Genomic DNA, 55,411 nt, shown 5'->3' on the forward strand with positions numbered 1-55,411 from the left:
GCTGGATGCCCAGGCATTGTCGACGGCCAACCGCCTGTCCTCCTTTCTGGATGATCGCTTCTACCAGCTCTCGGCGCTGTCCAATCACCCCAACATGCCTGAATTCATAGTCGATCAATCGCGGCTGATCAGCGACGTCGACTCGCTGCTCAAGCTGGAAGGGGACTTGCCCTTTATGTACGGCGTGCTGTTTTTTGATGAGCAGGACCGCTTGATCAAAGTACTGCCGGGCCAGTCTGCATCGGGGGAGCCGTACTGGGGCAGTGAACACTGGTCCATCGCCGGTTTGCCGGTGCAATGGGTCGGTGACGTCGAAGTGATAGGGCCGCTGCTGCCCAAGGCGGGCGGCTCGGGCAGCTTTCTGATTCGCAAGAGCATCCGCATCGGGCGTACCAACCAGAAAGTGCGCATAGCCCTGCATTTACGCTTGGCCTCCTTGAGCGAGTTGCTGGTCAGTGCCGGTATGGGCGGCGTGGTTGCGCCGTTGTTGCGCGTGCCTGGCGGCGCATTTATCGATCCCACCGGGCGGCCCGTCAAGGCGCCGGGGCAATGGCATGAAGGGCCGATGATTTTGCCCGGCTGGCAACTGGTATTCAGTGTCGAGCCGGGGGCCATCCTCAAGTCTCTGAACGATGCGCGCTGGTGGCTGTACTGGGTGGCGGCGGGGTTTATCGGGTTCATCCTCATTGTGTTCTTTACCCTCTCGCGGCAGTTGCGTGCGCGGGTCAGCACCTTGCTGCAAGGCGCCCATCAACTGTCCATGGGCGACTTAAGCTATCGCCTCGCGCTACAACCTAAAGATGATGAAATCAGCCATGTGGCCCGCGCCTTTAACGTGATGGCCGAGCGTCTGGCGCAGGTCATGGACCAGACCGTGCGCAGCGAAAACCTCGCCGTGCTGGGCACCTTTGCCACGGGCGTGGCCCATGAAGTGCGCAACCCGCTGGCGACCATGAAAACCACGGTGCAAGCCTTGCTGCGCCGCGAGCAAGAACCTGAGCGGCGGCACCTGCTGAGTGATCTGGTCAAGGAAATCGACCGCTTGTCACGGGTCACCAATGATTTGCTCGAATACGGCCGTCCGCACCCGGCCAAACCGCGGGTGGTTTCGGTGGCGCATCTGTTCGAGCACACGGCGGCGATGGTCGCCCCCCACTTGCAAGCGCGCAATATCGAACTGCTGTGCGAGTCGGCAGGGGATTTGCAACTGTTCGTTGACCCGGATCAAGCTCGGCAAGTGTTGCTCAATCTGTGTTTGAACGCTGTGCAGGCCAGCCCGGAGGGCGGCGTGGTGCGCTTGTGCGCCGAGACAGGCCAAGGGCGGGTGCGGGTGCTGATCATCGATCAGGGCTGCGGCATTTCGCCCGAACACCTGGAGCAGATTCGCCAGCCATTTTTCACCCTCAAACCCCAGGGCACCGGCTTGGGGCTGAGCATCAGCCAGCAACTGCTGGAGGCCAACGATGCGCGCATGCACATCGTCAGCCGTGTGGGTGAGGGCACACAGGTGGCGCTCGACTTCCCTGCGTTCACCCGGTTTTTGTAGCCGCCTGCGTGCCTCGTCAGCGGCTACCGATCATTTTGAATACGTAAAAGTGAGACACAGATGCCTGATGTTCACGTGTTAATCGTCGACGATGAAGAAGCGCTGGTGCGCTCGCTCAGCTATGCATTGCGCGGGGAGGGCATGCGTATCAGCACGGCCAACAGTGGCGAAGCGGCGCTGCAACAGGTGCTGGATGACATCGACATTGTCTTGCTGGACCTGGGCCTGCCGGGCATCGATGGCATGGCCACGCTGGATGGCTTGCGCCAGCGCAGCCCGCATCTGCCGGTGATCATGATCTCTGCCCATGGCGATACCCGGGCGGCGGTGCAGGCGGTCAAGAGCGGCGCCACCGATTACCTGACCAAACCCTTTGAGCTGGATGACTTGCTTGCCACCATCAGCAGCACCTTGGCCCTGGAAACGCCTGAGCCACCGGTGCCCGGCCTGCAAGGGCAAAGCCCGGCCATGAGTACGCTGCACGCGGCGGTGCAACGGATTGCCCGCAGCTCGGCCACGCGGATTCTGCTGCTGGGTGAGTCCGGTACCGGCAAGACCTTGGTCGCCCAAGCGTTGCACGCGCACAGTTCACGGGCTGCCAGCGCGTTTATCGAAGTGAACTGCGCCGCCTTGCCCGAGCAGTTGATCGAGGCCGAGCTGTTTGGCTCGGAGAAAGGCGCCTACACCGGCGCCCATCAAAAGCGCGCCGGGCTGGTCAGCCAGGCCAACGGCGGCACGCTATTTCTCGACGAAATCGGCGAGTTGCCGCTGAGCCTGCAAGCCAAGTTGCTGCACTTTCTGGAAAACGGCAGCTACCGCGCGGTGGGCGCCAGCCAGGCCAGCAGTGCCGACGTGCGGGTGGTGGCGGCGACCAACCGGGACCTGGCCGACGATGTGCGTTTGGGGCGGTTTCGTGAAGACCTGTTTTACCGTTTGAACGTCATCACGGTGGACATCCCGGCCTTGCGTGAACGCGGCGAAGACCTGCTGTTGCTGGCGCAGTATTTTGCCCAGCGCCAGGCGGTTGAAGAGGGCGTGAGCCCGATCCAGTTTTTGCCCGATTGCGTGGCGGCGCTGCGCCGTCATCGCTGGCCCGGCAACGTGCGCGAACTGAAGAATCTGGTTGAGCGCCTGACCATTCTGTTGCCGGGCCAAGGCATCAGCGCGGCGATGCTGCCCGCGCCCTTGCAAGGGCAAGAGGTGGAGTCATCTCACGTGCTGGGCGACCAGCTCGAACGTGCCGAGCGTGAGTTGGTGACTGATGCGCTCAGCCGCTCGGCGGGCCACAAAGGTCTGGCCGCGCAATTGCTCGGCATTTCGCGCCACGCGCTCAAACGCCGCCTGCAACGGCTGGGCATTGAGCGCTAAGCGCTCACACCCGCGCGCGTGTTGAGCGCAAACCGCTCAACACACCCGTAAATCCTGTAGGAGCGAGCTTGCCTCGCGATCTTTTGACCCTTTAAAAGATCGCGAGGCAAGCTCGCTCCTACGCGTTGTTCACCTTGGCACAGCCCTTGCTCTGTCCCTTCCCGCACTCCAACAAGAGGCGTTTTCAACGCCCAAAGGAATTTATGTCCCCGTTGCGTCAATGGGCCTTTGGCCTCCTGACCCTGAGCACTCTGCTTGCCAGCCCCATATCCAGCGCCGACGTCGGCCGCCTGGAATTAGGCGTGCCGGCCGCTGACGCCGACCTGACCCTGGGCTGCCTGTACCCGATGACCGAGCGCGCCGCCATTTATGGCCACGACAGCATCCTCGGCATTCAAGTCGCACTCAATGAATTACAAACCCGCCGCGTGGCCGGTGAGCCCGTGCCACGCCTGCGGGTGATTGTCGATGACGACCAGTCCAAAGCCTCCTATGGCGTCAGCCTGGCCAAGAGCTTTATCCACAAGGATGGCGTGCAAGTGCTGTGCGGCATGGTTTCATCCGGCGTGGCGCTGGCCGTCAGCCAACTGGCCCGCCAGGAAAAAGTACTGATGATCGGCTCCGATCACGCCTCGTCGCGCATGACCCTGGAAAACGGCCACCCGTACTATTTTCGCGTGACCAATGACACCTGGACCTCCATGGCGGCAGGCGCGCGGTACCTGCAAGCCTTGCAGAAAAAAACCGGCTGGAAGCGTCTGGCATTTATTGGCCCTGACTACGAATACGGCCATGTGTCCCGCGATGACTTGCACGAAGCCCTGAACCAGTTGGGGGTGAAGTTCGATGACGTCATCGAGTTGTGGCCGCGACTGTACGAGCCAGATTACTCGCCCTACATCACCGCGCTGGAACAGGCCAAGCCCGACATCATCGTCTCGGCGATCTGGGGCGGCGACTTTCATGCCTTCGTCAAACAGGCTGCCGGTAGCCGCTTGCTGGAAACCTCGCGGTTGGCGAACTTCGACACCGGAGCCAATTACGATTTTCTGGTGTCGCTGGGCAACAAGGCGCCTGCCGGGCTGATTCTTTCGGCGCGCCATCACAACAACTGGCCCGACACCCCGCGCAACCGCTCGTTTGTCGAGCGCTTTCATCAGTTGAGCGGGCGCTACCCGACCTACGCCGCGCAAGGAGCCTACAGCGTGGTGATGGTGATGGCCAAAGCCTTTGAGACAACCGGCGGGGTGACCGACACCCAGGCCCTGATCCGTGCCCTCGAAGGCCTGGACATCGCCTTGCCCGAAGACCCGCCCGGCAGCTTTTCACGCATAGACCCGGTGACCCATCAAATCCAGCAGAGCCAGGCCATTGGCACGCCGGTGAGCAATACCGATTACCCGCCTGCCCAACTGATGCTGGGTGACTGGTCGGTGTATTCGGCGCAAGAGCTACAGCTCGACAGCGCCACCCTGAAGCGGCGTCTGGCCGCGCGTAAACCCGTCGCCGAGCCCTAGCGGCTCGCACCTTGACCGAGAAGCAAGCATGAATAATTCCAAGAAAAGCATGTTGAAACACCCTTTGGCCTTTGCCATCACGGCTGCCGGGCTGGCGCTGTCATTAAGTGCCGGGGTACAGGCTGCTGAAAACGGCAAGTTCCGCATTGGCGTGGTGACCTTCTTGTCGGGGCCGGCCGCTGGCCCATTTGGCGAGCCGTCAGCGAATGCCGCCAAGGTGCTGGTCGAAGGCTTGAACAAAGGCCTGTTGCCTGCGCCTTACGACAAGATCGGCATCAACGGTGCCGAAATTGAAATGGTCATGATTGACGAAGCGGGCGGGGCGGCCAAGCAGGTCGAGGAATTCCGTAACCTGGTGCAGCGCCAGAAGGTCGATGCGGTGGTGGGCTATATCTCTTCCGGAGACTGCCTGGCCATTGCGCCGGTTGCCGAAGAGCTGGGCGCCATGACGGTGTTCTACGACTGCGGCACCTCGCAGTTGTTCAAAGAAGACAAAACCCCGCAGTACGTATTCCGCACCAGCCTCGATGCGGCGGTGGACAACATTGGCGCCGCCCGTTACCTGGCCAAGGTGCGCCCGGACGCACAGAAAGTTGCCGGTATTCAGCAGAACTACGCCTGGGGCCAGGATAGCTGGAACGACTTCACCCACTCCATGGAGCAACTGATGCCCAAGGCCAAAGTGGTGGAGTCGCAAATGCCCAAAGTATTCCAGGGCCAGTACGGCGCTGAAATCTCCGCGATCTCGGTCAAGCGCCCGGACATCATCCACTCCAGCTTCTGGGGCGGCGACATGGAAGCACTGGTGTTGCAAGCCAACGCCCGTGGCTTGCTCGAAGACGCCACGGCGGTTCTGACCTGCGGCGAGTCGGCCATCGACCGTTATAAAGATCAGGCGCCTAACGGCATGATCATTGGCGGCCGTGGCCCATTCGGTGCCTTTGCGCCGGATAACACCCTCAACGGCTGGTTCAAAGGCCAGTACCAGGCCGCCTACAAAACCGCGCCGACGTATCCGGCCAGCAAAATGGCCCAAGCCATTCTGGGCCTCAAGCACGCGGCGGAAAACGCCAAGGTTGAGCCGGGCAAAATCCCGACCCCGCTGCAAATCGCCCAGGCGTTCAAGGGTGCGACCTTTGAGTCGGTGTCCGGCACCGTGCAAATGGCCCGTGCTGATGGCCATCAAGCCATGCAAGGGATTGCCTACGGCGAATACCAATACGACCCGGCGACCAAAAAAGGCGGCGTGCAAAACGTCATCGCCTTCTCGGGCGAATGCGTGACCCCACCGGACGGCACCACCGCGCTGGACTGGATCAAGGCCGGCTTCCCCGGCGCGCAGTGCAACTGATAAGCACAACTTGTAGTCGCTGCCGCAGGCTGCGAAGGGGGGCGTAGCCCTCCGTTTCCTTAAGTCCTTGCGGGCTTCATCGCAGCCTGCGGCAGCGACTACAGAAACCGTTGTGCGATTGATCTGATGTTTCTTGCCAAGGTAGGACCTCAATGATGAGTCTTTTCGCGGTGCTGATTGACGGCACCATTTATGCCTCGTGGCTGTTTCTGGTCGCGGCCGGGCTCACGGTGATCTACGGGGTGATGCGCATCCTGAACATGGCCCACGGCAGTTTTTATGCCATTGGCGCCTACACCGCTGCGTCTCTGGTGGGCTGGTATTTCAATAACGGCATTGGCCCGGTCTGGGTCGGGTATCTGCTGATGCTCGGCTGTGCGCTGGTGGCCGGGCTGATCGTCGGCCTGATCATCGAGCGCGGCCTGCTGCGCTTTATGTACGGCCGCGACGAAGTCTTGATGGTGATCATCACCTACGCGCTGCTGCTGATCCTCGAAGACACCATGAAGATGATCTGGGGCGTGAACCCGTATTTCGCCTATCAGCCCTATGCCGAGATGGGGCGCAGCGCGCTGGCCGGACTCAAGGTGTCGAATTACGACCTGATGCTGGTGGGTATCTCGCTGGTACTGGGCCTGGGCCTGTGGTTATGGCTGGAGCGTACGCACCAGGGCAAGGTGCTGCGCGCAGTGATCCACGACCGTGAAGTGGCCATGGCCATGGGCGTCAACGTACGGCGCATGTTCACCCTGGTGTTTGTGCTCGGCACCATGCTCGGCACGTTGGCGGGCGCCTTGACCGCACCGGCGATCTCGGTGGTACCGGGCATGGGCGTTGAAGTCATCGTGCTGGCATTTGCCGTGGTGGTGATCGGCGGCATGGGCAGCATCGAAGGCGCCGCAGTGGGCGCCTTGCTGGTGGGCTTGAGCCGCGCCGCTGCCGTGCATTACGCGCCGGAGTTCGAGCTTTTTGTGATCTACGGGGTGATGGCGCTGGTGTTGGCGGTGCGTCCTCAAGGGCTGTTCGGCCGTGTACTGGCGAGGAAAATCTAAATGCGCCTGAGTAAAACCGAATTGATTCTGCTCGGCGTTGCCGTGCTGCTGGCCGCAGGCGGTGTGATTGCCCCGCAATGGCTGGTGTTTTTGCTGACCATGGCGCTGGCCAAGGCCATGGTGGTGCAAGGCGTGGTCATGCAAATGCGCGCCGGGCTGGTGACCTTTGGCCAAGGCTTGTTCTTCTGCATCGGCGGTTACGCGGTGGGCATGAGCGGGCACTTTCTGGACATCACCGACCTGGCCCTGCTGCTGGTGATCGGGGTGGGTGCAGCGGTGTTGCTGGCCATGCTGCTGGGGCTGCTGATGACCCGCTACCGGGAGATTTTCTTCGCCATGCTGTCGCTGGCGTTCTCGATGATTTTGTACGGCGTGCTGGTCAAAAGCTCGGCGCTGGGCAGCACTGACGGTTTTAACGTCAAGGCCTGGACCCTGTTTGGCTGGACACCCGCTACCGGGCAGGCGCCGCTGGCGCTGTTCATCATCATCGTCGCCTGCTCGGGGTTGCTGGCGGTGTTGCTGCACCGCTACAGCCGCAGCAGCGCCGGGATGATGTGCGAAGCCATCCGTGAAAACGAAGTGCGCGTCGAATACCTCGGCCAGTCACCGCGCTGGGTGCTGTACATGAACTACGTCGCGGCCGCTGCCGTGTCGGCGTTGGGCGGCGGTTTCATGGCGCTTTCGGCCGGGCACATCGACCCGGAAATGGCCTACTGGATCACCTCCGGCGAATTCGTCTTCATCGCCTTGCTGGGCGGTACCGCCCACGTCGCCGCGCCGTTTATCGCGGCCATTCTGTTTGCCGTGGTGCGCACCTACGCCATCGAGCTGGTGCCGCACAGTTGGCAGATGATTCTGGGTTTCACCCTGTTGGCGATCATTGTGTTCCTGCCTAAAGGCTTGTGGAGCCTGTTCACCGGGCAAGCGCGGAGGGCAAAGGCATGAACTGCATTCTTGAAACCCAAGGGCTGTGCAAGGAATTTGGCGCCGTAACGGCGGCCAAAGACGTCAACGTGCGCATCCACAAAGGCGAAGTCGTCGGGGTGATTGGCTCCAATGGCGCCGGTAAAACCACGTTTATCAACATGGTCACCGGCTACCTGAAACCCAGCCGTGGCGAGATCCTGTTCAACGGCCAGTCGATCCTTGGCCGCACGCCCAGGGCCATCACCCGGGCGGGCATGGCGCGTTCGTTCCAGGTCGCGCAGTTGTTCCCGCAGCTGAGCGTGCTGGACAACCTGCTGATAGCCGTTTCGGCCGCGCAAAGCCCGTTTCCGTCGCTGCTGGCGCCGATGCGCAATGCGTCACGCATTGCCCAGGCGGATGCGATTCTGGCCGAGTTCGACATCAGCCGCTGGCGCGACACGTTGGTCACGGCGGTACCCCAAGGCGTGCGCAAATTGATCGACATTGCCATGGCGTTGATCGGTGACCCGCAAATGCTGCTGCTTGATGAGCCCACCAGCGGCGTCAGTGCCGAAGAGAAAACCGCCCTTATGGACACCGTGATGCGCGTGGTCGCACAACATCAGGTGACGGTGCTGTTTGTGGAACATGACATGGACGTGGTGCGACGCTACGTGTCGCGAATTCTGGCGTTCTACAGCGGTGAAGTGCTGGCCGACGGGGCGCCTGAAGCGGTGCTGGCCAACCCCCGCGTGCAAGAGTTCGTCACCGGCGGGCCAAACGCTCACAAGAGGGCAGCGCAATGAGTCTGGATATTCGCAACCTGCACGTCTCGATCGAAGGCGTGCCGATTTTGCATGACGTGTCGTTGCACGTGGGCGCCGGGCAAATGGTCGGTTTGATCGGCCATAACGGCGCCGGTAAAACCACTTTGATCCGCACCATCATGGGCCTGCTCGACGCTGACTCGGGGTCGATCACATTTGCCGGTCAGGACCTGCGCAACCGGCCGGGTTTTACCCGCGCCGCAGCGGGTATCAGCTATCTGCCCGAAGACCGCCGATTGATCCCGGCGCTGACCGTTGAAGAGAACATCTTGCTGCCGGTCTGGGCCAACAAATTGCCTGACAGCCAGCGCCGTCTGGAGTGGGTCTACAGCATGATCCCGGAGATCGCCCAGTTTCGTGAGCGCAAGGCCATGCAACTGTCCGGCGGGCAACAAAAGCTGGTGGCGCTGGCGCGGGCGTTGATGCCGGGGCACACGTTGCTGTTGCTCGATGAGCCGTTTGAAGGGGTGGCGCCGGTGTTGTCCCGGCGCCTGAGCGAAGTGATCGCCAAGCTCGGCCGTGAAGGGCTGTGCGTGCTGATATCTGAATCCGATGACACTCACTCTGCCGATCTGGTCGATGCGCTCTTTCGCATCGAGCGCGGCAGCGTGACCGCAGGGTAGGGACCGTCATGTCAAAATTTACCTTTGAAACCACACCACGGGTGATCTGCGAAATCGACGGCGCGCTGCGCCTGGGCGCCTTGTGCCGAGAACTGAATGCCGAGCGGGTGTTGCTGGTCAGCGACCCCGGTTTGCTACGCGCGGGCTTGCTCGACGCGCCGATCAACGCCATGCGCGACAGCGGTTTGCAGGTCACTTTGTACAGCGACGTGCAGGCCGACCCACCAGTGGCCTGTGTTGAAGACGCGGTGGCGGTGGCGCGCGAATGCCGTGCGCAGGCGGTCATTGGCCTGGGCGGCGGCAGCTCGCTGGACATCGCCAAACTGGTGGCCTTGCTCTGCGGCCACGAACAACGGCTGGAGGACATCTACGGCATCGGCCTGGCCAAAGGCCCGCGCTTGCCGCTGATCCAGGTTCCGACCACCGCAGGCACAGGGTCGGAAGTCACAGCGGTAGCCATCGTCACTACTCCGAGCCACGAGAAAAAGGGCGTGGTCAGCCCGCTGCTATACCCCGATATCGCGTTGCTCGATGCGCGGCTGACGGTCGGCCTGCCCGCCGCTGTCAGCGCCATGACCGGTGTGGATGCCATGGTCCATGCCATCGAGTCCTATACCAGCGCGCACAAAAAAAACGTGCTGTCGGATGGCCTGGCGGTGCAGGCATTGACTTTGCTGGCGGCCAACATGGACCGCGTGCTGGCCGAGCCCGGTGATTTGCAGGCGCGTTCGAACATGCTGCTGGGCTCGATGCTGGCGGGCATGGCCTTCGCCAACGCGCCGGTGGCAGCGGTGCATGCACTGGCGTATCCGCTGGGCGGGCATTTTCATGTGCCCCACGGCTTGAGCAATGCCTTGGTGTTGGTGCCGGTGTTGAACTTCAACCGCCCGGCCGCCGAAGCCTTGTACGCGCAATTGGCCAGTGCGGTGTTACCGGGGCAGCGCTTCGCCAGCCCCCGTGAGGCGTGCGACGGCTTTATCGACTTTATGACCCGGCTGGTGGCGCGCATGCCGTTTGCCCAGCGCTTGAGCGAAGTGGGTGTCACCGAATCAGACATCAATCAACTAACCGTTGACGCCTTGAAAATCGAGCGCCTGCTGATCAACAACCCCCGCCCGCTAAACCGCGACGACATCCACGCCCTCTACACCTCGGTGTTGTAAACGCCGGGCCCTGTAGGAGCGAGCTCGCCTCGCGATCTTTTAAACGATCAAAAGATCGCGAGGCGATGCATTTCATCAGTTAACAGGAGTCAGCGATGAACCATGAATTCAGAAGCGTGCCGCGCATCATTTGCGAAGCCGGGGCACTGCAAGAACTTGGCACGGTGTTCCGTGGCCTGGGGGCACAGCGGGTGCTGCTGGTGTGCGATCTGGGAATTGTCAGCCTCGGCTTTGCCGGCCGCGCCCAAGCGGTACTCGAAGCCGCTGGTTGCGCGGTGGCGGTGTTTGATCAAGTCACGCCGGACCCGTCTTCAGCCGTGGTTGAGCAAGCCGCCCGTCAGGCCAAGGCATTTCAGGCCGACGGCGTGCTGGGCCTGGGCGGTGGCAGTTCACTGGACGCCGCCAAGCTGGTCGCTCTGCTGACCAACAGCGAGCAGCCGCTGGAAAACCTCTACGGCACCAACAAAGCCCGTGGCAAACGGGTATCGCTGGTGCTGATGCCGACCACCTCGGGCACCGGTTCGGAGGTGACATGGGTGTCGGTGATCACCGATCCGCAGAATAAAAAACAGGCGGTCTATTCGCCGCAACTGCTGCCGGACGTGGCCATTCTCGATCCGCTGCTGACCTTGGGCCTGCCGCCCAAAGTGACGGCGGCCACGGGGCTGGACGCCATGGTGCATGCGATTGAGGCCTACACCAGCCGCACCCGGAAAAACCCGATTTCCGATGGTCTGGCCACGGCCGCATTGAACTTGTTGGGCTCCAACCTGCGCAAAGTGCTGGCCGACGGCACGGACCTGCCAGCGCGTACGGCCATGCTGCAAGGGTCGTTGATGGCGGGCATGGCGTTCGTCAATGCGTCGGTGGCGGCGATCCACGCCCTGGCGTATCCGCTGGGTGCGCGCTTTCACATCCCCCACGGCCACGCCAACGCTTTGGTCATGGCCCCGGTGCTGCGCTTTAACCTGGCAGCGGCTCAGCGCCAATACGCCGAACTGGCGGCGCACCTGTTGCCGGGCGAGCATTTTGCCGACGAAGCCAGCGCCGCAGAAGCCTTTGTGCGAGCCATCGAAAGCCTGGTCGAGGACAGCGGCCTGGAGCTGCGTTTGTCTGAGTTGAAGGTGGATGAGCCGTCACTGGCGGTGATGGCCAGCGAGGTGGTGGTGGGCATTCGTCGCTTGATCGACAGCAACCCGTGCGACATGAACGAGCAGGAGGTTGAAGCAATTTACCGGGGTATTTTCTAAGCCAGAGCAGCGGCGCCCTCAGACGCCGCTGTTTTGTTCAGCGCAATAGATTGACCTTGGCCAGATCAATCAACTCCTTGGCGCGGCCATCCATCACGGTTTTAAGCATGAACAGGCTAAAGCCTTTGGCTTGTTCGAAAGTTTTGGTCGGCGGCATCACCAGTTCCTGACGGGCGCTGACCACGTCCACCAGCACCGGGCCGTCATGGCTGAAGGCTTCACGCAGCGCGGCTTCCAGCTGCGACGGGTGCTCGACGCGAATCCCTTTGACGCCCATCGCTTCGGCCATCGCGGCAAAGTTGGGGTTGTCCAGGTCGCAGCCAACGTCCGGGAAACCGGCCGCCTTCATTTCCATTTCAACAAAGCCCAGGGTGCCGTTGTTCAGCACAATGACTTTGACCGGCAGCCCCACCTGATTCAAGGTCAAGAAGTCGCCCATCATCATGGTGAAACCGCCATCGCCCGACATGGAAATTACTTGGCGGTAAGGGAAGGTCGCCTGCGCGCCGATGGCTTGCAACATGGCGTTGGCCATCGAGCCGTGGTTGAACGAGCCGACCAGGCGGCGCTGGCCGTTCATTTTCAGGTAACGGGCGGCCCATGCGGTCGGGGTGCCGACATCACAGGTGAAAATCGCATCCTCTGCCGCCAGCTCGCTGACCAGACGGTTCAAGTACTGCGGGTGGATGATGTCGCTGTTAGGGCCGCTTTCAGCCAGGGCGTCGAGGTCCTGACGGGCTTTTTTGTAATCCTTAAGGGCTGACTCAAGGTGATCGCGATCCGGGTTTTGCGCCAGCTTGGGCAGCACGGCCTGCAACGTCAGCTTCACATCGCCAAGAAGCCCCAACTCCAGGCCGCAGCGATTGCCCAGCGCTTCGGGGCGCAGATCGATCTGCGCGATGTGACCGTGCTCCGGGTAGAACTGCCGATAGGGGAAGTTGGTGCCGAGCATCAGCAGCGTGTCGCAGTTTTTCATCGCCAGATAACCCGATGCAAAACCGATCAGCCCGGTCATGCCGACGTCATACGGGTTGTCGTACTCGACATGCTCCTTGCCGCGCAACGCATGCACGATGGGTGCGTTCAGGCGTTCGGCCAGGGCGAGGATCTCGGTGTGGGCATCGACGCAACCGGCGCCGCACAGCAGGGTGACTTTTTTGCCGTCATTCAAAAACGCCGCCAACTCATCGATATCGCTGTCGCCGGGGCGAACCAGCGGCTGGGTCGGGGTGAGCCAGTTCGGGACTTTGGCTTCGGTTTCTTGCAGCGCCACATCCCCCGGAATCACCACTACCGCCACCCCGCGCTTGGCGATGGCGATGCGCATGGCGCGCTCCAGAATTTGCGGCAGTTGTTCGGGGCGCGAGACCAGTTCCACGTAGTGGCTGCACTCCTTGAACAGGCTCTCGGGGTGCGTGGCCTGAAAGTAGTCAATGCCGATTTCACTGCCCGGAATGTGCGCGGCCAGCGCCAGCACCGGCACACCGCTGCGATGGGCGTCGAACAGGCCGTTGATCAAATGCAGGTTGCCGGGCCCGCAACTGCCGGCACACACCGCCAGTTCGCCGGTCAGATGCGCTTCAGCGCCTGCGGCAAAGGCTGCGGCTTCTTCGTTGCGCATGTGAATCCACTTGATCTGCTCCTGGCGGCGCAGCGAGTCGGTAAAGCCGTTCAAAGAATCGCCGACCACGCCATACACACGTTTAACGCCGGCTTGCTGAAAAGTCTCGGTGATGAAATCGGCTACTGTTCTGGACACGGAGGACGCCTCTCAAAGTCAGATAAAAGATGGCTTGGGTTGCCTTTGCCCAAGCAGGATAGACACTGCATCCGACCTTGCCGGTTTTTAAAACGTTCGATGAAAATCTGTTCATGTGCCACAACCGTGCCGCTCTCTAGCGCGCGGCTGGGCGATTAATGTTTAGTCAGCCTGCAACTGAATATCTGAAACTCTGTGTTGCATCGGGTCACCCAGTCGTGTGAGGCTACGGCTTCAGTGTTGACCAAGGTCGAAGGTATGGGTGGTTTGCGAGGAGCGCATGAACGACGCAGTGTGTCGCAGACACCGCTATTGCGTGGCGTTCGGTCCCGTTACTTTGCCCCTTGCCCCTCCAGCCGTTGTGCACTCCCTTCCAAATTGGCCTTTTGGGCCCTGTTCCACTGCCGGCATGCCCGCCCGCCGGATACTCGTGTTTCGCATTAAGTCCTGACTGCCTGCTGCCTTGAAAAGGCGCAGTTGCCTCGGCGCGCCCGTGCGCCTGTCTGATACGAAATGATGAGCATGACCATGACTGCTACGACCCCGTTTGCCCCGCTGAATGAAGCCCTCGATTTTCTGGAACTGAACCCGGATATCGAGATGTTCGAGCTGTTTATCATCGACAACAACGGCGTGCCGCGCGGCAAGTTGCTGCACCGCGATGAGTTGCTGGCGGTGTATGAAAGCGGGCGGCCGCTCCCGAGCACGATTCTGGGCCTGAGCATTAACGGCGATGACGTCGAGAACACCGGGCTGGTGTGGGACGTGGGCGATATTGACTGCCGGGCCTACCCGATCAGCGGCAGTTTGCAGCGCATGCCGTGGCGCTTGATCCCCACCGCCGCCGTGCAAGTCAGCATGCACCCGACCCAAGGCATGCCAGCCACAGTGGCCGATCCACGGCATTTGCTGGCCAAGGTTATTGATGGCCTCAAAGCTGACGGTTATTACCCGGTGATGGCGGCCGAGATGGAGTTTTACCTGCTCGATCAGCAGCGCGACAGCAACGGGCGCCCGCAACCGGCCCGTGATGCCGACGGTCAGCGGCCCCGTGCAACCCAGGTGTACGGGCTGCGTGAGCTGGAGCAAATCGAGCCGTTCCTCGCGGACTTGTACAGTGCCTGCAAACTGCAAGGGATTCCGGCGCGCACGGCGATATCTGAATACGCACCGGGGCAGGTCGAAATCACCCTTGAACACCGCGCCGATGCTTTGCAGGCCATGGACGAAGCGGTGCGCTACAAACGCCTGGTCAAGGGCGTGGCGCACAAGCACGGCATGGTCGCGTGTTTTATGGCCAAGCCATTTGATGACCTCGCTGGCACCGGTCTGCACATGCACGTGAGCCTGGCCGACAAGGATGGCAATAACCTGTTCGCCAGCGAAGCACCGGCCGGGACGCCGCTGCTCAAACACGCGGTGGGCGGCATGCTCAGCACCTTGCTCGACTCGTTGCTGATGTTTTGCCCGAATGCCAACTCGTATCGCCGTTTCCAGAGCAACAGCTACGCGCCGCTGGCCGCGACCTGGGGGGTGGACAACCGCACCGTGAGTTTGCGTGTTCCGGGCGGCCCGGCGTATTCGCGGCACATTGAGCATCGAATCTGTGGCGCAGACGCCAACCCGTACCTCGCCGCTGCGGCCATTCTGGCCGGGATTCATCGCGGGATCCGTGAGCAGCGTGATCCGGGTGCGCCGATTGAAGGCAATGGTTATGCCCAGGCCAGCGAATTACTGCCGACCGACTGGCTGACCACCTTGCGCGCGCTGCAAGCCTCGGAGTGGGCCAAAGAGGCGTTTGGCCCGGAGTTCCTGAAGGTGTATCTGGCCGTGAAAAACGGCGAGTACCGCCAGTTCATGGGCGAAGTGGGCGAGCAGGACTGGCGCTGGTATTTACAGCAGGCGTAATCAGCGCTGCTGATTAATCTGTAGGAGCGAGCTTGCCTCGCGATCTTTTGGTCGTTTAAAAGATCGCGAGGCAAGCTCGCTCCTACAGAATTGCGTGTTTAATCACGCTGCTTTTCATACTTTCCTAACATTTTTTTCACTGGTTGCCCCTTAACCTTTGTGTTGAATATCCCTAAACACAAGAGTTCGCGGGCCCATGTCATCGCAGCTGCCTTCCACCATTGAGCTTGAGTTCGCCGAGCGTTACGACCGCGAACATGCGCAGGTCTGCCTGGCTGTGCGGCCAGCAGGGCTTGTCCGGCGTCTGGCCGGGTGGCGTGAGCAGCGACTGGTTCGCCGGGCACTTAAAGTGGCGGGGGAGCCGGGGCTGGTGTTGGATGTGGCTTGCGGCGTCGGGCGTTTCTGGCCGGTGCTGGCCGAGCATGCCAATCGGGTCATTCTGGCGTCGGACGCTTCGCAAGGCATGCTCGACCATGCGCAAACCCATCATCCTGCCAGCCTGCTAAAACGCATCACGCTGTTTAAAAGCTCGGTGTTTTCCATCGATTTGTCTGAAAACGCCGTGGACAGCATCTTTTGCATGCAGCTGTTTCATCATGTCAGTGACAGCGAACACCGCCTGGCCATTTTGCGTGAACTCTCTCGGGTTAGCCGCGACACGTTGATTGTGTCGGTGTCGATCGGGCGCACCACCCGCCAGCGTGACAGCCAGCGGGTGGTCATCAGCAAGCATGAGCTTGAAACGCAGTTCGCCCTGGCGGGCTTCAGCATCCTCAAGCATTACGATGTGCTGCCCGGCTTTGCGCAGGGCAGCATTTATGTGTTGCGCAAAGGCGCTTAGTTCAGTGCCTTGAAAATCGCGTAGGCCAGTTCTACGCGGGCACTGTTGGGGTAGTTTTTGTTGGCCAGGATGACCACGGCCTGCTGTTTGTCAGGCAGGACCGCGATGTAACCGCCAAACCCCGAGGTGGAGCCGGTTTTGTTAAGCCATACGGCTTTTTGTGGCGCCAGCGGCGGGTTCAACGCCACAGCCTTGTTGGTCTCGTAGGCCATGGTGTTTGAGTTGCCTTCCAGCAGGTCTGCCTGTGTGACCGGGTAAGGGTATTGCTCCCAAATCAGGTCCTGGGTCATGGGGCCGATCTGGAAGTAGCCGGTGTGGGTGTTCTGCACGGCACGTTCGATCGCCGATGCGGGCTTGCCCGTGTTCAGGTTCAGTTGCGCGAAATGAATCAGGTCGCGAGCGCTGGTCCGCACGCCGTAGGCTTCGTCGGCCAGCACGTCAGGGGTGAGCCTGCGCGGCTGGTTCTGCTTGTCATACCCTTGGGCATACAGCGGCATTTTGTCCTGCGGCACGCTCAGATAGGTGCTGCTCAGGCCCAAAGCGGGGTAGAGCATGTTTTGCATGGCCGACTTGAACGGCATCTGCAAGCTCTTGGCGGCGATCACGCCGAGCATGCCAATGCTGGGGTTGGCGTAGGTTCTGTGGGTGCCGGCTTGATAAGTCGGCTGCCAGTGTTTGAGGTAGTCCTGCAGTTGCTCATCGTTTTTTACGTTATCTGGCACTTGCAAGGGAAAACCCCCGGCCGTGTGCGTTGCCAGATGCAGCAGCGGCACTTTGCCGAACGCACTGCCTTGCAACTGCGGCAGGTAGTGGCTGACTGGCTCGGCGAAAGACAGCTTGCCTTCGACTTGCGCGTAGGACGCCAGGGTGGCGGTAAACAGTTTGCTGATCGAACCGACTTCAAACAGCGTGTCGGGGGTTGTTCTGGCATCGGTTTCTTTGGAGGCCAGGCCGAAACTGTAGAACTGCTGTTTGCCCTTGTCGCTGATGGCAATGACCAGGCCAGGCACTTCGTACTGCTGCATCAGCGCTTTCGCGGCTTTTTGCACGCTGTCTTCAATGTCGGGGGCAAAGGGCTCGGCATGGGCAACGCTGGCAAGGGTGCTCAGCGCAAGGGCGCAGGCTGCAGTGGAGAGTGTTCGGGTAATGCGCATACAGGGCAGTCTCGATTTTATTAGTGGGTATAGCGCCTGGCACAACGCCAGATTCACTCATTACCTTGTCACGTCATATTTCGTAACGACGCCATCGGGGTAAATCAAGCGCGATATTTTAGAGGTTGAAACGCGTCAAGTCATGGGCGGAGATAAAGTTACTGACAAAAAATAACGAAGTATTGAAGGTCATAGCCTTTTAATGCGTAGGTTTTTTCGTCGCCAAGATTGCGAGTCGATGCTCGGAATACCCTGGTAGCGATATATACTGCGCGCCATTCTTCAAGGGAGAGCCGTGTGGCCATCGATATTCACTGGATTCGCGACAACGATAGCCTCGGCCAACATTGTGCCGAATGGCAACACTTGCCATTCATAGCCCTCGACACCGAATTTATGCGGGTCGACACCTTTTACCCGATTGCCGGGCTGATTCAAATTGGCGACGGTGAGCGGGCTTTTCTGATTGACCCCTTGACCATCGACAACTGGCAGCCGCTGGCTGCACTGCTGGAAAACCCGGCGGTGGTTAAAGTGCTGCATGCGTGCAGTGAGGACCTGGAAGTGCTGTTGCGTCTGACGGGCAGCTTGCCTGCGCCGTTGTTCGACACCCAACTGGCAGCGGCCTATCTGAACCTGGGCTTCTCGATGGGTTATTCGAGGCTGGTTAAAGAGGTGCTCGACCTCGACCTGCCTAAAGGCGAAACCCGTTCTGACTGGTTGCAACGCCCGTTGTCGGAAACGCAGATCAGCTACGCCGCTGAAGATGCCCAGCATCTGGCTGAGGTGTATGTGCAGTTGCGTCCGCGTCTGTCGGATGACAAGTACAACTGGGTGCTGGAGGACGGCGCCGAACTGGTGGCCAACCTGCGCCGTGAGGTCGACCCTTACGAGGTGTACCGAGAGGCCAAACTGGCCTGGAAACTCTCGCGTCAGCAACTCGCGGTGTTGCGCGAAGTGTGCGCCTGGCGTGAGCTGCAAGCCCGTGCCCGGGACCTGCCACGCAACCGTGTGGTGCGTGAGCATGCGCTGTGGCCATTGGCCAAAACCCAGCCAGATAACCTAGTGACCCTGGCGCGCATTGAAGACATGCACCCGCGCACGGTGCGTCAGGATGGCGAGTTCCTGCTGGATCTGATCAAGCGGGCAAGCAGCCTGGGCCCGGACCAATGGCCCCCGGCCGTGCCTGAGCCGTTGCCGGTCGAGGCTGCTGCGCTGGTCAAGCGCCTGCGCGCCATCGGTCAGGCCGAGGCTGAGCGTCTGAACATTGCGCCTGAGCTGATGCTGCGCAAGAAAACCCTCGAAGCCTTGCTCAAGAGCGGCTACCCCGAGGGGCCTTATCAATTGCCCGATTCACTGCGCGGTTGGCGCCGTGAGTTGATGGGCCAGGCGCTGCTTGATTGCCTGGCCGACGCTGGAGAACCGTCTTGAAACATATTTGCTCGATCTACCGCAGCCCAAAACGCAGCGGCATGTACCTGTACGTGTTAAAAGCCGAAGCACTGGAGCGTGTGCCAGAAACCCTGTTGAGTGGTTTTGGCAAACCGCAGCACGCCTTCGACCTGGTGCTGACCCCGGAGCGCACACTGGCCCGTGAAGACATCGGCAAAGTCCTGGAAAACCTCAAAGAACAGGGCTACCACCTGCAAATGCCGCCGGCCGAAGACGAATACATCGAGCACTTGCCTGAAGAGCTGTTGCGTCGTAACGACCCTGTGTAAAGGCTCTGGTGCAGAACAGACTCACTTTGATTGCCGGTGGCTGAACGCAATGGAGCAAACCCGGGCGCGGCGGCTGGCAATGTTTTAATAAGGTTAGAAGCATGCGTGTCCTGATTGCCGAGCAAGATTACTCGCTGTACGCCCAACTCTTGCAACAAGCGGCCCCTGAACTGCAAGTGCACACCAGTGGCGACTCGGCGCAACTGGCGCAGTTGGCTGCCGACTGCCCGGTGTGGCTGGGTCAACCGGACCTGATGGCCACCCTGTTGCGCCAAGGGCACACGCCGCAATGGCTGCAATCGACCTGGGCGGGGATCACCCCGTTACTCGCTGATGGGTTGGGGCGCGATTACCGGCTGAGCCGTGCGGTCGGTATTTTTGGTCAGGTCATGGCCGAATACGTGTTGACCTATATGCTCGGTCACGAACGTGAAGTGATGGCGCGGCTGGTCAGCCAGGTCGAGCGCAAATGGGACAATCGCACGGGCCAGAGCCTGGTCGGGCGCAAGGTCTTGATCGTCGGGGCAGGTGACATCGGCCAGACCGTGGCGCAGTTCCTGCAACCGTTCGGGGTTGAGCTGTACGCCATTGCCAGCAGCGCGCGGGAACAGGCGCCGTTCACCGAGGTTGCGACCTTGGGTGATCTGCCGCGTTTGGTCAGCCAGATGGATTACGTGATCAACCTGTTGCCCAATACCCCTGAAACCCACGACCTGTACGATGCCGAGCTTTTTGCCCTGTTCAACCCTAACGCCGTCTTCATCAATGCCGGGCGGGGTGTGGCGGTGGTGGATGCTGACTTGGTTGAAGCGCTGCGCCTGGGGCACCTGGCCGGCGCCATCATTGACGTCTGCCGCCAAGAACCATTGCCGGCCAAACACCCGTTCTGGACAGCCTGGGGTCTGCTGCTGACCGGCCACAGCTCGGCACCCACCTCACCGCCGATGATGGTGCAACTGTTCATCGACAACCTGCGCGCGTACCAGGCGGGCGAGCCGCTGCGTGGGGAAGTGGACTTCGAACGCGGGTATTAAAGGCTCAATTCACACTGTAGGAGCGAGCTTGCCTCGCGATCTTTTGATCTTTAAAGATCGCGAGGCTGAACTGCCCTCAACCCCCCTTACAGGCTGAAATCACCTTCAGCCACCAGTTTGCTCAACGGCTCGCGCTGGCTTGGGACTTCCTTGGCTTGCAGGTAGTCCACCAGGCTTGCTTTGTCGCCCAGTTTGCCAATGGCAACCATGGCCTGAACCGCGTAACCCTCAGGGATCTTCAGCTCGGTGCGGGCCCGTTCAAAATCCAGACCGCTCATGCCGTGGGTGTGCCAGCCGCTCAAGTGCGCTTGCAAGGCCAGTTGGCCCCAGGCGGCGCCTGTATCAAAGGCGTGGGTGGGTGCAGGTTTTTCTTCTGTGCTGCCCGGTGCGGCGAAGGTGGTTTTCGACACGATTACCACCAATGCCGCAGCGTGCTTGGCCCAACCCTGGTTGAACTCAACCAGCAGGCTCAAGTAACGCTCAAACTCAGGGGTGCCGCGCAGGGCGAAAAGAAAGCGCCAAGGCTGTGCGTTGTATGCCGACGGGGCCCAGCGGGCCGCTTCGAAAAAGCTCAGCAGGGTTGGCTTGTCCAGGGTTGCGTCGGTAAAGGCGCGCGGTGACCAGCGCTGGGTGAATTGCTCGTGAATCGGGTGTTCGGCAACGCGGTTAGAGGTTGGCATTCGAGTTTCCTGAGTGGATTTGACCAGCCGCAAAACTACTGTCATGTCTGCAAGCTGACAAGTCCTGTTACGCCGTCAGTCACAAGCGCTTGGCCCACGACAGCTTGGGCACTAGACTGGCGGCCTTTTCCACTCCCTGATGTTGATGTTTGAGCCATGGCCGCAATCGTAAAACCCTTCTGGATCCGCAAAACCCTCGATCAACTCGATCAAGAGGAGTGGGAGTCGTTGTGCGACGGCTGTGGCCTGTGCTGCCTGCAAAAACTCGAGGATGAAGAGGACAACAGCGTCTACTACACCCGTATCGCCTGCAAATTGCTCGACATGAAAACCTGTCAGTGCAGCGACTATGCCAACCGTCGTGACAGCGTGCCTGATTGCATCCAGTTGTCACCCGGCAAGGCTGAAGAGTTCAAATGGCTGCCGCCCACCTGCGGTTACCGGCTGGTCAGCGAGCGCAAGGACTTGCCGCTCTGGCACCACTTGGTCTGCGGGGACCCTGAGGCCGTGCATCATGAGCGCATTTCGCAATCCGGGCGCATGCTGGCCGAGGGCAGCGTGCCGGAAGACGACTGGGAAGATCACCTGATTTTCCGCGCCGGTTAAGTGCCGGAGCGGTGCAAAGGAGTGTGTATGCCGCTGTGTTTTAAATGGCCTTTGGGCGTATTGCTGATCATCGCCAGCGGCCCGCTGTGGGCGGGCAAAAAAGTCGACCTGGATTACCACGTGCAACTGATGCCGCAGAGCAATCAGGCGCAGGTGCGCGTGACCCTGGCTGAAGGCTCTGCGGTGCGAAGCCTGGACTTCGACCTGGGGGGGCCCGACAGTTACAGCGATTTCAAGGCGGACGGACAGTGGCAATTGACCCCGGACCCCGAGCACAGCCGTGGTCTGTGGCATCCAGGGCCGGGCAAGGCCAGCCTCACTTACCGCGTGCAGTTGAATCACCCGCTTAAAAATGGCAGCTACGACACCCTCATGACCCCGACGTGGGCCTTGTTTCGCGGTGAACAGTTGGTCCCGCCTGCAAGCCTCGATCAACAAGACGGCACCGAGTTGGTCTCGCGGCTTGAGTTCGAGTTGCCCAAGGGCTGGAAAAGTGTTGAAACCGCGTGGCCGCGTATCGGTAAGAACCGCTTTCGTATTGACGATGCTTCCCGGGTGTTTGACCGGCCTACGGGCTGGATGCTCGCTGGCACGCTAGGCACCCGGCGTACCACCTTGGGTGAAACCGAAGTGACCGTGTCGGCGCCAAAAGGGCAGGGCATGCACCGCATGGATGTCATCACCTTGCTGACGTTTGTTTGGCCGCAAGTGCAAGCCGTGTTCCCGCGTAACCCACCTAAACTGTTGATCGTGGGGGCGGCCAGCCCGATGTGGAGAGGCAGTACGGCAGACCACAATTCAATTTATCTCTCCAGCGTCTTGCCGCTGGTCAGCGAAAGCGGCAGCAGCCCGTTGCTGCGAGAAGTGGTGCAAGTGTTTGCCGGCATTAATGCTGAGCCGGGCCATGAGTGGATCGTTGACGGTCTCAGTGAGTACTACGCCATTGAACTGCTGCGCCGTGCGGGCGGCATGAGCGACGAGCGTTACCAGACCCTGCAGCATCGGCTCAATGCGGCCGGTAAAGGCGTCACTCATTTGCGCGCAGCGACCGTTAACCAGGCGATGCAGGCCCGTGCGGTGACGGTGTTGCAGGCACTGGACCGCGAAATACGCTTGCAAACACACAACAAGCGCTCGCTGGATGACGTGAGCCGGGCGCTGATGCGCATGGACAAGGTGAGCACGGCGTCGTTTATCCAGCTCAGCGAAAGTGTGCTGGGTGGCTCGTCCGAGGTGATGGATAGCCCTTTGCTGCGTTGATGATGTCGGGAACCTATCAGATTTGACAGGTACCCAGTCAGGCTGAAGGGGCTGAGAATGACCCTTTCTTTGCGGGAAGGATGCAGTCATGGCCATTTCTTCAGTGCAGTATGTCTACGACCCACTGGACCGGCTGGTCAGCTCGGTTCTGGCCGGCGAGCCACTCTTGCAGCGCTTTTATCAACGCCAGCGACTGGCCACAGAAATTCAAGGCGATGTCACCCGTTGTGTGTTTCAGTCTGCGGATCAGTTGTTGGCGCAGGGCGATAACACGAGCACGCATTTACTGATCACTGATTTACAACGTTCAGTGTTAGGCGCTGATCAGGAAACTCGTCAGGGTTATAGCCCCTATGGACAGCGTACGACTCACCGTGGGTTGAGTACATTGCTGGGGTTTAATGGTGAGCGGCCAGACCCCACGAGCGGGCGTTACTTATTGGGCAACGGCTATAGAGCGTATAACCCGGTGCTGATGCGGTTTAACAGCCCGGACAGTTTGAGTCCGTTTGGTCTCGGAGGAATCAATGCTTATGCCTACTGTTTGGGGGACCCGATTAACCGGCTGGACCCCACTGGGCATATTCCCTTTTTCAACAGTTTCATGCGTCGGGTAAGAGCCGTGTTCAGACGAACTCCAGATATCCAGCCCGCGACGACTAATCGTAATCCCTTAGCCAACGCTAATTCAGGGTATTACCATCAGCGTCAGAGATGGGCGCCTTCTGAAGGTCGCTTGCCGACTTACGCATCGATACATAGTGATCCTGTTTTAGAAAACTCATCGACCCGTTTCATTTACTCCTCAGTTCCAGAAAGGCCTCCAACTTATGTCAACAGGCCTGTTTCTCCGGGTGAATTACCGCCCACGTATGAGTTCACAGTAGCGTCTCCCGAGACTCAGTATGTAATGGATCAGCCTTCTCCACGCTCGAGCCCGCGAAACTCTCAAACGATGAGGTCTTCGTCAGTGAGACTTAGCAGGAGATCATCCGAGATCGAGGCGTTGCAAAGAATGTTCCATGAAGTGGAAGCGACCGAGTTGAGGCTGCGTGCTCCGCAACTGGCCAGAGGAGCACAAATGGCTAATGCTCTCATTCGAAGGTAGAGCTATCTCCCCTCGCGATACTTGAGGTGATAGAGCTTTGAGCTGATCTCTTTACGCCTTCTTTACGCCCCCGCATCCCTCTCGATCTCGATCCTTTACGCCCACATTGCACACACTCTTCCTACACGCGGCAGGTGCCGCTTTGGGAGAGTTGTCATGGGCGTTCTGGATGGGGTGTCCCTGCTGCTGGCAGTGGGGCTGTTCGTTTATCTGTTGGTTGCGCTGTTGCGCGCAGATCAGAACTAGGAGCGGATATGCACAGTTATGACTATGCGCTGATTCTGGCCTTCTTCGTTCTGGTGTTACTGCCAGCACCGTGGCTGGGGCGCTTTTATTACAAGGTGATGGAAGGTCAGCGTACCTGGATGACTCCGGTACTGGGGCCTGTCGAAAACGTGTGCTATCGCATTGCCGGAGTTGACCCGAACAGCGAGCAAAGCTGGGTCAAATACATGCTGGCGCTGCTGGCCTTTAACCTCGCGGGCTTTGTCATCCTGTTCGCGATTCTGCTGTTTCAGCAGTACCTGCCGCTCAACCCGCAACACTTGCCGGGGCAAGAGTGGACGCTGGCGTTCAACACGGCGGTGAGCTTTGTCACCAACACCAACTGGCAGAGTTACAGCGGCGAAGCGTCGCTCAGCTACCTCAGCCAAATGGTCGGCCTGACCGTGCAGAACTTTGTCAGTGCCGCCACCGGCCTTGCGGTACTGGTTGCGCTGTGTCGCGGTATCAGCCGCCGTTCAACCAAAACCCTGGGTAACTTCTGGGCGGACATGACCCGTGCCACGCTGTATGGCCTGTTACCGTTGTGCCTGGTGCTGGCGGTGTTTCTGGTGTGGCAGGGCGTGCCGCAAACCTTTGCGCACTATGTCAACGCTGTGACGATGCAAGGTGTCGACCAAGTGATCCCGCTGGGCCCGGCTGCCAGCCAGATTGCGATCAAGCAACTGGGCACCAATGGCGGTGGTTTCTTCGGTGCCAACTCGGCGCACCCGTTTGAGAACCCGACAGCCTGGAGCAACCTGTTTGAACTGGCCTCGATCATCCTGATCCCGGTGGCGCTGGTGTTCACTTTTGGCCATTACGTCAAAGACCTTCGTCAAAGCCGGGCCATCATGGCCTGCATGCTGGCGTTGTTCCTGATCGGTGGCGGCACTGCGCTGTATGCCGAGTACCAGCCCAACCCGACGCTGAACAGCCCACTGGTTGAGCACACTGCACCACTGGAAGGCAAAGAAGTCCGCTTCGGCACCACCGCCACAGTGCTGTGGGCCGAGACCACTACCGCCGCTTCCAACGGTTCGGTGAACGCCATGCACGACAGCCTCAACCCCATGAGCGCGATGGTGGCGATGGTCAACATGATGGTCGGCGAAGTGATCTTCGGCGGTGTCGGCGCCGGGCTCTACGGCATGTTGCTCAACGTGCTGATCGCGGTGTTCCTTGCTGGCCTGATGATCGGCCGCACCCCGGAGTACCTCGGTAAAAAGCTGCAGGCCAAAGAAGTGCAATTGCTGGTGGTGACCCTGCTGGTGATGCCAGTAGGTGTGCTGGTGCTGGCCGCCATTGCGGCGGTATTGCCCAGTGCAGTGGCGGCGGTGAGTAACCCCGGCCCGCACGGTTTTAGCCAGATTTTGTACGCCTTCACCTCTGCCAGTGCCAACAACGGCTCGGCGTTTGGCGGGCTCAGTGGCAACACACCGTTTTACAACCTGATGCTGAGCCTGGGCATGTTGCTCGGACGCTTCGGTTACATCCTCCCGGTACTGGCCCTGGCGGGCAGTCTGGCGATGAAGAAAACCGCACCGGTTGGCCAAAACACCTTCCCGACCCACGGCCCGCTGTTTGTGGCACTGCTGACCGTGACCATTTTGCTGGTAGGCGGCCTGACCTTCTTGCCGACGCTGGCACTGGGTCCCATCGCTGAACAACTGACTATGGGCTTCTAAGGAGACGATCATGACTATGCCTGCTCCTGTTTCAAAATTGACGCCTACGCCTGAAACCCAGGCGCCGCAAACCCCTAAAACGGCGTTTGCCGACCTCTGGCGCCCGGCGTTGCTGCAAGCCTTTGTCAAACTCGACCCGCGCCAGCTGAAACGCTCGCCGGTGATGCTGGTGGTTGAGCTGACCGCCATTTTTACCTCGGTGTTGTGCTTTATGCCCGAGGCGTCGGTGCCGACCGCGGTGGCCGTGCAAATCGCCATCTGGCTGTGGTTCACCGTGTTGTTCGCTAACTTTGCCGAAGCCTTGGCCGAAGGCCGCGGTAAAGCCCGTGCCGACAGCCTCAAGGCCGGGAGCGAGGGCCTGAGTGCGCGCCGCCGGACCACGACGGGCAGCTTTGAAATCGTGCCGGCCACCCGCCTGCGCAAAGGCGATGTGGTGCGCGTTGAGGCCGGGGAGATGATCCCCGGTGACGGCGAGGTGATCGAAGGAATTGCCGCCGTCAACGAGGCCGCGATTACCGGCGAGTCTGCGCCGGTGATTCGTGAGTCGGGTGGTGATCGCTCGGCGGTCACCGGCAACACCCGGTTGGTGTCGGACTGGCTGCTGGTGCGCATCAGCACCAACCCCGGCGAGTCGACCCTGGACCGCATGATTGCCCTGGTCGAAGGTGCCAAACGGCAGAAAACCCCGAACGAAATCGCGCTGGATATTCTGCTGATCGGCCTGACCCTGATCTTCCTGATCGTGGTGGTGACCCTGCAACCGTTTGCCTTCTATGCCGGTGGCAGCCTGCCGCTGGTGTTTCTGGTGGCGCTGCTGGTTACGCTGATCCCTACCACCATTGGTGGCTTGCTGTCCGCCATCGGTATCGCCGGTATGGACCGTCTGGTGCGCCTCAACGTGATCGCCAAATCGGGCCGTGCGGTTGAAGCGGCGGGTGACGTGCATGTACTGATGCTCGACAAGACCGGCACCATCACCTTTGGTAACCGTCGTTGTGCCGCCCTGTATGCCTCACCCGGTGTGACCGCCAAAGAGCTGGCCGAAGGGGCGCTGCGTGCGTCGCTTGCGGACGACACAGCGGAAGGCAAGTCCATCGTCGAATTCATTCGAGGTTTGCACAGCTTCACTGAGCCTGCGGTCGAGGAATTCACAGCGGTGCCGTTTACCGCCGAAACACGCTTGTCGGGTATCGACTACCACGGCCGGGTGTACCGCAAAGGCGCGGTGGATTCCGTACTGGCGTTTGTCGGTATGAAACGTCACGAAGTGCTGCCTGCGTTGTCCCGTGAAATCGACAAAATCGCACAAAGTGGCGGCACCCCGTTGCTGGTCTGTGGCCAAGGCCGTTTGCTCGGCGCGATCCACCTCAAGGACGTGGTCAAGCCCGGCATTCGCGAGCGCTTTGCCGAACTGCGCAAGCTGGGCATTCGGACCGTAATGGTGACCGGCGACAACCCGTTGACCGCCGCCGCAATCGCAGCCGAAGCCGGGGTGGATGATGTGCTGGCCGAGGCCACACCCGAGAAAAAACTGGCGCGCATTCGCCACGAGCAAAACGATGGCCGCCTGGTAGCGATGTGCGGCGACGGCGCCAACGACGCCCCGGCGCTGGCTCAGGCTGACGTGGGCATGGCGATGAACGACGGCACCCAGGCAGCGCGTGAAGCGGCCAACATGGTTGACCTCGATAGCGACCCGACCAAGCTGCTGGACGTGGTGCAAATCGGTAAGGAACTGCTGGTGACGCGAGGCGCGCTGACGACCTTTTCGATTGCCAACGACGTGGCCAAGTATTTCGCGATCTTGCCCGCGCTGTTTGCCTCGATCTACCCGCAGTTGGGCGTGCTCAACATCATGCACTTGGCCAGCCCGCAGAGCGCGATTCTCTCGGCCATCGTGTTCAACGCCTTGATCATCGTGGTGTTGATTCCCTTGGCCCTGCGCGGGGTGCGGGTACAGGCGGCCAGCGCTGCACACCTGCTGCGTCGCAACTTGCTGATCTATGGCGTGGGCGGGCTGGTGGTGCCTTTTATCGGCATCAAGCTGATCGACATGCTGCTCACTGCGCTGCACTTGGTTTAAGCGTTTTCGGAGGGATTGATCATGGCAAATGTATTACGTCCGGCCTTGAGCCTGATGCTGTTGATGACCGTCATTACCGGCGTGGCTTACCCGCTGGTCGTGACCGGGATCGCCCAAGTGGCGTTCCCGCAGCAAGCCAACGGCAGCCTGGTGCGTGACAGCGCCGGGCAGGTCAAGGGCTCGGCATTGATTGCGCAAGACTTTACCGGTGACGACTGGTTCCACCCACGGCCTTCGGCGGGCGCGTTTGCCACGGTGTCCAGTTCGGCGAGCAACCTGGCGCCGAGCAACCCGGCCCTGGCCACACGGGTCAAGGAGAGTGCAGCGCAGCTTGCCGTGCCGGATCAAGGCCCGGTGCCGATGGCCATGCTGACCACGTCGGGCAGCGGTCTGGACCCGCACTTGCCACCGGAGGCAATTCGCTATCAACTGGTACGGGTTGCAGCGGCTCGGCACTTGCCGGTACAAACGGTTGAACAGTTGCTTGAACAACACATCGAACAACCGTTGATAGGCCCGCCAGTGGTCAATGTGCTGTTGCTGAACCAGGCGTTGGCGCAATTGCAGTAAATCTCCTGTAGGAGCGAGCTCGCCTCGCGATCTTTAAAACTCGCGAGACAAGCTCGCTCCTGCAGTTTCAGGTATTCATCAGGACAAACCCATGAGCCATTCTGGTCGCGCCGATGCGTTGTTAGCTGACTTGCCACGCGCAGGCCGTGGCCGGCTCAAAGTGTTTCTGGGCGCGGCCCCCGGCGTTGGCAAGACGTACGCCATGCTGCAGGCCGCGCACACCCAATTGCGCCAAGGGGTCACGCTGTTGGCCGGGGTGGTCGAGACCCATGGCCGTGCTGAAACCGAAGTGTTGCTCAACGGTTTGCCCCAACTGGCCATGCTGCGCTCGGAGTATCGCGGCGTGCAGCTTGAAGAAATGGACCTCGATGGCCTGCTCGCGGCCAAGCCCAAGCTGGTGCTGGTTGATGAATTGGCCCACAGCAATGCCCCCGGCAGCCGTCATGCCAAGCGCTGGCAAGACGTGCAGGAACTGCTGGCAGCGGGCATTGACGTCTACACCACGGTCAACGTTCAACACCTCGAAAGCCTCAACGACCAGGTGCGCGGTATCACCGGGGTGCAAGTGCGTGAAACCGTGCCCGACTGGATCGTCCAGGAAGCCTATGAGCTGCTGCTGATCGACCTGCCACCCCGTGAGCTGCTGGAGCGTCTGCGCGAAGGCAAAGTCTATGTGCCTGAGCAGGCCCGTGCGGCCATCGATGCGTTTTTCTCCCAGACCAACCTCAACGCCCTGCGCGAACTGGCGATGCAGACCGCCGCCGTGTACGTCGACGATGAGCTGGACAAAGGCTATCGCCAGCAAGGCCAATCGGCCCCGGCGCTGCGTGGGCGGCTGTTGGTGGGCGTGGACGGTGATGTGCATGCCGAGCGTTTGGTCCGCCATGCCAGCCGGGTCGCAGAGCGGCGGCATTTGCCCTGGAGCCTGGTGCATGTGGATAACGGCACGGTGCGTGACGAGCAATCGCGCCTGCGCTTGCAAAGTGCCCAGCAATTGGCCGAGCGCCTGGGCGGCGAAGTGGTCTTGCTGCGTGCGGGCGAGGTGGCCAAAACCCTGATCCAGCACGCCAGCGAGCGTCGGGCCAGTCTGCTGCTGGTGGGCCAGTCGCGGCTGACCTGGCGCCGCCGGATGTTGGGTGGCGGGCTGGCTGCGCGCTTGCTGCGCGATGCCCATGGCCTGGAAATCAACGTGCTGGATCACGAGCAATCGCCCGCGCCGGTGGTTACCCGTGGCAAGCACACGCTGGTGTGGTTTGACTATGGTCTGGCGCTGGTGGCCACAGTGCTGGCAAGCGCCTTGGCCTGGGGGGTTTCCAGTGTGCTGGCGCTGCCCAACATCTCGCTGGTGTTTCTTGCGGCGGTGTTGCTGGTGGCGGTGCGCAGCAGCCTTGGGCCTGCGCTGGCCTGTGCGGCGATGTCATTTTTGGCTTATGACTTTCTGTTTATCCCGCCCAATTTCTCGTTCAGCATCCAGCGCGAAGAAGACGTGCTCACGCTGTTGTTCTTTCTGTTGATGGCGGCTCTTACCGGTAACCTGGCCGCGCGCCAACGCCGACAACTGCAAGCCTTGCGCGACACCCAGGAAGAAACCACGCAGTTGCTCGACTTGTCGCGCAAGCTCACCGCTGCCACGGACCGGCAGGCAGTCATCAATGCCGCCGCCCAGCATTTGAGTGGCTGGAAAGAGCTCAACATGTGCCTGCTCAACCGCGATGACAACGGCGACTGGACCATCGAAACCGGCGGCCCTTTGCATTTCAACGAAGCCGAGCGCGCCGCTGCGGACTGGGCCTGGGCACACCTTCAACCGGCAGGCAAAGGCACGGGGACGTTGCCCATGGGCAATTGGTGGTGGTGGCCGATCAGCGCTGAAGAAGGGCCGTTGGCATTGCTCGGCGTCAGCCCCAAAGACGGCCAAACCCTCAGCGGCCAACGTCGGCGCCTGTTGATGGCCTTGAGTCAGCCGCTGGCTCAGGCGCTGGCCCGTGCGCGGTTGGCGCAAGACCTGGAAGCTGCGCGCCTGCATGGCGAAACCGAGCAACTGCGCAGTGCTTTGCTGGCGTCGGTGTCCCATGACTTGCGCACTCCGCTGACCACCATGCGCGGCAGCATCGATACGCTGCTGGCGCTGGGGGAAGCGATCGCGCTGGAGGACCGGCGCGAATTGCTCGAAGGCACCCGTGATGAGGCCGAGCGTCTGGATCGCTACATTCAGAACCTGCTGGACATGACCCGCCTGGGCCACGGCGCCTTGAAACTGGCGCGTGACTGGGTTTCACCCGCCGACATCGTGGGCAGTGCCTTGAACCGGCTGCGCGCTGTACTGGCGCCGTTGCAGGTGCAAGTGGATGTGCCGCCGCAACTGCCGCTGTTGCATGTGCATGCGGCGTTGATCGAACAGGCTTTGGTCAATGTGCTGGAGAACGCTGCACGCTTCTCACCGCCCCATGGGCAACTGCGCCTGAGCGCCGGGGCGCATGAAGGGGAGTTGTGGTTTGCGGTGAGTGATCAAGGGCCGGGCATTCCCGAAGAAGACCGCGCCAAGATTTTTGACATGTTTTACACCGCTGCCCGTGGCGACCGAGGCGGGCAGGGCACCGGGCTTGGCCTGGCCATTTGCCTGGGCATGGTCGGCGCCCATGGCGGGCGCATCACTGTGGCTGAAGGCATCGACGGGCAGGGCACCTGCATCACCTTGTTTTTGCCGTTACGCGATCAACCGGCCATGGATCAGGAAGAGGCGGAGCGTGAAGACTGATACTCTTTGGCCCTACTTTTGTAGCGATGAATTGCCATGAGCCAGCCAGCGACGATTTTGGTCATTGATGACGAACCTCAGATCCGCAAGTTTTTGCGCATCAGCCTGGTGTCCCAGGGCTACACCGTGCTTGAGGCGGCGACCGGAGCCGAAGGCTTGAGCCAGGCGGCGTTGAACAAGCCGGACGTCATGGTGCTCGATCTGGGCTTGCCGGACATGGACGGCCAACATGTGTTGTGCGAGTTTCGTGAGTGGTCGACGGCGCCGGTGCTGGTGCTGTCAGTGCGCGCCAGCGAAGCGCAAAAAGTCCAGGCGCTGGACAGTGGCGCCAATGACTACGTGACCAAACCGTTTGGCATTCAGGAATTTTTGGCGCGCATCCGCGCCTTGTTGCGCCAGGCTCCCAGCGGTGAGGCCCGGCAAGCGGCGGTTGAGCTGGGCCCGTTAATCATTGATCTGGCGTTTCGCCGGGTGCTGCTCGACGGCGTAGAAGTGGGCCTGACCCGCAAGGAATACGCGGTGCTGGCGCAGCTGGCGAGCCATCCGGGGCGGGTGATTACCCAGCAGCAATTGCTTAAGGACATCTGGGGCCCGAGCCATGTCGAGAACAGTCACTACCTGCGGATCGTGGTCGGGCATTTGCGGCAAAAACTGGCCGATGATCCGACCTCGCCGCGTTTTATCGCCACCGAGGCCGGTGTGGGCTACCGGCTGTTGAGCTGAGGCCTCGTCAGGGTTGCGAGCGCTGGTCAGCTTCATAACGGTCCAGCGTGTCTTTGGCAATTTCCCGGCCCAGGGCGATGAGCTCGGCGGCCTTGTAAAACTCAAAGAAGCGGCACACCCGTTTTGGCACGTTGATCAGAATATCTGGCGGGTATCCGGCGATTTTGTACTGCGCTAAAGAGGTCTGCATCACCTCGAAGCTCTGGTTGATCAGATCCAGCAGCGACGCCGGGCCGACGTTGTCGATGATGACCGAACCGGTGGCGGACTTGGGCGCGCCTTGCGTGTTGGCCGCAAGGCTGGGCGCAGGCTTGGGTGTCGCGGAGTCGATCCAGGGATTAAAGGGCACTTCAGCTTCTGGCTCGGTGGCAGGCTTGAGCATCTCCTGTTCAAGGTCGAGCAGGTGCTCCGCCTGGCGGGTGCGAAACGGAATGTGAGAGCCCAGCGAATTCATCAGGTTGTTAAACCGGCCTTTAAAGGCCGCCGGGCGCGGGATCACCGGGAGCTGGTAATGGTTTTGCGTGGTGGAGTTGAGGTTGACGGCGACAATCAGGTCGCAGTGGCTGGACACCACCGGGACGATGGGCAGCGGGTTCAGCAAACCGCCATCGACCAGCATGCGGTTGCCCTGCATCACCGGGGTAAACAGGCTGGGAATGGCTGCCGAGGCGCGCATGGCCTGGTGCAGGCAGCCTTCTTGAAACCAGATTTCCTGCTGATGGGTCAGGTCGGTGGCGACGGCGGTATAAGGGATGCGCAGGTCTTCAATATTGATTTCGCCGACAATGTTGCGAATTTGCCCGAAGACTCTCTCGCCACGAATGGCCCCGAGGCGAAAACTCACGTCCACCAGGCGTAGTACATCCAGATAATCCAGGCTTTGTATCCAGTCGCGGTATTGATCAAGCTTGCCCGCGGCATAAATCCCGCCCACCACGGCGCCCATCGAACAGCCAGCAATGCAGGCAATCTCGTAACCCCGGCTTTCGAGCTCTTCAATCACCCCAATGTGGGCATAGCCCCGTGCGCCTCCGGAGCCCAATACCAGTGCAATACGTTTTTTCATGAGCCGGTCCTTTGCAAGGCAAGAGCTTACAATGCCTTTTTGTGTGAGTCAGTGACAGCTCAAAGCGGTTTGGCCAGCTAGTCTTGTTCCACGACGTTTTGCGTTACGGCACTTTTAGGCCCGTTTCCCGTCTTAGCACTGAACAATTATTTGAGGATTTGCCCCATGAAAGCTTGGATCTGTGTGCCATTAATGGCGATTGCTTTGGTCGGTTGCGCGGGCAAGAAGGTTTATCGTGACAGTTGCGGCACCCAGTTGGACGCGGCCTGGCACGAACTGGACCTGGCCAAAGCTGAAGGGTTTGCTGGTACGGTCAGCTATTCCAAAGCCCTGTCTTTGCTGACGGCGGCGAAAACTCAGCAACAATTCGAGGCCTTTGAAGGCTGCACGGCCAAGGCCGAGAAGGCGCGCTTCTATATCCAGGAGTCCCGCGCCGGGCGTTGAGGCGCCAACCTGACGAGGGAGAGTAAGGATGTCTGATTTGGTTAATCGGATCGTGGCTAACTGCTTGCGCCTGGAGGTCAAATTGTTGGCCTGTCAGGCGCGTTTGCAGGCCGAAACCGATCCTGAAGCACTGCATGACCTGCGTACGACGGTCCGTCGTTTGCGCAGCCTGTTACGCCCGTTGCGGGGGTTGCCGGGCGTAGTCCAGCTTGAAATGTCGGCCTCCCAGGTCGGTGTTTTGACCACCCCGCTGCGAGACCTTGAAGTGTTGGCGGCGCACCTGGAACAACAGGGCCACCCGACCCTGGCCAAGCGCCGGCTAACACAATTGGCCGGTAGCTACCCACGGGTGGCGGCCAGTACCGAGCTGTCGCAATTGCTGATGATCCTTGAGGCGTTCCCGCGCTTTTTGCGCGCCAGCCAGCGTGAGGGCTTATTGCGCGGGTTACGCCAGCGCATTGAGGCGATATTGGCCAAACAATGGCAGGCGCTGCACAAAGCCTTGAAAGATCCGGCTCACGATCGGCATAAGGTCCGGTTGTTGATCAAGCGCGTGCGTTATGGCGCTGAAGCCTACCCCGAGCTGGACCGCGTGCCCAAGGCCGTGATGAAACACCTCAAAGAGGCGCAAAAGGCTTTGGGTGAATGGCATGACGCCTGGCAGTGGCTCGCTCAGGCAGAGCAACAGCCTGACTTGCAGCCGTGCGTTGAACAGTGGCGCACCACCCTGGCCCGAGGCGAGAAACGCGCGGACCGGGTGTTGGCCAAATTGCGTTGAGGCGTTCACATTCCCCCTGTAGGAGCGAGCTTGCCTCGCGATCTTTTGATCTTTAAAAGATCGCAGCCTTCGTGCCTCGGCAGCTCCTACGGATTTGTGTTTTTCACTGCTTCATTTGGCGCATATAGGCGCTGTGCCGAGGCGGGCGGGTCAGTAGTATCACGGCCTATTGTTCAGCGTTGAGGTGTGTATGCAGTTTTCTGAATTGGTCGACGCTGTACGTAAAAACCCCCTGGATGTGACCATCACGGAAGATTGGGGTCAGGGGCGGGCCAGTTTTGGTGGGCTGATGGTGGCGTTGCAGTACGAAGCCATGCGCGCTCAAGTGTCCAGCGAGCGGGCGTTGCGCTCATTGGCGGTGACGTTTGTCGGGCCCGCCGAGCCGGGCGTGCCGGTGAGCTTCGAAGTCGAGGTGCTGCGCGAAGGCAAGGCAGTGAGCCAGGTGCTGGGTCGGGCCGTGCAAAACGGCCAGGTGGTGACACTGGTGCAAGGCAGTTTTGGTGGCGCCCGCGAGTCTGCGGTGAAGGTAGACAGCTTGCCTGCCCCTGACATGAAAGCCCCCGAGCAATGCCCGCTATTGCCCTATATCAAAAGGGTGACCCCGGAATTCATGCGGCACTTGTCGATGGCGTTTGCCGTGGGCGCCATTCCGTTTACCGGGCGTGGCACACGTGAAATGGGCGGTTGGGTGCGTTTTGCCGGTGAGGTGGCAGAGCAGCCGCTCACAGAAACCCACCTGCTGGCGTTGATCGACACCTGGCCTCCGGCGTTGTTGCCGTTGCTCAACAAACCGACGGCGGGCAGCACGCTGACCTGGACGGTGGAGTTTGTGCAGCCGCTACCCGCCGCCAACACCCTGGACTGGTGCAAATACCTGGCGGTGATCGAACATGCCCGTGACGGCTACGGCCATGTGGCAGCCAATCTGTGGGCGCCCAATGGCGAACTGATTGCAATCAGTCGCCAGACCGTCGCCATCTTCGGTTAAAACGTTTTGCTGCGCTGTGCTTGCTGAGCCTTGGCATCCAGCTGGCGGCTCTGGCGCTGAATGGCCATGCCCGCAAACAGCGCCACCAGGCCAATCACCGCGCTTGAGGCGTTGTTGCTGAACACACCGGTAGCCAACAGCAGGAACGCCAACACCATCATCGCCACAGCCAGCAGGCTCAGCGCCTGATGGCTGGCACTGTGGGTGCCTTGTGGTTTAGAGCGCCATTGCCAGGCGGGTAGATCAGGATGACGTTTGCCCATGATTTCTCTCCTTGGTTCAAGGGTTCAGTCTTGTCTGAACCGGATGAGCCAAGAATAGGGGCGAGCCGGGCGAACGGCGAATCAACTCTGGCTATAGGCCTTATAGCTTTAACTGACCAATGGCCCGGTTCAGCTCTCCGGCCAGGGTCGCCAACTGATTGCTGGTGGTGGCCGAATCGACGGTTTGTTGCACGGTGTCTTCAGTGACATCACGGATACTGACCACGGCGCGGTTCATTTCTTCGGCTACTTGGCTTTGCTGCTCGGCCGCGACCGCGATTTGCGTATTGCTTTCGCGCATTTGCGCTACCGCGTGGGTGATCTCGGCCAAGGCTGCGCCTGCTTCCTGAGCCTGTTGCACGCAATCGTCGGCCTTGAACGAGCTTTCTTGCATAAAGTCCACGGCGTCACGGGTGCCGGCCTGCAAGGCTGAAACCATCGTGGTGATTTCGTCGGTAGAGGTTTGCACGCGCTTGGCCAAGTGCCGCACTTCGTCGGCCACCACGGCAAAGCCACGGCCCATGTCGCCCGCCCGGGCGGCTTCGATGGCGGCGTTGAGCGCCAGCAGGTTGGTTTGTTCAGCGATGCTGTGGATCACACTGACCACGCTATTGATCTGCTGGCTGTCCTGGGCCAGTTGCTGAATCATCTCGGCGGTTTTTTGCACGCCATCCGAGAGGTTGGCAATGGAGGTTTGCACGCGGCTGACCACTTGCTGCCCGCTGCCGGCCAGGTCGTCGGCGGTTTGCGACAAATCACGGGTGGCACCTGCGTGTTGGGCGATGTGATGGACCGTGGCAGTCATCTCATTGATGGCCGTGGCGGCCTGGTCCGTCTCGCTTTGCTGGCCGAGCATACCGTGTTGCACTTCGTTCATGCTGCTGGCCAGGCGCGCGGCCCCGGCATCCAGTTGCGCGGCGGTGTCTGCCACGGTGTTGACCACCCGCTGATAACCCGCCTGCATGGCATTGAAGGCGCTGGCCATCTGGCCGACCTCATCGTTGCAGGCCAACGGCACACGGGCCGACAAATCGCCGGTTTTTTCGACGTGCAGCATCACGTCCTTGAGGGTGTTGAGCTGGCTGAGCAGAAAACGGATCAACAGTTGAGAGGCGCAGAGCATGGCCAGCATCAGCACCAGGACGGCCGCCGCATAATTGGGCAAACGTTCGATGAACACTTGCGCCAGGCTAGGCGCATAGGCCAGCACGGCGACCTTCTGACCATTCTCGCGGCTGACCACCTCGGCTCCGGACAGCGGGTTTTGCCCGAACACTGGCATGTGATTGAGCGATACCCAACCATTGGCGTCGCTTAATTGCGGCAACGGCTGCCCGTTGACGGTCGGCACGGTGTCGGGCACCAGTGGCAGCAGGTCTTGGGCTTCGGGCAGTGGCTGATTGGCCGGCCACACGCTGAGCAGGTGCGCCTGAGCCTTGGCATTGGCGTGGGCGGCGTTGCTGCGTGATTGCTGTTCGAGTTGAACGGCGTACAGCACCAGCAGCAACGTGGTGACGAAGGCCACCGCATTCACAGCCCAGAATTTGTATTTAAGCGAGATGTTGCTAAGCCAGGCACCCATGGAAGGTCTTCTCTGATGTGGCGAACACAATATTGGCAAGGTGCCATCATTGTGCCGCTACTTTATGAAGACAATGTTGATATGGGTCAAGCCATCTGGCACAAAGCGGACCCGGATTAGCAAGATGAAGAGATCGCGAGGCAAGCTCGCTCCTACAGATTTGGGTTATGCGTCCAGCATCGGCAACCCGAAGAACGCCCGGGCGCAGGCGGTAGTGTGGGCGGCCAGGTCGTGTTCGGACTCGGCGCGGTGCACGGCCACTTCGCGCAGCACTTCAGGCAGGTAGGCCGGTTCGTTGCGGCCACTTTTGGGCTTGGGGCGCAAGGTGCGCGGCAGCAGGTACGGCGCATCGCTCTCAAGCATCAAGCGGCCACGCGGGATGTCGCGGACCAGCGGGTGCAGGTGGGTGCCGCGGCGCTCGTCACAAATCCAGCCGGTAATGCCGATGTGCAGGTCCAGGTCGAGGTAGCTGAACAATGCCCGCTGCTCGCCGGTAAAACAGTGCACAACCGCTGCCGGCAGGTGGTCGCGGTAATTGCGCAGGATTTCCAGCAGACGCTGGTTGGCGTCGCGCTCGTGCAGGAAGACCGGTAGTTGCAGCTCCACGGCCAGCGCCAAGTGCTCTTCCAGCACTTTCTCTTGTTGTGCACGCGGCGAGAAGTCGCGGTTGAAGTCCAGCCCGCATTCGCCCACGGCCCGCACGTTCGCCTCCTTGAGCAAGGCCCGCAGACGCTGGGTGCTATCGCCGTTCCAGTCGCTGGCCGAATGCGGGTGAATACCCGCCGTGGCGAACAGCCGTTGGCCGTTTTCGTCCAGCTCGCGGCACAGTTGCAAGGCCTGTTCGCTGCCTTCAACGCTGGTGCCGGTGAGGACCAGTTGGGCAACGCCAGCAGCATACGCACGGTCCAGCACGGCTTGGTGCTTACCGTCGAAACTGGAGTTGGTCAGGTTGACGCCGATATCGATGAGTTGCATGGTTCTACCTCAGGCCACAGGCCGTGAAGCATATCAGAGCTGTAGTTTTATAAGAAAAACCAAGAACTACAGACGGTTATGGTTGTCTTTGAATGCCGCAACAACGCAATGCCTTTTTCATTTCAGGGTGCATTGGCTGTATTGCGCTCTGTTTCCAGCGCTGAAATTCCCCCAATGGGGTGACCGACCGTCGGGTAATCCGATGCGGCGCGGGACTGTATTCTTTCCGGAGAACGGATGACGAGACCTACGTTATTGATTGCGCTGTGCCTGTTGCTGTTGCCGCTCCCGGCAATGGCGCGATTGGCTGGGCCACTGCAAGTCGGGCAGCCAAGCCAGGTCCGCGATCTGGCGCAGATTCGCAGCAGCCAGGTGTTGCGTGTGCTGGTGAATCAAAGCCGCAACAGCTCCGGCGAAGTGCAGGGCCAGGACATCGGTGTTGAATACCATCGCCTGCGCGCTTTCGAGCAGTACCTGAATGCCAACGCCCGCGACGGGCACGAAATCACTCTCAAGATTATCCCCAAGGCCAAGGACCAGTTACTCGGTGCGCTTATGCGTGGCGAAGGCGACTTGATGGCGCCGGGTGAGTTGCTGGACGTCAAGCCCAGCCATGCGGTGAGCCCGAGTGATCCTGTGGTCGATCGGGTGCCGTTGTTGCTGGTCGGGAAGAAGGGCGAGCGGCGTTTTACCCGGTTTGAGCAACTGTCCGGGCGCACAGTGGCATTGACCACGGGCAGCGCGGCCGGTGAGTCCATCAGCCTGATCAATCAAAAACTCGCGTTGCGCAAATTGCCCCCGGTGAAGGTGGAGTGGGTCGACCCGAGCCTGGCGGTGGAAGATGTGCTGGAGATGGTGCAGGCCGGGATCTTTCATCTGACCATTGTCGAAAAGCCGATTGCCGAACGTTGGGCCACGCTGATGCCCAAGCTGCGCTTTGATCGTCAGGTGCTGATCAGCGAGCCGGCTGCGATGCGCTGGTTTGTACGCCGCGATGCTGCCATGTTGCACGCCAGTGTCGACAAGTTCCTGGCCAGTTATAAAGCCCCGTCCAATCAGGATCTGGCGTTTGAGAAGGTTTACCGAGGCTTGTACCGGGTGCATTACCCGCTGGCCAAAACGGACCGGCAAAAACTCGAAAAACTGCGACCGGTGCTGCAAAAACATGCACGGCAACAGGGTATGGACTGGTTGAACCTGGCCGCGCTGGCCTTCAAGGAGTCGGCCCTGGATCCCGGTGCACGCGGCTCGGGTGGCGCGACGGGGCTGCTGCAAATTACCCCTTCGGCGGCACAACGAGTCGGGGTCAATGACATCAAAAATGTCGATAACAATGTGCAGGCCGGTGCCAAGTACTTATCGATGATCCGCCGTAAATTTTTTTCCAGCCCCAAACTCAACGAACGTGAGCGCATGGCCTTTGTACTGGCGGCTTACAACATGGGCCCTGAGCGGGTGCAGGCCATGCGGGCAGAGGCCAAGCGACGGGGCTTGAATCCCAATCAATGGTTTTTTCAGGTAGAGCGTATTGCCATGGAACAGATGGGCATGAGCGCCGTCAGCTATGTTAATAGCGTGAATAAATACTATTTGGCATTCGACCGCGAGCGCGACTCTTTGGAGCCGGCAGCAGGACGGGTAGCCTCTCGCAAGTAATCGAATAATTCGATTGTAATGCGGGGTTTATTCGACTTTTAACATTATAAAAACTGATTAATATGGCGTCCATTCCCAACCTGATTTGAAGGAACGCACCATGAGCAAATTGATCCAGACTGTTCTCGCCACCCGTGCCGGCTACGGCTTAACTGTCTTGCGGGTGTTTGTCGGCATCATCTTCGCGGCCCACGGCTCGCAAAAGCTTTTTGGCTGGTTTGGTGGGGGCGGCCTGGCGGGCACCGCACAATGGATGGAAAGCATCGGTCTGGCACCGGGCACCTTGATGGCACTGTTGTCGGGCGGGACTGAGTTCTTTGGCGGGCTGGCCTTGATTATCGGTTTGCTGGCACGCCCGGCGGCCTTGGGCTTGTCGTTCACTTTGCTGGTGGCGATCTTCTCGGTGCACATCCACAACGGGCTGTTTATGGCCAACAACGGCTATGAGTTTGCCCTGGCCTTGCTCGGCGGCACGCTGGCAGTGTTGCTTGAAGGTGCTGGCAAGCTGTCGGCTGATCGGGCCATCGCGAGTTAAACGCGAGCTTTTCGCAGGCCATAAAAAATCCGCAGCCCGGTATAAGGGCTGCGGATTTTTTGCTTCTGGCGGGTCAGTTTCAGAACATCAGTGCGTTGGTCATATCGCCCATGGGCGTTTGACCGCGGGCTTTCATGGCATCGTCACGGTGTTTAAGGCCGTCGAGGGTTTCCAGTTGGTGCACGCGGGTGATCAAGCGCAGGACCGACGCCGTGTCATATACCGTGTGGTCGACCGTGCCTTTGCGCGCGAAGGGTGACACCACCAACGCCGGGATGCGTGTACCCGGGCCCCAGCGATCGCCCTTGGGCGGGGCAACGTGGTCCCACCAGCCGCCGTTCTCGTCCACAGTCAGCACGATAACCATGTTTTCCCATTGCGGGCTGTTGCGCAGCACTTTGAGCACGCGGTCCAGGTGTCGGTCGCCCGACGCCACGTCGGCATAACCGGCATGCAGGTTGAGGTTGCCCTGAGGTTTGTAGAACGACACGGCTGGCAGCTTGCCGGCTTCGGCATCGGCGAGGAAGCGGTTGCTGCTGCTTTCGTCGCCCAAGCCGCCATCACGCAGGCGCTTGCTGCGTTCAGCCGGGTGTTCCGGGCCTTGGCGGGTGAAGTAGTTGAATGGCTGGTGGTGGTACTGGAAGTTCGGGATCTTGGGGATACCGCCGGAGTCTTTGTACTCGTCGAGCGTGGCTTGCCAGGCACCGGCGTACCAGGCCCAGTCGATGTTCTTTTTACTCAGTTTGTCGCCAATGTGTTCATGGTTTTGCGGCACCAGCACGCTGGGCAGGTCGGGCTTGGAGTAGTCCGGGCGCTCGGGGTCACGAATCCAGGTCGGCCAGTAGGGCGGGGCCATGGTGTTGACCGCGTAGCCGTCAGGTGTGATCGCGCTGGGGCCAAATTGCGGGGCGCCGGTCATGGCGCTTTGGGGCGATTTTTCCAATGGCTTGAGGCGGGTGCCTTTAGGGTCGTCACCTTCCAGGGTAGCGATCTGACTCTTGGCCACAGAGTTGGCGGCGTCCGGATAAACCGGCACGGCGGCGCTGATCAAGTACTGGTGGTTGAGGAACGAGCCGCCAAAAGCGCCCTGGAAGAAGTTGTCACACAGCACAAATTCACGGGCGACATCCCACAAGCGCAGGGAATATTGCGACTGCGCGTAATGGCCCATGGTCAAACCGCCGGAGTCGCCCCAGGCCACAAATTGGTCATTTTTGCCGTCGTTGATTTGCATCTGGTTTTGATAAAACACGTGCCACAGGTCACGGGTTACCAAGCTCAACGGCAGATCTTCCTGATTCGGGCCTTTGAGGGCGAATGGTGCGTTGGGCAGGTTTTCCTGGAACTGCACGCCTTGCGGATACGTGACACCGTCAACCGTTTGCGGGCCTACCTGCAAGACGCCGCCCCAGGCCGGTGGCAAGGTGTTGAGCAGGCTGCCATCGCGGTCGCGCTGCTGATAGTCCGCCGGTTTGAGCGCCGACAAAGGTTTTTCGACACCCGGGAAGTTGGCGAACAAGTTATTGAAACTGCGGTTCTCGGCGTAAATCACCACGATGGTTTTCACCTGCTCGTGGAGCTTTTTGTCCAGTTCGGTCGGGGTTAGCGGTTCAGCCGCGACGGGGGTGTCGTGCGGGGTGTTTGCATACACGTTCAAGGTCGCCGCCCCGACACCCAGCGCGGCTGCACCTGCGAGGAAGCGACGGCGGCTGGCATCGGCAGGGAGTTGAGTGTCCTTGTCTTTTTCGTCGCTCATTACGGGGTCCTGTTAACTGTTACAAAACATTTTCGGCGGCAGCGTAACAAGGGATTATGACGGCGGGGTTTCAATTAATCGAATTCAACCAGGCGCAGGCGCATTCTTCATCTAAGCGTGCATGAATTCATGGGGGCGTCTGGGGCAGGGTTTTCGTGGCATATGATTCTTGACAGTTGTAAGCGGCTTTATCTAGGATGTTTCTTGCGCCGATTTAAACAGCTACTTGCGGGGCGCCAGGGTGTCAAAAGACGCTCGAAATACCGCTAAAGCGCTGGTTCGGTGTTGCCTCTCACCTGCCACGCAGAACCTTGAGGCGGAGAACCGATACATGATTCAACCACGTCCTTTCGTTCGTCTGGCGCCGATCACGGCCAATCAGACTTCGCGCAACCCAAAAATCCTCCTGGGCGGTAAACATCAGCCAACGCTGCTGCGTTATCTGGACGGCTGGCCGCGTCGCAAAGGGCAAACTTCAGCGTTTTTGATTCAGTTTGTTGAGGTCGGTGACGAACTGACGCGTTTTGCCGCCGACAGTTTTGACCTGGCAGTGATTCAGTCGCCTTCAGCCGATAATGCCGAGCTGGTCATTCGCAACCTTATCCGCGTGTCCCGCCAGGGTTTGATTACTTTGCGTTAATGAACAGCGCCCATCAGCTTTGCTTAACAGGCAAAGCTGAAACGGATCAAGTTTCAAACTGGTGATAAGACGACCATCCAAACTTCACGCATTGTTTAAAAGGTGTGTTGGCCATTAGCTCTTCTGCCGTCGAGTAAGTCGAACGAAACGGCAATGTTTGCACCCAATGCCCGCTAAATGGTGTGATGCAGTCTTTGTAGAGATAGGGCCCGTTGCCTGGTAGCCGTTTTACCTCAGCTTCAGTCCAGTCGGAGCTGTTTGCACTTGCTGGCGTTGGCTCTTGGGCTATTGCTGAGGTGGTGACGAGCACACTCAATGAAAGTGCTGCGAAGAGGCGGGTTAAAAGTTTCATTAATTTATTCCATTAAATAATGTAAGTGGTTTGTAGTCCTCAGCTTAGTTTCGTGGGCTTAACGCTCAATGAGACAACAGCCACGCTGTTTGTAAGAAATGCCTCGGATAAACAGCGGCGCTGTTAATCAGGGGTACTCAATAGCCACGATATACACGTACTGTTCGCCGGTCGGGGTTTGTACCCGAACTTCGGCATCCAGCGCTTTGCCAATCAAGGCGCGGGCCAGGGGTGAGTCGATGCTGATCAGGCCTTGTTTAAGGTCCAGCTCATCGGGGCCGACGATGCGGTAGCGCGACTGTTTGCCGTCTTCATCTTCAATCGTGACCCAGGCGCCGAAATACACTTTGTTCGGGTCGCCAGGTTTTTCGCTGACCACTTTCAGGCTTTCAAGGCGTTTGGTAAGAAAACGCACGCGGCTGTCGATCTCGCGCAGCATCTTTTTGCCATAAGTGTATTCAGCGTTTTCCGAGCGATCGCCTTGTGCCGCTGCTTCGCTGACCGATTGCGTGACCTGTGGTCTGCGCACATGCCACAGCTCATGCAGTTCGGCGCGCATCCGCGCTTCACCTTCCGGGGTGATCAGCGCGGTGCCAGCAGGGCGGGGGGGGCGATAGCGGCTCATGGTCATTCCGTTGGCAGAGAAGGGCGCGAGTCTATCAGCCCTCGCGCAGCACTGTCAGCGGGCTGGCATTGAGGGCGCGGCGGGTGCCGAACACCCCGGCGCCGCCAACCATAACGGCGCCGACCACCGGTAGCAGCAACAACCATGGGTGCGGGTGCCAGGGCAGGTCAAAGGCATAGCGGTACAGCACCAGGCTGACCAGCTCTGCGCCCAGCGCCGCGAGCAAGCCGCTGGTGGCACCGAGCAAACCAAACTCGATGCGCCGGGCCTTGATCAGCAATTGGCGTTCGGCTCCCAAGGCCCGTAGCAAGGCACCTTGGCGGATGCGCTCGTCGAGGGTGGATTGCAGGCCGGAGAACAGCACCGTCATCCCCGCCGCCAACACGAACAACAGCACGTACTCAATGGCGATGGTGACTTGCGCCAGAATGCTGCGCAGTTGTTCGAGCAAGGCATCAATCGGCAGGATGGTCACCGCCGGGAAGCTGCGCGACAGCTCAATGATTTGCGTGTCGTGACCCGGGGCCAGGTAAAAACTGGTGAGGTAGGTGGTCGGCAAGTCCTGCAGGGTGCCGGGCTGGAAGATCATGAAGAAGTTGGGCTGGAAGTTGTCCCAGTTAATGCTGCGCAAACTAGTGACTTGCGCCTCACGGTTGACCCCGGCAACCGTAAACACCAGATGGTCCCCCAGCTTGAGTTTCAGGCTTTCGGCCACTTTGGCTTCAACCGACACCCCAGGCACACCCTGTGGCGGTTGCGCTGACCACCACTGGCCTGCGGTCAATTCATTACCTTCAGGCAGGTCGGCGGCCCAAGTCAGGCTCAGGTCGCGCTGTACGGCTTTGTCGCCGCTGGAGTCTTTGGTGACGATCTCTTGCACCGGCTCGCCATTGATGCTGATCAGGCGCCCCGGCACCACCGGGTAGATCGGCGCAGCCTGGGCCTGGAGTTCGTGCAGGCGGGCACCAAAGGCGTCCTTGTCGGTGGGCAAGATATTCAGTGCAAAGTAGTTGGGTGCATCTTTGGGCAACTGGTTTTGCCAGGTGTCGAGCAGTTCGCCGCGCAACAAGGCAATCAGCGCCATCGACAGCAGGATCAAGCCAAACGCCAGAGCCTGTCCGGCTGCGGCCAGAGGCTGGCGCAGCAGTTGACCCAAGCCCAGACGCCAAGGCAGGGAGGCGCGGGCCAGCCCACGGCGAAGGCCCTTGAGGCCCAGTAGCAACAGGCCGCCGAGTATCAATGCCGCAATCACCCCGCCGCCGAGCAGGGCGAAGGTCAGCACCAGGTCCAGGCTCATGCGCCACATAATCAGGCCCAGCGCGAGCAAGGCGGCCCCGTAAACGGTCCAGGTGCTGGCCGGGATCGGCAGAATGTCACGGCGCAAAACGCGCAGCGGCGGCACACGGCCCAGGGCGGCCAGCGGCGGCAGAGCGAAACCGGCCAGTGCAACCAGCCCGGTGCCCATGCCGGCCAGTGCGGGCATCACGCCACCGGGAGGTACATCGTTCGGGAGCAAGTCGTGCAGCAAGGCGAACAACCCCAGTTGCGCCAGCCAGCCGAGCAGGGCGCCGGTCACGCTGGCCAGCAGCCCGAGCATCGCCAGTTGCAGGCTGAACAGCCAGAGTGTTTCGCGGCGGGACAAGCCCAGGCAGCGCAGCAGTGCGCTGGCATCAAAGCGCCGATTGGCAAAGCGGGTTGCAGACAGGGCAACCGCTACCCCGGCGAGCAATACCGCTACCAGGCTGGCCATGTTCAGATAGCGTTCGGCCTTGCCGAGTGCGCCGCCGATTTGCTGGTTGCCATCACGCCCGTCGAGCAAGCGCTGGTTGGCTTCAAGGCCCGGCTGGATGACGTCACGGTAGGACTGTAGCGCCGGTGCTTCGCCGCGCCACAGCTCACGGAAGCTGACCCGGCTGCCGGGTTGTACGATGCCGGTCGCTTGCAGGTCATCCAGATTGATCAGGACCCGTGGGGTCAGGCTGTAAAAGTTACCGGCACGGTCGGGTTCGTAGGTAAGAACACGGGTGATCTTGACGGTTTTTGAGCCGACATCAATGTCGTCACCGACCTTGAGATCCAATGCCGTCAGCAGTCGCGGCTCAACCCAGGCCTGCCCGGACTTTGGCCCGCCGCCGGGCTGTTCTTCGCCGTAAGGCTGGGCGGCGCTTTTGAGTTGGCCGCGCAGGGGGTAGGCGTCATCAGCGGCTTTGATGCTGGACAGCTGAATGCCGTTGTCTGTGGCAATTACGCTGGAAAACTCGACGATTTGCGCGTGTTTGAGCCCCAGTTCGTTGCCCACGCGGATTTGCTCTTCGCGTGCCGGTGAGCTGCCTTCGAGTACCAGGTCGGCCCCCAGGAACTCGGTGGCGCGCAAAACCATCGCGCCGTTGAGGCGAGCGCCGAAGTACCCGATGGCGGTGCTGGCAGCGACGGCCACCAGTACGGCAAAAAACAGCACGCGCAACTCGCCGGCGCGTGCATCACGCAGGAGTTGGCGCAGGGCGAGGCTGAGCAGACGGACCAGCGGCAAACGTGCCATCAAGGCTCCAGAGGGCCGACCAGATGGCCGGCGTCAAGACGGATCAGGCGTCGGCAGCGATGGGCCAGACGTTCGTCATGGGTCACCAGTACCAGTGTGGTGCCCTGTTCTTTGTTCAGCTCAAACAGCAGCTCGGTAATGCGCTCTCCGGTGTGGCTGTCGAGGTTACCTGTGGGTTCGTCGGCAAACAGCACGTCCGGGTTGGCGGCAAAGGCCCGTGCGATGGCAACGCGTTGCTGCTCGCCGCCCGACAACTGGCGCGGTGAGTGGCTAAGGCGCTGGCCCAGGCCGACCCGTTCAAGCAAATGCCGCGCCTGTTCGCGGGCGTCTTTGCGGCCATCGAGCTCCAGCGGCAACATAACGTTTTCCAGTGCGTTAAGGCTGTCGAGCAGTTGGAATGACTGGAACACGAAGCCAACGTGTTCGGCGCGCACGCGAGCCCGCTGATCTTCATCGAGGGTGCTGAGTGCATGCCCGGCCAGAATGACTTCACCCTGGCTGGGCAGGTCCAGCCCTGCGAGCAAGCCGAGCAGGGTGGATTTGCCCGAGCCGGAAGCGCCGACGATGGCCAGGCTGTCGCCTTTGCGCAGTTCCAGGCTTAAGGGGTGCAGGATGGTTAACTCGCCTTCCGCGCTGAGAACCACTTTGCTAAGGTTCTGCGCGGTGAGAATACTTTCGCCCATGGAGAATCCAATGCGTACGTGGTTTTTAAGTGCTGCTCTAGCCCTGATGTGTATAGCGCAGAATGCAGCTGCAGGAACAATCTTGATCGTCGGCGATAGTATCAGCGCGGCTTTAGGCCTGGATACCCGTCTGGGATGGGCTTCTTTGCTGCAGCAACGGCTTAAGGAGCAAGGCTACGACGACCAGGTGGTCAATGCCTCGATCAGCGGCGACACCAGCGCAGGCGGGCTCGCGCGGTTACCGGCGCTGCTTGCGGAGCATAAGCCGCAGGTGGTGATTATTGAGCTGGGCGCCAACGATGGGCTGCGCGGCCAGCCGCCTGCACAATTGAAACAAAATCTTGCCGCGATGGTCGACGACTCGCAAAAAGCGGGTGCCAAAGTGCTGCTGTTGGGCATGTTGTTGCCGCCCAATTATGGCCCGCGCTATACCGACGCTTTTGCCAAGGTCTATAGCGATCTGGGCAGCGAGAAAAAGGTTGCGCTGGTGCCGTTTTTCCTGGAGGGCGTCGGCGGGCATCCCGAGTTTATCCAGGCCGATGGCCTGCATCCGAAGGCCAATGCACAGGGCCGTTTGCTCGATAATGTGTGGCCAACCCTAAAACCACTGCTTTGATGCTTTTCTAGTGGCATGGTTTCGGCTAATGTGGCGCCCCCCCGATTTGGAGCCCCTGATGTCGCGTCCTGCCTGGTCTTTATATGCTTATCAACTGATCGAGCCCGATGAGCAGCTCGATTTGTTCGCCTGCCAGGAGGTACGGGTACATTTGGTCACGCGCCAATTGGAGCTGGGTGGCACGATTGACCGCACCCTGTGTGGTTCATTGCTGCCTGCGCAGCCGCGTTGGTCGGATGTCACGCGCAAGGTGTTTCAGGATCACCGGCTTTGCCCGCTGTGCCGTGCAATCATTGAGTCTCAGCGCCGCGGCACTGAGCCGATCTGGCCCGAATTGCGCTTTGAATTGTGATGTAACCTGTCTGAAACCTTAAGACTCAATACGCCGCCTCCCGGCTTTTCGAGGTGGCGTGTACACTCTCTTTTTTGTCCCCTGTTGATTATGCGAAGGGTCTTCCGGATGTTCTCGCGCTTACCTGCTGTCACCCGTTATCTGTCAGTTGCCGCACTGTGTGTTGCGGGTCCCGTTCATGCGCTTGAATTTCCGCTGCCGCCACCGGGTGAAGACGTGGTCGGGCAGGTGCAAGTCATCAAGGGCAAATACGAAGACTCCTTCTCGGACCTTGGCAACCAGTACGAACTGGGCTATTCCGAAATGATTGCTGCCAACCCCGGTATAGATGCCTGGCTGCCCGTCAAAAAGAACCTTGATGGCTCGATCGTTGACACCGATATTGTGTTGCCGACCCAGTTCATCCTGCCGCCGGGCAAGCGCGAAGGCATCGTGATCAACCTTGCCGAGTACCGCTTGTATTATTTCCCCAAAGGCCAGAACAAGGTGTACACCTTTCCGTTGGGGATCGGCCGTGAAGGCTGGGGCTCGCCTTTGGGCCTGACCAAGGTCACGGCCAAAACGCCAAATCCGACCTGGACGCCTCCTGCTTCGATCAAGGCCGAACACGCCGCCAATGGCGATCCGCTGCCTAACGTTGTGCCGGCAGGGCCGGACAACCCGCTGGGGCCGTTCAAGTTCACCCTGGGCATGCCGGGTTACCTGATTCATGGCTCCAACGCCAAGTTCGGTATCGGCACGGGCACCAGCCATGGCTGTTTCCGCATGCTGAACAAAAACGTGCTTGAGCTGGCCAAAATGGTGCCGGTGCGTACGCCGGTTCGCATCATCAACGAACCGTACAAACTCGGTGTAAGCGGCGGCAAGGTATTCCTTGAAGTGCATGAGCCGTTAAATGTCAAAGATGGCTCTTTGCTAGCCAAAAGTGACAAGTCGCATTTGACTCAGGAAGATCTGCAGAACAAGTACGCAGGCTTTATCAACTTCCTGCTTAAGCATAAAGACCTGGAAAAGGTCATCCAGATCGACAAAGACAAAGCGTTCCCTGTGGTCGGTGCCGAAACCGGCATACCCCAGGAGATCGGTGTGGCCAACACCGCGGTGCAACAGGGTCAGTCGCTGGACTACGTTCAGTAACCACTCAGGCACTAAAACAGCCGCCACGGTTAACGCCCTGGCGGTTTTTTATTGCCTGCTTAGTTGGTAGCAGGCATAAAAAAAGCCGACCCATAAAAATGGGTCGGCTTCGATAATAATCCCGAAGGACTATTACTTGCGGCTAGCTTTTTCAAGCATACGCAGAGCACGTTCGTTAGCTTCATCAGCAGTCTGTTGTGCTTTTTGAGCAGCAGCCAGAGCTTCGTCAGCTTTGCGGTAGGCTTCGTCAGCACGAGCCTGGGAACGAGCTGCTGCGTCTTCAGTTGCAGTCAGACGGGCTTCAGTTTCTTTAGATACGCTGCTGCAACCGGTAGCCAGAACTGCGGCCAATGCCAGAGCAGAGAATTTCAGAACGTTGTTCATCGTGTTCCCCTTCAAGGACTTTCTAATTAAAGCTGCTCCTTCAACATGAGGAAACAGCCGGCGTACATACTACCCATTACTTGTAGTAAGTAAACTGACCTAGCGCAAGAACCAAAAAAAATATTTGGCAATCAATGCCAATGGGCTAGATTTAACAGATTGTGTCCGAGAAAACTGCCCGTCTTTGGTCGTCTTGAGCAAGCGGCTTGCAAATATAAAGACCGCGTGAAGTGACTTCAAGAGGGCGCCTGCGTCATAGATAAGTCTTTTGCGTGCGAGCACACACTGAGCATCAATTGCGAGAGCGACTATTCTTAATTTTGCCTGTCGGCGTGCCTGCCGTTGTCTGTGTGCCTGTTGCAGAAGCTGTTCCGGTTGCTGTGTCACGGCAATGACACAGGGCCAGTATCTGGGTTCCCTCGGCACAAAAACATGAGTAAGGTAGAGGTCACAGTCCAAGACCCGCGAGGAGTAATGATGAGCGAGGCGCTGTCCATCCACCATGACCAGGCAGGTCACCAGTTTGAGACCACTGTCGACGGTCACCGTGCCTACCTGACCTACATGGATTTGGGTAAGCAGACTCTGGATATTTACCGCACCTTTGTGCCCAACGCGTTGCGTGGGCGAGGCATTGCGGCCGCGTTGACCGAGCAGGCGCTCGATTACGCCGAAAAAATGGGCTACGAGGTGATTCCTTCGTGTTCCTACGTTGAACGCTATATGGAGCGCCACAAGCGCACTCAGGCTAAAACCTGAAATAGCATTCCATAAAAAACGCCGGGCTAGCCCGGCGTTTTTGTGTGCGCTTAAAATCAGCCGCGAGCCCGCTTGGGCAGGACGTCCTTGAGCTTGGCGTGCATGCTGCGCAAGGTGTTTTCAGTGCTTGCCCAGTCGATGCAGGCATCGGTGATCGAGACACCGTACTGCAAGTCTTCAAGGTTTTTAGGGATCGCCTGGCAGCCCCAGTTCAGGTGGCTTTCAACCATCAGACCGATGATCGACTGGTTACCTTCAAGGATCTGATTGGCCACGTTCTCCATCACCAGCGGTTGCAGCGCCGGGTCTTTGTTGGAGTTTGCGTGGCTGCAATCGACCATGATGTTCGGGGTGATTTTAGCTTTGGTCAGGGCTTGCTCGCAGAGCGCCACGCTGACCGAATCATAGTTCGGCTTGCCGTTGCCACCGCGCAATACCACGTGGCCGTAGGCGTTGCCTTTGGTGGTGACGATGGACACGCCCCCTTCCTGGTTGATGCCCAGGAAACGGTGCGGGCTGGACACCGACTGCAAGGCGTTGATCGCAACGGTCAGGCCGCCATCGGTGCCGTTTTTAAAGCCGACTGCCGAAGACAGGCCTGAGGCCATTTCGCGGTGAGTTTGCGACTCGGTGGTGCGCGCACCAATGGCAGACCAACTGATGAGGTCTTGCAGGTACTGTGGAGAAATCGGGTCAAGGGCTTCAGTGGCGGTTGGCAGGCCCATTTCGGCCAGGTCCAGAAGCAACTTACGGCCGATGTGCAAACCGTCTTCGATTTTGAACGAGTCGTCCAGGTACGGGTCGTTGATCAGGCCTTTCCAGCCTACGGTGGTGCGGGGTTTTTCGAAATAAACGCGCATGACCAGATACAGCGTGTCGCTGACTTCAGCCGCAAGTACCTTCAGGCGCTCAGCGTATTCATGAGCCGCCTTGAGGTCGTGGATCGAGCAAGGCCCGATGACAACGAACAGGCGATGGTCTTTGCCATCCAGGATGTTGCGAATGACCTCACGCCCTTTGTTCACGGTCTGCAGCGCTGTAGCGCTGAGAGGGATCTCGCGCTTGAGGCGTTCAGGTGTGATCAGGGTTTCGTTGGAGGCAACGTTAAGGTCGTCGATCGGTAAATCAGCCATCGTGTTACTCGTCAGGTCACGGGTGCCGGCCGCCAGCGATCCCCGTGCGGCGGAGCACAGCTTGATTGAGCGCATCGGGGAGCGGAACCTTAACGCGTTAAGCGGTTATTCGACAATGGGCACACAGCGGTTTAATCCAGCGCAGGTTGTGCCAGGGCCTGCTCCAGAGTTTCCTGGGAAAACTCTGGAGCGTGCAGGTTGACCCACTCCAGGGCCAGCGCATCCTTGTTTTCGAAGGGCAGGTTGAGTTGATTGCGCTGGCGGCAATAGTGTTCGATCTGACACACCTGCTCACCCATGCGCGCACCAAACAGGGTCTGGTCATCGGTAAAGGCCACACCGACGCGGTAGCTGTCGGCGTGTTTTTCACACCAGGCGATATAGCCCGGGTAGTGGGCGGTTTCACCCAGGGTGGGCATGTACATGTCAACCGCCGTGCCGCGCCTCCAGCCTCTGTCACTGTTGCACGCAACACCACCCAGGCTGATAGTGTTCAGCTTCTGGCGCGAAAGGGCAGGGTGCTTGCGAGGGGTGATCTGAACAGGAACATCATCTGGGTGAGGCAAAAAACGACCCATGTACACAGACTCCAAAGTGCCAGTATTTTGATCTTGTTAGCTGAGTATAGTGACTGAAATGGAACTGACAGACTTTGATGCGGACCAGCGCCTGCTGACACTGCCGGGCACGACCTTGCTGGTGTTCACCAGCACCGGGTGTTCGAGCTGCCGCACGGCGCGCAAAATGCTGCCCGAAATGCAGTTGCCCATTGATCAGCTGTGCTGGATAGACGCCGGTGACAACGGTGGCCTGGTCGAGCGTTACGAGATATTCCACCTTCCTGCGTTGTTTGTCGTGCGTGACGGTGCTTTTTACGGTGAATTGAAGTCGCGCTTGAGTGAGGGGGAGTTGGCCCACCACCTTAAACTGGCCTTGCTGCTTGAGCCCGACGAACTGCCTTGAACCTTGTGCTACCCCAACTGCGCGTGTAAGTCATCGCGCGGGTCATCGAACTTGTCCGGGCGCTGCTAAGCTGAATTCATCTCGGCCATAACGCCTGTCGAGGAGGTCGCATGATTCGCTCGATACTGTTCGCCACAGACCTCGGTATTTATGCTCCGGTTGTGATGCAGCACGCTTTGGGGCTGGCCCGCAGTTTCAAGGCGGATTTGTATGTACTTCACGTTGTGGAGCCTATGGGGCTGTTCGCCGAATCGGTATTGCAAAGTTATCTGGATGAGCAGGCGCTGCATGAACTGCAGCAGCAGGGCATGACCGCCATGCTGTCCAATATTGAGCAGCGTGTGTTCGAGAGTCTTCAAGATGAACTGGGCGAAGGGGCGCAGGAGCTTGCCTTGATCCGCTCGGTCAAGGTGGTTCAGGGCGAGCCCGCCCACGTTATTCTGGAGGAGTCGCGAAAGCTTGGGGTTGACCTGGTGATCCTCGGCAGTCACGGCCAGTCTACTGGCGCAAACAGCCACTTGGGGCACAACGCAAGCCGCGTCGTAGAGCAGGCGCAGGTGCCGGTGTACCTGGTGCCGTTGGTGCAACGTCGGCGGCGCACCGACGGGTGAAGGCGACGAACTGCTAAAAACGATAAAAAAGTTCTAGATTTATTCTTCTGACCTTCCATATAGTTATATATCGCCGCCGATAGTCATGGCGCCTATTTGCTCTGAGGGATGCATATGAAGCTTCAACAACTGCGCTACATCTGGGAAGTGGCGCACCACGACCTCAACGTTTCAGCTACCGCTCAGAGTCTCTACACCTCACAGCCGGGGATCAGCAAACAGATCCGTTTGCTGGAAGACGAGTTGGGCGTTGAAGTATTTGCGCGCAGTGGCAAACACCTGACCCGTGTCACACCGGCGGGCGAGCGCATCATCACCACCGCCGGTGAAATCTTGCGCAAGGTCGAGAGCATCAAGCAGATCGCCCAAGAGTTTTCCAACGAGAAAAAAGGCACGTTGTCGATTGCCACCACGCACACTCAGGCGCGCTATGCCTTGCCGCCTGTTATCAGCAACTTCATCAAGCAATACCCGGATGTAGCTCTGCATATGCATCAGGGCTCGCCGATGCAAATTGCTGAAATGGCCGCTGACGGCACCGTCGATTTTGCGATTGCCACTGAAGCGCTGGAGCTGTTCGGCGACCTGGTAATGATGCCGTGCTACCGCTGGAACCGTTGCGTGGTCGTGCCTCAAGGCCACCCGCTGACCAAACTGCCGAAGCTGACCCTTGAGGCCTTGGCTGAATACCCGATTGTGACTTACGTCTTTGGTTTTACCGGCCGCTCCAAGCTGGACGAAGCCTTCAGCCATCGCGGCCTGACGCCCAAAGTGGTGTTCACCGCAGCTGACGCTGACGTGATCAAGACTTACGTACGCCTGGGCCTGGGCGTCGGTATTGTGGCCAAGATGGCGGTAGACACCAATCTGGACAAAGACCTTGTAGTTCTGGATGCCAGCGAATTGTTCGAGTCGAGCATCACCAAGATTGGTTTCCGTCGCGGTACCTTCCTGCGCGGTTTCATGTGCGATTTCATTGAGAAATTCGCGCCGCACCTGACCCGCGAAGTGATGGCCAAGGCCATTGCCTGCCATAACAAGCAGGAACTCGAAGACCTGTTTGAAGGGGTTGAACTGCCGGTTCATTGAGTGGGCTGACGGGCCCACGGATGGGCCAGTTGAACCCGTGACGGTGGTGGCGTGCGAGCCATGACCGTCACTACCCCAGTAACGCACGTGCTGCCATGAATACCTTGAAACTTGACGCGTGATTTCACGCTGGGCGAACAGCGCCCGGCTCACGCCAAGACAAGGACTTTTCCATGAGTACCAGCGCGCAAACTGCTTCTGTATTAATCCCGTCGTTAAGCCCCGCCTTCATCAGTGCCGATGATGCGGCGGTGTACGCCCACGAGCTCATTGCGGCCATCAAGAATGGCGTTGTTTATGGCGGCTTTATACTCGCCAGGCAGAACCGCTATTACGCCACCCTGCCACATGCGGGTTCCAGCACGTCCTTTGACCCTGCCGACGTGCTGTCATTGTCTGATGAGGGATTATTCCTGCCGATCCAGGGCTACACCATTGAAGGGATGTACCACTCCAATACCTCCATTCAGCGGATGCCTTGGCAGATGCACGAGGAAAGCGAGTTGCAAGACAACTTCTTTTCGATTCACGACCTCAATCAAGCGATTCGCTACAAACACAACTACCCGCGCTTCTATTTGTCCTGCCCGGACAAGTGCGTGTTGAGCTACATCGCCAGTGGCTCGAACCTTGAGAAAGCCTTGTTGCCTTTGCTCTCGCGTAAACGCGCGCAATACCCCGGGACGTTTGAAAGAGCCTATGACTTGGGGTCGTTGATGCCCTCTGACTTGATTGGTTTGATCTGCCTGGCGGGGGAACTCAGCATTGTGCTGGCGGGGGCTCACTGGGATCGACGCACCCGGCTGGGTGCGAACTGGAAGACCGATCAGCAGAAGGGGCGGACCTCGGTCGACAAGCCCGCACTGTGTTCCAGTGTGTACAGCGATGTAGTAGACGCGGTGAAGGCTGTTCATCAGGCCATGCTCTTGCGCAAACACACGCAATTTGCCGGGTTTGTGCTCAAGCAGCTGGACGCTGACGTGTACGTTTATACCCATGCATTAGAAACGCCTTTTTTTGAATTTGACTGGGATGTGGTGTTCCCCAAGGATCCCAGCGGAGTGCCGGTTGTGCCCGAGGGTTACCGCATCGTCGGGGTCTACTTGTCAGGTGAAGAACCGGATGCGCTGTTGCATGACACCACCAATGAATTGTTTGGTGATTTCTTTTCCCCCAGCGCGCTGCTGACCAGTTTGCTGCTGGCGCGCGCAACACCGGACTGCGACGTCTTCTTTTGCGCGCGGGAGGGCGGCCTGCTGCGCTATCAGAGCGACGCGACAGAGTCAGAAGCAGAGTTGGTCACCCTGATAAACCGCACTCACACGACCGTGTCAGATATTGAAGCGAGACTTTTCCCTTACGACCGTAATGCACAGAGCTACGTCCACCGTGTGGCCGAAGCGGGCAAGCTGGAAGTCATTACAACTGACGAAGTATGGACGCAAGAGGGAAGGATTGGCCCTGACTGGGCGCCGTTTGCCGTGTCGCCAACGCTGTAGGAGCGAGCTTGCCTCGCGATCTTTTAACGGTCAAAAGATCGCGAGACGAGCTCGCTCCTACAGTGTGTGGCGGGACGCGTTATTGCTCGGCGTTACGGCTGTGGCGGTACTCGCTGACCGAGTCATACACGGCTTTGCGCAGGCGGTTGATACCGCCAATCGGTCGGTGTTCTTCAATGCCGTGCCATGGGCTGAACGACAGGTTGTCACACGCCAGATTCTGGCTCGG

At 59.7% G+C, this 55,411-nt stretch carries 55 protein-coding genes (2 of these 55 running past the window's edge); 38 read left to right on the forward strand and 17 right to left on the reverse strand.

Annotation, left to right across the window (positions count from 1 at the left end; all coding sequences use genetic code 11):
* The 10 genes from ACJJU9_RS07380 to ACJJU9_RS07425 form a co-directional block, all read left to right on the forward strand.
* On the forward strand, positions 1-1,546 hold the 3' portion of the coding sequence (locus ACJJU9_RS07380) for a sensor histidine kinase (RefSeq protein WP_407730351.1). Its footprint begins 176 nt before the window's first position; 1,546 of the gene's 1,722 nt are visible here — the last part of the coding sequence; the start codon falls outside the window, past its left edge; its stop codon occupies positions 1,544-1,546.
* 60 nt (positions 1,547-1,606) lie between these two features.
* Positions 1,607-2,914, forward strand: coding sequence for a sigma-54-dependent transcriptional regulator (locus ACJJU9_RS07385; RefSeq protein WP_407730352.1), 1,308 nt, complete (start codon positions 1,607-1,609; stop codon positions 2,912-2,914).
* Between the two features lie 203 nt (positions 2,915-3,117).
* Complete coding sequence (locus ACJJU9_RS07390; RefSeq protein ID WP_407730353.1) at positions 3,118-4,431, forward strand: ABC transporter substrate-binding protein; 1,314 nt, start codon at positions 3,118-3,120, stop codon at positions 4,429-4,431.
* A gap of 28 nt (positions 4,432-4,459) precedes the next feature.
* Complete coding sequence (locus ACJJU9_RS07395) at positions 4,460-5,782, forward strand: ABC transporter substrate-binding protein (RefSeq protein ID WP_353232986.1); 1,323 nt, start codon at positions 4,460-4,462, stop codon at positions 5,780-5,782.
* 152 nt (positions 5,783-5,934) lie between these two features.
* Entirely contained in the window at positions 5,935-6,834 is a 900-nt protein-coding gene (locus ACJJU9_RS07400; RefSeq protein ID WP_048368662.1) for a branched-chain amino acid ABC transporter permease, read from the forward strand.
* A complete protein-coding gene (locus ACJJU9_RS07405; protein ID WP_407730354.1) occupies positions 6,835-7,779 on the forward strand; it encodes a branched-chain amino acid ABC transporter permease in 945 nt (314 codons plus the stop codon). It abuts the gene before it with no gap.
* Positions 7,776-8,546 (forward strand): ABC transporter ATP-binding protein, encoded by a 771-nt coding sequence (locus ACJJU9_RS07410; RefSeq protein WP_048368660.1) that lies wholly within the window; start codon positions 7,776-7,778, stop codon positions 8,544-8,546. Before ACJJU9_RS07405 ends, ACJJU9_RS07410 begins: the two co-directional genes overlap by 4 nt.
* Entirely contained in the window at positions 8,543-9,190 is a 648-nt protein-coding gene (locus tag ACJJU9_RS07415; RefSeq protein ID WP_407730355.1) for an ATP-binding cassette domain-containing protein, read from the forward strand. Before ACJJU9_RS07410 ends, ACJJU9_RS07415 begins: the two co-directional genes overlap by 4 nt.
* 8 nt (positions 9,191-9,198) lie before the next feature.
* Positions 9,199-10,353, forward strand: a complete 1,155-nt coding sequence (locus tag ACJJU9_RS07420; protein ID WP_407730356.1) for an iron-containing alcohol dehydrogenase — start codon at positions 9,199-9,201, stop codon at positions 10,351-10,353.
* A 95-nt stretch (positions 10,354-10,448) separates the two neighbouring features.
* Entirely contained in the window at positions 10,449-11,603 is a 1,155-nt protein-coding gene (locus ACJJU9_RS07425) for an iron-containing alcohol dehydrogenase (protein ID WP_407730357.1), read from the forward strand.
* 37 nt (positions 11,604-11,640) lie between these two features.
* Here ACJJU9_RS07425 and poxB read toward each other — a convergent pair whose 3' ends face one another.
* Complete coding sequence (gene poxB, locus ACJJU9_RS07430; protein ID WP_048390061.1) at positions 11,641-13,362, reverse strand: ubiquinone-dependent pyruvate dehydrogenase; 1,722 nt, start codon at positions 13,360-13,362, stop codon at positions 11,641-11,643.
* Between the two features lie 528 nt (positions 13,363-13,890).
* On the opposite strand from poxB, the gene ACJJU9_RS07435 reads away from it, so the two are divergent.
* Entirely contained in the window at positions 13,891-15,270 is a 1,380-nt protein-coding gene (locus ACJJU9_RS07435) for a glutamine synthetase family protein (RefSeq protein ID WP_048368803.1), read from the forward strand.
* A 196-nt stretch (positions 15,271-15,466) separates the two neighbouring features.
* Positions 15,467-16,111: a class I SAM-dependent methyltransferase gene (locus ACJJU9_RS07440; protein WP_407730358.1), complete on the forward strand. Its 645-nt coding sequence runs from the start codon at positions 15,467-15,469 to the stop codon at positions 16,109-16,111.
* Here ACJJU9_RS07440 and ampC read toward each other — a convergent pair.
* Positions 16,108-17,259 carry a class C beta-lactamase gene (ampC, locus tag ACJJU9_RS07445; RefSeq protein ID WP_407730966.1) on the reverse strand — a complete coding sequence of 384 codons (1,152 nt, stop codon included), beginning with the start codon at positions 17,257-17,259 and terminating at the stop codon, positions 16,108-16,110. The two genes, ACJJU9_RS07440 and ampC, sit on opposite strands and share 4 nt — an antisense overlap.
* A gap of 303 nt (positions 17,260-17,562) precedes the next feature.
* Here ampC and rnd point away from each other — a divergent pair, with 303 nt between their 5' ends.
* From rnd to ACJJU9_RS07460, 3 genes are all read left to right on the forward strand, one after another.
* Positions 17,563-18,696, forward strand: coding sequence for a ribonuclease D (gene rnd, locus ACJJU9_RS07450; protein WP_048368653.1), 1,134 nt, complete (start codon positions 17,563-17,565; stop codon positions 18,694-18,696).
* Positions 18,693-18,986, forward strand: a complete 294-nt coding sequence (locus ACJJU9_RS07455) for a YcgL domain-containing protein (RefSeq protein WP_407730359.1) — start codon at positions 18,693-18,695, stop codon at positions 18,984-18,986. Before rnd ends, ACJJU9_RS07455 begins: the two co-directional genes overlap by 4 nt.
* 101 nt (positions 18,987-19,087) lie before the next feature.
* Complete coding sequence (locus tag ACJJU9_RS07460) at positions 19,088-20,020, forward strand: D-2-hydroxyacid dehydrogenase (protein WP_153331816.1); 933 nt, start codon at positions 19,088-19,090, stop codon at positions 20,018-20,020.
* 86 nt (positions 20,021-20,106) lie between these two features.
* Here ACJJU9_RS07460 and ACJJU9_RS07465 read toward each other — a convergent pair whose 3' ends face one another.
* Positions 20,107-20,700 carry a nitroreductase family protein gene (locus tag ACJJU9_RS07465; RefSeq protein ID WP_048368650.1) on the reverse strand — a complete coding sequence of 198 codons (594 nt, stop codon included), beginning with the start codon at positions 20,698-20,700 and terminating at the stop codon, positions 20,107-20,109.
* A gap of 156 nt (positions 20,701-20,856) precedes the next feature.
* On the opposite strand from ACJJU9_RS07465, the gene ACJJU9_RS07470 reads away from it, so the two are divergent.
* Entirely contained in the window at positions 20,857-21,306 is a 450-nt protein-coding gene (locus ACJJU9_RS07470) for a YcgN family cysteine cluster protein (protein ID WP_048368649.1), read from the forward strand.
* A gap of 27 nt (positions 21,307-21,333) precedes the next feature.
* Positions 21,334-22,566: a hypothetical protein gene (locus ACJJU9_RS07475; RefSeq protein ID WP_407730360.1), complete on the forward strand. Its 1,233-nt coding sequence runs from the start codon at positions 21,334-21,336 to the stop codon at positions 22,564-22,566.
* A gap of 100 nt (positions 22,567-22,666) precedes the next feature.
* On the opposite strand, the gene ACJJU9_RS07480 is transcribed toward ACJJU9_RS07475, so the two are convergent.
* Positions 22,667-22,849: a hypothetical protein gene (locus tag ACJJU9_RS07480; RefSeq protein WP_407731039.1), complete on the reverse strand. Its 183-nt coding sequence runs from the start codon at positions 22,847-22,849 to the stop codon at positions 22,667-22,669.
* A gap of 27 nt (positions 22,850-22,876) precedes the next feature.
* Between ACJJU9_RS07480 and ACJJU9_RS07485 the strand changes: the two genes are divergently transcribed.
* From ACJJU9_RS07485 to ACJJU9_RS07515, 7 genes are all read left to right on the forward strand, one after another.
* On the forward strand, positions 22,877-23,674 hold the full coding sequence (locus ACJJU9_RS07485; protein ID WP_407730967.1) for an RHS repeat-associated core domain-containing protein: 798 nt from the start codon (positions 22,877-22,879) through the stop codon (positions 23,672-23,674).
* Between the two features lie 156 nt (positions 23,675-23,830).
* Entirely contained in the window at positions 23,831-23,920 is a 90-nt protein-coding gene (kdpF, locus tag ACJJU9_RS07490) for a K(+)-transporting ATPase subunit F (RefSeq protein ID WP_048368646.1), read from the forward strand.
* Positions 23,921-23,928: 8 nt separating this feature from the next.
* Entirely contained in the window at positions 23,929-25,623 is a 1,695-nt protein-coding gene (gene kdpA / locus ACJJU9_RS07495) for a potassium-transporting ATPase subunit KdpA (RefSeq protein WP_153439195.1), read from the forward strand.
* Between the two features lie 10 nt (positions 25,624-25,633).
* The gene (kdpB, locus tag ACJJU9_RS07500; RefSeq protein WP_123750342.1) at positions 25,634-27,706 is read left to right on the forward strand and encodes a potassium-transporting ATPase subunit KdpB; all 2,073 of its coding nucleotides are present in this window, start codon (positions 25,634-25,636) and stop codon (positions 27,704-27,706) included.
* A 21-nt stretch (positions 27,707-27,727) separates the two neighbouring features.
* The gene (gene kdpC / locus ACJJU9_RS07505; protein WP_048390049.1) at positions 27,728-28,276 is read left to right on the forward strand and encodes a potassium-transporting ATPase subunit KdpC; all 549 of its coding nucleotides are present in this window, start codon (positions 27,728-27,730) and stop codon (positions 28,274-28,276) included.
* A 91-nt stretch (positions 28,277-28,367) separates the two neighbouring features.
* Complete coding sequence (locus tag ACJJU9_RS07510; protein ID WP_407730361.1) at positions 28,368-31,034, forward strand: DUF4118 domain-containing protein; 2,667 nt, start codon at positions 28,368-28,370, stop codon at positions 31,032-31,034.
* A 36-nt stretch (positions 31,035-31,070) separates the two neighbouring features.
* Positions 31,071-31,757 (forward strand): response regulator, encoded by a 687-nt coding sequence (locus ACJJU9_RS07515; RefSeq protein WP_407730362.1) that lies wholly within the window; start codon positions 31,071-31,073, stop codon positions 31,755-31,757.
* Between the two features lie 7 nt (positions 31,758-31,764).
* Here ACJJU9_RS07515 and ACJJU9_RS07520 read toward each other — a convergent pair whose 3' ends face one another.
* Entirely contained in the window at positions 31,765-32,823 is a 1,059-nt protein-coding gene (locus tag ACJJU9_RS07520) for a patatin-like phospholipase family protein (protein WP_048390043.1), read from the reverse strand.
* 165 nt (positions 32,824-32,988) lie between these two features.
* On the opposite strand from ACJJU9_RS07520, the gene ACJJU9_RS07525 reads away from it, so the two are divergent.
* The 3 genes from ACJJU9_RS07525 (at position 32,989) to ACJJU9_RS07535 (ending at position 35,033) form a co-directional block, all read left to right on the forward strand.
* Positions 32,989-33,267: a hypothetical protein gene (locus ACJJU9_RS07525; protein ID WP_048368639.1), complete on the forward strand. Its 279-nt coding sequence runs from the start codon at positions 32,989-32,991 to the stop codon at positions 33,265-33,267.
* Positions 33,268-33,295: 28 nt separating this feature from the next.
* The gene (locus ACJJU9_RS07530) at positions 33,296-34,045 is read left to right on the forward strand and encodes a CHAD domain-containing protein (RefSeq protein WP_407730363.1); all 750 of its coding nucleotides are present in this window, start codon (positions 33,296-33,298) and stop codon (positions 34,043-34,045) included.
* A gap of 190 nt (positions 34,046-34,235) precedes the next feature.
* Positions 34,236-35,033: an acyl-CoA thioesterase gene (locus ACJJU9_RS07535; protein ID WP_407730364.1), complete on the forward strand. Its 798-nt coding sequence runs from the start codon at positions 34,236-34,238 to the stop codon at positions 35,031-35,033.
* On the opposite strand, the gene ACJJU9_RS07540 is transcribed toward ACJJU9_RS07535, so the two are convergent.
* From ACJJU9_RS07540 to ACJJU9_RS07550, 3 genes are all read right to left on the reverse strand, one after another.
* Positions 35,030-35,296, reverse strand: a complete 267-nt coding sequence (locus tag ACJJU9_RS07540) for a DUF3040 domain-containing protein (protein WP_407730365.1) — start codon at positions 35,294-35,296, stop codon at positions 35,030-35,032. The genes ACJJU9_RS07535 and ACJJU9_RS07540 overlap by 4 nt on opposite strands.
* Positions 35,297-35,396: 100 nt before the next feature.
* Positions 35,397-36,878: a methyl-accepting chemotaxis protein gene (locus ACJJU9_RS07545; RefSeq protein WP_407730366.1), complete on the reverse strand. Its 1,482-nt coding sequence runs from the start codon at positions 36,876-36,878 to the stop codon at positions 35,397-35,399.
* Between the two features lie 165 nt (positions 36,879-37,043).
* Positions 37,044-37,853, reverse strand: a complete 810-nt coding sequence (locus tag ACJJU9_RS07550) for a TatD family hydrolase (protein ID WP_407730367.1) — start codon at positions 37,851-37,853, stop codon at positions 37,044-37,046.
* 237 nt (positions 37,854-38,090) lie between these two features.
* Here ACJJU9_RS07550 and ACJJU9_RS07555 point away from each other — a divergent pair, with 237 nt between their 5' ends.
* Positions 38,091-39,509: a transglycosylase SLT domain-containing protein gene (locus tag ACJJU9_RS07555; RefSeq protein WP_153374045.1), complete on the forward strand. Its 1,419-nt coding sequence runs from the start codon at positions 38,091-38,093 to the stop codon at positions 39,507-39,509.
* Positions 39,510-39,609: 100 nt separating this feature from the next.
* Positions 39,610-40,044: a DoxX family protein gene (locus ACJJU9_RS07560; RefSeq protein ID WP_153331806.1), complete on the forward strand. Its 435-nt coding sequence runs from the start codon at positions 39,610-39,612 to the stop codon at positions 40,042-40,044.
* Positions 40,045-40,123: 79 nt separating this feature from the next.
* Here ACJJU9_RS07560 and ACJJU9_RS07565 read toward each other — a convergent pair whose 3' ends face one another.
* Complete coding sequence (locus tag ACJJU9_RS07565; protein WP_407730368.1) at positions 40,124-41,800, reverse strand: acid phosphatase; 1,677 nt, start codon at positions 41,798-41,800, stop codon at positions 40,124-40,126.
* 331 nt (positions 41,801-42,131) lie between these two features.
* Between ACJJU9_RS07565 and ACJJU9_RS07570 the strand changes: the two genes are divergently transcribed.
* On the forward strand, positions 42,132-42,440 hold the full coding sequence (locus ACJJU9_RS07570; RefSeq protein WP_153357415.1) for a class I SAM-dependent methyltransferase: 309 nt from the start codon (positions 42,132-42,134) through the stop codon (positions 42,438-42,440).
* Positions 42,441-42,486: 46 nt separating this feature from the next.
* Here ACJJU9_RS07570 and ACJJU9_RS07575 read toward each other — a convergent pair whose 3' ends face one another.
* The 4 genes from ACJJU9_RS07575 to ACJJU9_RS07590 form a co-directional block, all read right to left on the reverse strand.
* Positions 42,487-42,792, reverse strand: coding sequence for a hypothetical protein (locus ACJJU9_RS07575; RefSeq protein ID WP_407730369.1), 306 nt, complete (start codon positions 42,790-42,792; stop codon positions 42,487-42,489).
* Between the two features lie 127 nt (positions 42,793-42,919).
* Positions 42,920-43,417, reverse strand: a complete 498-nt coding sequence (gene greB, locus ACJJU9_RS07580; protein WP_048391472.1) for a transcription elongation factor GreB — start codon at positions 43,415-43,417, stop codon at positions 42,920-42,922.
* 34 nt (positions 43,418-43,451) lie between these two features.
* On the reverse strand, positions 43,452-45,956 hold the full coding sequence (locus tag ACJJU9_RS07585; RefSeq protein ID WP_407730370.1) for an ABC transporter permease: 2,505 nt from the start codon (positions 45,954-45,956) through the stop codon (positions 43,452-43,454).
* A complete protein-coding gene (locus tag ACJJU9_RS07590) occupies positions 45,956-46,639 on the reverse strand; it encodes an ABC transporter ATP-binding protein (RefSeq protein ID WP_048368628.1) in 684 nt (227 codons plus the stop codon). The genes ACJJU9_RS07585 and ACJJU9_RS07590 overlap by 1 nt, the downstream gene beginning before the upstream one ends.
* A 10-nt stretch (positions 46,640-46,649) precedes the next feature.
* On the opposite strand from ACJJU9_RS07590, the gene ACJJU9_RS07595 reads away from it, so the two are divergent.
* From ACJJU9_RS07595 to ACJJU9_RS07605, 3 genes are all read left to right on the forward strand, one after another.
* Entirely contained in the window at positions 46,650-47,255 is a 606-nt protein-coding gene (locus tag ACJJU9_RS07595) for an arylesterase (RefSeq protein ID WP_048391475.1), read from the forward strand.
* 58 nt (positions 47,256-47,313) lie between these two features.
* Positions 47,314-47,607 (forward strand): hypothetical protein, encoded by a 294-nt coding sequence (locus ACJJU9_RS07600; protein ID WP_003446817.1) that lies wholly within the window; start codon positions 47,314-47,316, stop codon positions 47,605-47,607.
* Positions 47,608-47,715: 108 nt separating this feature from the next.
* Positions 47,716-48,744 (forward strand): L,D-transpeptidase family protein, encoded by a 1,029-nt coding sequence (locus ACJJU9_RS07605; RefSeq protein WP_407730371.1) that lies wholly within the window; start codon positions 47,716-47,718, stop codon positions 48,742-48,744.
* Positions 48,745-48,876: 132 nt separating this feature from the next.
* On the opposite strand, the gene oprI is transcribed toward ACJJU9_RS07605, so the two are convergent.
* Positions 48,877-49,128 (reverse strand): outer membrane lipoprotei OprI, encoded by a 252-nt coding sequence (gene oprI, locus ACJJU9_RS07610; protein ID WP_003172710.1) that lies wholly within the window; start codon positions 49,126-49,128, stop codon positions 48,877-48,879.
* A 477-nt stretch (positions 49,129-49,605) separates the two neighbouring features.
* On the opposite strand from oprI, the gene ACJJU9_RS07615 reads away from it, so the two are divergent.
* Complete coding sequence (locus tag ACJJU9_RS07615) at positions 49,606-49,887, forward strand: GNAT family N-acetyltransferase (protein ID WP_048368625.1); 282 nt, start codon at positions 49,606-49,608, stop codon at positions 49,885-49,887.
* A 56-nt stretch (positions 49,888-49,943) separates the two neighbouring features.
* Here ACJJU9_RS07615 and ACJJU9_RS07620 read toward each other — a convergent pair whose 3' ends face one another.
* Together ACJJU9_RS07620 and ACJJU9_RS07625 are read right to left on the reverse strand one after the other, a co-directional pair.
* Complete coding sequence (locus ACJJU9_RS07620) at positions 49,944-51,020, reverse strand: 3-deoxy-7-phosphoheptulonate synthase (protein WP_048368800.1); 1,077 nt, start codon at positions 51,018-51,020, stop codon at positions 49,944-49,946.
* Positions 51,021-51,151: 131 nt separating this feature from the next.
* Entirely contained in the window at positions 51,152-51,598 is a 447-nt protein-coding gene (locus ACJJU9_RS07625; RefSeq protein ID WP_407730372.1) for a PilZ domain-containing protein, read from the reverse strand.
* A gap of 58 nt (positions 51,599-51,656) precedes the next feature.
* Between ACJJU9_RS07625 and ACJJU9_RS07630 the strand changes: the two genes are divergently transcribed.
* The 4 genes from ACJJU9_RS07630 to ACJJU9_RS07645 all read left to right on the forward strand — a co-directional run bounded on the left by ACJJU9_RS07630 (position 51,657) and on the right by ACJJU9_RS07645 (position 55,182).
* Positions 51,657-51,983, forward strand: coding sequence for a thioredoxin (locus ACJJU9_RS07630; RefSeq protein ID WP_048391481.1), 327 nt, complete (start codon positions 51,657-51,659; stop codon positions 51,981-51,983).
* Between the two features lie 110 nt (positions 51,984-52,093).
* Entirely contained in the window at positions 52,094-52,594 is a 501-nt protein-coding gene (locus ACJJU9_RS07635; RefSeq protein ID WP_048368622.1) for a universal stress protein, read from the forward strand.
* 114 nt (positions 52,595-52,708) lie between these two features.
* Positions 52,709-53,683, forward strand: a complete 975-nt coding sequence (gene cysB, locus ACJJU9_RS07640; protein ID WP_048368621.1) for an HTH-type transcriptional regulator CysB — start codon at positions 52,709-52,711, stop codon at positions 53,681-53,683.
* Between the two features lie 173 nt (positions 53,684-53,856).
* Positions 53,857-55,182, forward strand: a complete 1,326-nt coding sequence (locus ACJJU9_RS07645) for a hypothetical protein (protein WP_407730373.1) — start codon at positions 53,857-53,859, stop codon at positions 55,180-55,182.
* Between the two features lie 79 nt (positions 55,183-55,261).
* Here ACJJU9_RS07645 and ACJJU9_RS07650 read toward each other — a convergent pair whose 3' ends face one another.
* A protein-coding gene (locus tag ACJJU9_RS07650) for a catalase family protein (RefSeq protein ID WP_407730374.1) crosses the window boundary here: on the reverse strand, positions 55,262-55,411 show its end. It continues 987 nt past the right edge of the window; the window shows 150 of its 1,137 coding nt (coding positions 988-1,137); the start codon falls outside the window, past its right edge; it ends in the stop codon at positions 55,262-55,264.

The organism is Pseudomonas helleri (genome assembly GCF_045830615.1).
GTDB lineage: Bacteria > Pseudomonadota > Gammaproteobacteria > Pseudomonadales > Pseudomonadaceae > Aquipseudomonas > Aquipseudomonas helleri.

Coding starts and splice junctions, on each gene's coding strand:
- ACJJU9_RS07385 (WP_407730352.1), top strand. CDS start 1,607: ATGCCTGATGTTCACGTGTTAATCGTCGACGATGAAGAAGCGCTGGTG.
- ACJJU9_RS07390 (WP_407730353.1), top strand. CDS start 3,118: ATGTCCCCGTTGCGTCAATGGGCCTTTGGCCTCCTGACCCTGAGCACT.
- ACJJU9_RS07395 (WP_353232986.1), top strand. CDS start 4,460: ATGAATAATTCCAAGAAAAGCATGTTGAAACACCCTTTGGCCTTTGCC.
- ACJJU9_RS07400 (WP_048368662.1), top strand. CDS start 5,935: ATGATGAGTCTTTTCGCGGTGCTGATTGACGGCACCATTTATGCCTCG.
- ACJJU9_RS07405 (WP_407730354.1), top strand. CDS start 6,835: ATGCGCCTGAGTAAAACCGAATTGATTCTGCTCGGCGTTGCCGTGCTG.
- ACJJU9_RS07410 (WP_048368660.1), top strand. CDS start 7,776: ATGAACTGCATTCTTGAAACCCAAGGGCTGTGCAAGGAATTTGGCGCC.
- ACJJU9_RS07415 (WP_407730355.1), top strand. CDS start 8,543: ATGAGTCTGGATATTCGCAACCTGCACGTCTCGATCGAAGGCGTGCCG.
- ACJJU9_RS07420 (WP_407730356.1), top strand. CDS start 9,199: ATGTCAAAATTTACCTTTGAAACCACACCACGGGTGATCTGCGAAATC.
- ACJJU9_RS07425 (WP_407730357.1), top strand. CDS start 10,449: ATGAACCATGAATTCAGAAGCGTGCCGCGCATCATTTGCGAAGCCGGG.
- ACJJU9_RS07435 (WP_048368803.1), top strand. CDS start 13,891: ATGACTGCTACGACCCCGTTTGCCCCGCTGAATGAAGCCCTCGATTTT.
- ACJJU9_RS07440 (WP_407730358.1), top strand. CDS start 15,467: ATGTCATCGCAGCTGCCTTCCACCATTGAGCTTGAGTTCGCCGAGCGT.
- ACJJU9_RS07460 (WP_153331816.1), top strand. CDS start 19,088: ATGCGTGTCCTGATTGCCGAGCAAGATTACTCGCTGTACGCCCAACTC.
- ACJJU9_RS07465 (WP_048368650.1), bottom strand. CDS start 20,700: ATGCCAACCTCTAACCGCGTTGCCGAACACCCGATTCACGAGCAATTC.
- ACJJU9_RS07470 (WP_048368649.1), top strand. CDS start 20,857: ATGGCCGCAATCGTAAAACCCTTCTGGATCCGCAAAACCCTCGATCAA.
- ACJJU9_RS07475 (WP_407730360.1), top strand. CDS start 21,334: ATGCCGCTGTGTTTTAAATGGCCTTTGGGCGTATTGCTGATCATCGCC.
- ACJJU9_RS07480 (WP_407731039.1), bottom strand. CDS start 22,849: ATGCGTGCTCGTGTTATCGCCCTGCGCCAACAACTGATCCGCAGACTG.
- kdpF (WP_048368646.1), top strand. CDS start 23,831: ATGGGCGTTCTGGATGGGGTGTCCCTGCTGCTGGCAGTGGGGCTGTTC.
- kdpA (WP_153439195.1), top strand. CDS start 23,929: ATGCACAGTTATGACTATGCGCTGATTCTGGCCTTCTTCGTTCTGGTG.
- kdpB (WP_123750342.1), top strand. CDS start 25,634: ATGACTATGCCTGCTCCTGTTTCAAAATTGACGCCTACGCCTGAAACC.
- kdpC (WP_048390049.1), top strand. CDS start 27,728: ATGGCAAATGTATTACGTCCGGCCTTGAGCCTGATGCTGTTGATGACC.
- ACJJU9_RS07510 (WP_407730361.1), top strand. CDS start 28,368: ATGAGCCATTCTGGTCGCGCCGATGCGTTGTTAGCTGACTTGCCACGC.
- ACJJU9_RS07515 (WP_407730362.1), top strand. CDS start 31,071: ATGAGCCAGCCAGCGACGATTTTGGTCATTGATGACGAACCTCAGATC.
- ACJJU9_RS07520 (WP_048390043.1), bottom strand. CDS start 32,823: ATGAAAAAACGTATTGCACTGGTATTGGGCTCCGGAGGCGCACGGGGC.
- ACJJU9_RS07525 (WP_048368639.1), top strand. CDS start 32,989: ATGAAAGCTTGGATCTGTGTGCCATTAATGGCGATTGCTTTGGTCGGT.
- ACJJU9_RS07530 (WP_407730363.1), top strand. CDS start 33,296: ATGTCTGATTTGGTTAATCGGATCGTGGCTAACTGCTTGCGCCTGGAG.
- ACJJU9_RS07535 (WP_407730364.1), top strand. CDS start 34,236: ATGCAGTTTTCTGAATTGGTCGACGCTGTACGTAAAAACCCCCTGGAT.
- ACJJU9_RS07540 (WP_407730365.1), bottom strand. CDS start 35,296: ATGGGCAAACGTCATCCTGATCTACCCGCCTGGCAATGGCGCTCTAAA.
- ACJJU9_RS07545 (WP_407730366.1), bottom strand. CDS start 36,878: ATGGGTGCCTGGCTTAGCAACATCTCGCTTAAATACAAATTCTGGGCT.
- ACJJU9_RS07550 (WP_407730367.1), bottom strand. CDS start 37,853: ATGCAACTCATCGATATCGGCGTCAACCTGACCAACTCCAGTTTCGAC.
- ACJJU9_RS07555 (WP_153374045.1), top strand. CDS start 38,091: ATGACGAGACCTACGTTATTGATTGCGCTGTGCCTGTTGCTGTTGCCG.
- ACJJU9_RS07560 (WP_153331806.1), top strand. CDS start 39,610: ATGAGCAAATTGATCCAGACTGTTCTCGCCACCCGTGCCGGCTACGGC.
- ACJJU9_RS07565 (WP_407730368.1), bottom strand. CDS start 41,800: ATGAGCGACGAAAAAGACAAGGACACTCAACTCCCTGCCGATGCCAGC.
- ACJJU9_RS07570 (WP_153357415.1), top strand. CDS start 42,132: ATGATTCAACCACGTCCTTTCGTTCGTCTGGCGCCGATCACGGCCAAT.
- ACJJU9_RS07575 (WP_407730369.1), bottom strand. CDS start 42,792: ATGAAACTTTTAACCCGCCTCTTCGCAGCACTTTCATTGAGTGTGCTC.
- greB (WP_048391472.1), bottom strand. CDS start 43,417: ATGAGCCGCTATCGCCCCCCCCGCCCTGCTGGCACCGCGCTGATCACC.
- ACJJU9_RS07585 (WP_407730370.1), bottom strand. CDS start 45,956: ATGGCACGTTTGCCGCTGGTCCGTCTGCTCAGCCTCGCCCTGCGCCAA.
- ACJJU9_RS07590 (WP_048368628.1), bottom strand. CDS start 46,639: ATGGGCGAAAGTATTCTCACCGCGCAGAACCTTAGCAAAGTGGTTCTC.
- ACJJU9_RS07595 (WP_048391475.1), top strand. CDS start 46,650: ATGCGTACGTGGTTTTTAAGTGCTGCTCTAGCCCTGATGTGTATAGCG.
- ACJJU9_RS07600 (WP_003446817.1), top strand. CDS start 47,314: ATGTCGCGTCCTGCCTGGTCTTTATATGCTTATCAACTGATCGAGCCC.
- ACJJU9_RS07605 (WP_407730371.1), top strand. CDS start 47,716: ATGTTCTCGCGCTTACCTGCTGTCACCCGTTATCTGTCAGTTGCCGCA.
- oprI (WP_003172710.1), bottom strand. CDS start 49,128: ATGAACAACGTTCTGAAATTCTCTGCTCTGGCATTGGCCGCAGTTCTG.
- ACJJU9_RS07615 (WP_048368625.1), top strand. CDS start 49,606: ATGAGCGAGGCGCTGTCCATCCACCATGACCAGGCAGGTCACCAGTTT.
- ACJJU9_RS07620 (WP_048368800.1), bottom strand. CDS start 51,020: ATGGCTGATTTACCGATCGACGACCTTAACGTTGCCTCCAACGAAACC.
- ACJJU9_RS07625 (WP_407730372.1), bottom strand. CDS start 51,598: ATGGGTCGTTTTTTGCCTCACCCAGATGATGTTCCTGTTCAGATCACC.
- ACJJU9_RS07630 (WP_048391481.1), top strand. CDS start 51,657: ATGGAACTGACAGACTTTGATGCGGACCAGCGCCTGCTGACACTGCCG.
- ACJJU9_RS07635 (WP_048368622.1), top strand. CDS start 52,094: ATGATTCGCTCGATACTGTTCGCCACAGACCTCGGTATTTATGCTCCG.
- cysB (WP_048368621.1), top strand. CDS start 52,709: ATGAAGCTTCAACAACTGCGCTACATCTGGGAAGTGGCGCACCACGAC.
- ACJJU9_RS07645 (WP_407730373.1), top strand. CDS start 53,857: ATGAGTACCAGCGCGCAAACTGCTTCTGTATTAATCCCGTCGTTAAGC.